This window comes from Alicyclobacillus fructus (assembly GCF_017329605.1).
GTDB lineage: Bacteria > Bacillota > Bacilli > Alicyclobacillales > Alicyclobacillaceae > Alicyclobacillus > Alicyclobacillus fructus.
Genome location: NZ_JAFMTY010000025.1, coordinates 1 through 51,104 on the forward strand (window position 1 = coordinate 1; position 51,104 = coordinate 51,104).

The following is a 51,104-nucleotide window of genomic DNA, read 5'->3' on the forward strand; positions in this document are numbered from 1 at the left end:
CTACGACAAGCGGAATCGAGACGCCTTGATTCGACGCCACGTGCATCGCTTGAAGGAACTTGGGGTGACGGTCATCGTCGCAGAGGAAGCCTCCTGAAAAGAATATCCACAATATTCCATGATTGACGAAGGGAAGGTCCGGGTTCCTTTTTTGCCATTTTCACGGTAGGGAAGGTCCGGGTTCCTTTTTTGCCATTTTCACGGTAGAAGAACAAGAAGAGCGACGTAAAGAACGCGCCATAAAACCCGTTCACGCTGAGCCCGAACGTGTCGCCGCGAACATAAGAGAAGATGCAGGCCAAAAAGTACACCAGACCGCCACACACCAGGATGGCCGGCATAAAGAACAGCGTCACCTGAGCGGGAACCAAGTGCGCATTCGGCAAATTCAGGAGCGTCTGCGCGATGACGAATGCAGCGAGCCCCATGACAATCGGATCGCCAAGCCGCTTGTCTTGCATACGCATTCTCCCTTCGAACCTCATGATTGAATCCGCTTACAACCAACCGAGCGTGCGACTCATGATGCCGGACGCCAGCGAAGCTGCATCGACACATGTTTCACATTAGAAACATCGTTTCATATCGATCCGACTCGCCCCCTTGCGACGAACATCCCGTTCGCTCTCCATGGTAAGCCGGAATGAAAGCGCTTTCAATCATGAAAGTTCCGATTTCTATACTCAGATTGAACTCAGATTGGGATACGAGTTTGAACGGTTACGAGTCTTTTTAACACCTTTCCCGCATACGAATCCAATAGGCGCCAGGGCGCCCGAGGCCCAAGGGGCCTGTGGAGGAGGCTCAACACCCCTACTCGCGGTAGGGGTGTTGCCTGTCAAATCGTGATTTCTCCCAGCCGAACCAACTCGACCACGGCCTGCGACCGACCTTTGACGTTCAGCTTCTTCATGACATTAGATATATGGTTCCGCACGGTCTTCTCGCTGACGAACAGTTGCGAGGCGATCTCTTTCGTCGTCTTATCCTGAACGAGCAGTTCAAACACTTCTCGTTCCCGATTGGTCAAGAGCGACTTGCCGCGCCCGTCCCTGACAGGTGCCATCCCCACGATCCCTCCTTGCCCGGTCATACAAGAGCGGGATACAGTCAGGGTATCGTATGTCACCCGTCAGCGGACCGTTCCGTTCCCAACCTCAGATGGGCGAAGACCGGCGCGCGGTCGATGGCCACTACGCCCGGCGACGCCGGGTCAGCGCGTCGCTGAGCTGTTGAAGCGCCTGGCGCAACAAAGGGCGAGGACATGCGATGTTCATGCGTTGGAATCCCGAGCCCTGCGAACCGAACAAATGGCCCTCGTTCAAGCCGAGGCGCGCCTCGTCGCGCAAAAAGCGGTCCAGCTCTTCGTCATTCATCCCCAGAGCGCGGAAATCCAGCCACACCATGTAGGTGCCTTCCGGACGGAACATGCGGACCTCCGGCAGTTCTTGGCGCACGAAGTCTTCCATCTCATTCAGGCTCGACTGCAGATACGCGAGCAGTTCGTCGAGCCATGCGGCGCCATGCTGATAGGCCGCGATCATCGCCTCGATGCCGAACACGTTCAACTCGGCCATCGAAGCGCGGTGAGAAGCCTTCTCGTAAGCCGCGCGCAACGACTCGTTCGCCGTCCAGATGTACGCGGTGTTGAGCCCCGCCAGGTTGAACGTCTTGCTCGGCGCATGGCACGTGATGCTGTTTTGCGAGCACTCCGGCCCCAAGGACGCGAACGGGATATGCCGATGGGGCGCAAAGACAATGTCCGCGTGAATCTCATCGCTCACCACCAAAACGCCGTGGCGAAGACAGATGTCTGCAACGCGCTCCAGTTCCTGTCGGGTCCAGACGCGGCCCACCGGATTGTGGGGCGAGCACAGAAACATGACCTTGGCCTCTTTGGCCTTGCGCTCCAGATCGTCGAAATCCATTTCGTAGCGCCCGTTGGACTCGACCAACGGATTTTCAACCACGGTTCGTCCCCATCCCTCGATCACGCGTTTGAACGGGTGATAGACAGGGGGTTGAATCAGGATGCCGTCGCCGGGCTCCGTGAACGCCTGGACGATGACCGACAGCGCCGGCACCACGCCGGGCGCAGGCGCGATCCATTCCGGCGAAATCTCGATCCCGTGCCGCGCTTTCATCCATCCAACAATGCTATCCGTGTACCTGTCCGTTTTGACGGCGTACCCGTACACCCCGTGCCGGGCCCGCTCCACGAGCGCTTCGATCACGGCCGGCGGCGAGAGAAAGTCCATATCCGCCACCCAGAGCGGAATGAGATCATCCCTTCCGAAACGGCGCTTCAGGCCGTCCCACTTCATGCATCCGGTGTTCCTGCGGTCCACTGACGTGTCAAAGATGGACATGCACCCGACCTCCCCTTGCCGCTCCTGTTTGGGCGCGATCGCGTCGCACCACCGTACACCACTTTATCACAGCAGACCGACATCCATCCTCCTCCCGCGATCCTCGCCAATCAATTTTCCGTATTTCCGATATGAATACCATGGAACACACCGCTGTGGTACGTTAACATGGGGATTGAAGTTCGTCGCTTCAGGAGGACTTCGAATGGCGAGATCGGCCAACGCCCCAAACCGCCTGCTGACGCCGACAGGCGGCTATCTCCGGGGCTACGACTACACCTTGAATCCATACGTGGGCTGCGCGTATGGGTGCTCGTACTGCTACGTGCAGGCCCTGCCTGTGGCGCGATTTCGGGGCGAACCCTGGGGGTCGTACGCCGACGTCAAGCGGATCGACCCAAACGCATTCCTGGGCGAGTTGCGCCGGGCCAAGCGCCGCGGAGGCACGCGCATCTTTATGTCGTCGAGCACAGATCCGTACCAACCGGCCGAGTGGCGCATGGGCGCCACCCGCTCGTTGCTCTTGGCCATCCGGTCCGCACCGGACCTCTTGGACTTCCTGTTCGTGCAGACGAGGTCGCCGCTGGTCGCGCGAGACGCCGAGATTCTCTCGAGTTTGCGCGATCGCGCCCTCGTCTCCGTGACGCTCGAGACCGATCGCGAGGATGTGCGGCGTCGCTTCGCGCCTCGCGCGCCGACCGTCCGCGCGCGCATCCGCGCCATCGAAACGCTGCGCGCTCACGGCATCCCGGTCCAAGTGGCGGTAGCCCCTCTGCTGCCGTCCTCCCCCGACTTTCCTTCGCTCATCGCGCGTCTCGCCGATGTCGCCGCGATCGACGACTGGTTCGTCGGCGACGGTGCGAATGGCAGGCGGAGCCAAGCCCTCGGGGTCGAACGGTGGTATCCACCGGAAGAGCGTGCGACGTGGTACCGCCCAGAACAGGCGCGGGTCTTTGCCGAAGCTCTCGCTAGGCACATGCCGCGAGAACGCATCTTTCTGCACCAACAGGGGTTCCTGCCGACCGACGTACGGCGACCCATGGACGAAAGGATCGATCCAGAGCATGCGTGAGAGTGTCCCTCTGTACAAACAGTTGAAATCGGAGTTGCTCGAGAAGATCCTGAGCGGGGAATGGCCTCCTGGCGAACAAATTCCGTCCGAAGCCGAGTTGGCTGCGATGTACGACGTGAGCCGAACGACGGTTCGCCAGGCGGTGGGCGATCTCGTCACCGCGGGATTCATTGTCCGGCGCCAGGGCAAGGGAACCTACGTCGCGGAAGTCGACCATCCGACGGCCTCCACCACGCTCTACGGATTTGCCGAGGAACTGCGCGCCGCCGGCCTCCCGGTGGACGTCCGCGTCGATGCGATGGAGATGCGGACCTGTCCGGAGGACGTCGCCCGATGGCTGCGCATGCCGCGATCCAGACAGGCGCTCTACGTTGAGCGCACCGCCTACGTGGACGAGATCGCCTATTTCCACGAACGCTCCTACCTCGTGCCGCCCTACCAGGTGTCGGCCCGGACGATGCCAGATCCGCAGATCTACGACTCAGTCTACGGTTTCTTCGAGCAAAACGGCGTGAGAATTAACTCCGGCAGTCAAACCATATCCGCCGAATTGGCGGACGAAGAAGACTGCGAGCGGTTCGGATTGAAGCACCCCGCAGCCGTCCTCTGTGTCGAGCGGATCACGCGGGACGAATCTGGCGCTCCCGTGGAATACTCGGTCGTCCGCTATCCTGCGGATCGATACCAGCTCCGCGTTCACCTGCTTCGACATCCGCGCTGACTCACGGCGGGCGGGCGGCCGCTGGCCAAACCGCTCGCTTCTCTATAGAATGAAGTTGCAGTGAACTTGTTATGATGTCATAACAAGTTGGAGCGCGACTGGGACGGGCAAACGAAAGGCGAATACCGGCCTGACCGTGTTGGGCTTGAGAGGAGACGAGCGGATGGGACAGCAGGCGACGTGGAGCAGGGCACACCGGCTGCCGCTTCAGAAGGTAATCGAGCGGCCGAGCGGCATGTGGTTCATCGTCGGTACGGTGTGTTTCGGAGCCTTCATGGCGGCGCTTGACGCGAGCATCATCAGCATCGCCCTCCCCAAGTTGGAAGAGGCGTTCCACACCACGATGAACCGCATCGAATGGGTGAGCCTCATCTATCTCCTGGCGCTCGCCGGGTGCGTCGTCGCCTTTGGGCGCCTGTCGGACCTCATCGGACGCCGCCCGATGTACACGATGGGCTTCGGGGTGTTTATCGCGGGATCGGCGCTCTGCGGGGCGTCCTGGAACCTCGCCAGCCTGCTCGCGTTCCGCGTGCTTCAGGGCGTCGGGGCAAGCCTTCTTCAAGCCAACAGCGTGTCCATCATCACGGCTGCGGCCGACGCGAAGCGCCGAGGCCAGGCCATTGGATTTCAAGCGCTCGCCCAGGGTCTCGGCTTGAGCCTTGGCCCTCTCGTCGGAGGTGTGTTGACGCATATCGGTTCCTGGCGGCTCATCTTTTACATCAACGTGCCCATTGGCATCCTTGGCACGCTGTCTGCCCTCCTCTTCCTTCCTCGCGACCGCCGGGAAAGTCCGAGGCCTTCCTTCGACCTCGTCGGCGCGCTCGTGCTCGCCTTCACGCTCGTCATCGCGATGTATGTGTTGAAGGAGGGCTTCCGACCGGAGAGCCGCCCAAGCATCACGGCGATTCTCCTCGCCGCCGCCGTTCTCGCAGCGGCCTCGTTTGTCGCCGTCGAACGCCGGGCCGAATGTCCGCTTGTGCCGATCTCGTACCTGCGCGAACGGACCGTGTGGCTCGGCAACCTCACGTCCATCCTGTCCTTCAGCGTGATGTACGCCATCACGCTGGTGGTTCCGTACTGGTTCGTCCACATCGAACATGTGTCGAGTGACAGGGCTGGGCTGTTGCTCACCGCCCTCCCTGTCGGCATGGCGTTGTGCACACCTTTTGCGGGCCGACTCGCCGATCGCTGGTCGAAGGTCAAGGTGTCGGCGGCGGGCATGGCGCTTGCCAGCCTAGGCTCGGTGGGGCTCTTTGTCTTCGCCCGCGTCACCCCCGCCTTTCTTGCCGGCCTCTTTCTGGTCGGTTGCGGCATCGGGACCTTCACGCCCGCCAACAACGCTCGCGTGATGAATGCCACGCCCGCGGCTCACCTCGGCGTCGCAGGCGGCATTCTCAACATGAGCCGCACCCTGGGGATGGGATTGGGCGTGACCGCCGGCGGCGTGAGCGTCGAACTGTTCTCTGCAGCCTTCGGGGGACATGCGACGGCGCTCGCCTACCGCTGCAGCTTTCTCGTCGCGGCGGCACTGGCTGTCATCGCGCTCGGGCTGACGATTTTCCGCCCGCGGTCTCGAGGAACGGCTTGACCCGAGGATCGACCCGATTGCGCTTCAGCGCCTCCGATTCGCACGCCGGTGAGCAAAATCCGTGCCATGCGCGCTCGCACGCCTCACAGCAGAGAAAGCGGCGATGGCAATCCAGATATCCGCAGTTGAGATAACGATCACACGGCGTCCCGCAGATGGAGCAGCGGGCGATGACCGTGTCTTCCTCCGTGTGGTTGATGCGAACGGCGACGCGGTCGTCGAAGACATAACACTTGCCCAGAAATTTTCTTCCCCGCACTTCGGGATCCTTGCCGTACGTCACAATGCCGCCGTCGAGCTGATACACCTCGTCAATGCCTTGTTCCATCAGATAGCCCGACAGCTTCTCGCAGCGAATCCCGCCCGTGCAATAGGTCAACACTTTTTTCCCGCGCCACTCGTCCATGTGCCGCTCGATCCAAGCCGGGAATTCTCGGAACGTGGAGACGTCCGGGCGTATGGCGCCCTCAAAGTGGCCGATCTCATACTCGTAGTCATTGCGGCCGTCGATCACGACGACGTCCTCCCGGCCAAGCATCTCGTACCACTCGCGAGGCGAAAGCCTTTGCCCCGTCTTTTCCCACGGCTTAGGTGCCCGCTCGACGCCGAAATGAACGATTTCGCGCCTGCGCTTCACCGACAGCCGCGGGAACACATGTCCATCGGCCGGATCGACCTTGAACATCATATCCGCAAAGCGCGGATCTTCGTGCATCCGCTCGCGGTACGTAAGACAGGCAGATGCTTCGCCCGACAGCGTCCCGTTGATCCCTTCCTCCGCCACCAGGATACGGCCGCGGAGCCCCAGCCGTTCGCAGATCGCGCGCTGAGACTGCGCGAGTTCATCCGGATCGGCGATGGGCGTGAACTTGTAGAACAGCATGACCTCGTACGACATCGACAAGACACCCCCATCCTTCCAAAAGATGCTCGACAAAAAACGAGCCGAGGCCGCAGCTTCCTGCAGGCCTCGGCCAGCTCCGCGATGGCTCACGGCGCCGTTGCGCCGCTCGACTGCGTGACTTCATTCGGGCTCATGATCAACCACCGGCCGTTCACGCGCTTGACGTACAGCACGCCGCCCTGTTCATTGGAGAACTCGACCTCTGCCACGTCGCCGCGCTGGCTCAGGAGCGTATAGTTGAGCTCGGACGGATCGAGAGCCAAGTACAGGTTGTACAAGGACGTGTGCCAGCCTGGCGTCTGCTGGAACGTCGGCGTGAGCAAGTGATACGCCTCGTTGAACTCCCTGAGCTCCACGAAGTCAATGAACCGGCGCACCGTGTTCACGGGCGTGTTGCTCGTCTCCTCCTGGATGACCGGCCGCAGGAGGAAGTAACTCCCGAAACCAAGCACCAGGAGCGCCACGATGAGCGCAATGAAGCTCCTCGTCTGCGCCCGTTGTCTGCGCTGTGCCGAGACGGCCTGCATCGTTCATCCCTGCCTTTCCAAGGGTCCGCCTCAGGAACCCTTGTGAATCCTTATTTGCGCAGCCATGCGCCGATGGCGCGATAGGTGACTTCCCGGTTCATCACGGCGATGGACGTCGTCAGCGGAATGCCCTTCGGGCAGACCTCGACGCAGTTCTGCGCGTTGCCGCACTCGAAGATGCCACCCTCGCCCATGAGCGCCTGCAGGCGCTCCTCCTTGTTCATCTTGCCCGTCGGATGCATGTTAAACAGGCGCGCCTGTGAGATGGCAAACGGGCCAATGAAGGACGTCTTGTCGTTCACGTTCGGGCAGGCCTCCACGCAGGCACCGCACGTAAAGCAACGAGACAGCTCGTAGGCAATCTGCTGTTCCTCGCTCGACATGCGCGGGCCGGGGCCGAGATCGTACGTGCCGTCAATGGGAATCCACGCCTTGATGCGCTTGAGCGCTTCGAACATCCTGCTGCGATCGACCACCAGATCCCGCACGACCGGGAACGTGCGCATCGGCCGAATGCGAATCGGCTGCTGCAGCTTGTCGACGAGCGCGGAACAGGCCTGACGCGGCTTGTTGTTGATGACCATCGTGCACGCGCCGCACACTTCTTCGAGGCAGTTCATCTCCCACGTGACCGGCGCCACCGGCTCGCCCTTCTTGTTGACCGGATTGCGCTGAATTTCCATCAGGCACGCGATCACGTTCATGCCGGGCCGATACGGAACCTCAAACTCTTCCCAGTACGGCTCGGACTCCGGATGGTCCTGCCGCTCGATGATGAGATGCACCTTGCGACCCGAATCCGCCTGCGTCTGCTGCACGGCCTCCGCTGTTGTGCTCATTCCTTGGTCGCCTCCTTGCTCACCGCGTAGTTGCGCTTACGCGGCTTGATCAGCGAGACGTCGACGTCCTCGTACGAGATCTTGGGCCCGTCCGGCGTGTACTCCGCGATGGTGGTCTTCAGGAAGTTCTCATCATCGCGCTCCGGAAACTCCGGCTTATAGTGGGCGCCGCGGCTCTCGTTTCTCATCAAGGCCCCAATGGTGATGGCGCGCGCCATGATGAGCATATTCTTCAGGTGGCGCGTGAACTGGGCGACCTGGTTCTCCCATCGAGACGTGTCCGACATCTTGATGCGCTTCCACCGCTCCTGGAGCTCTTGGATCTTCGCATCCGTCTCTTTCAGCTTGTCGTTGTAACGCACGACCGTGACGTGATCGGTCATCCACTTGCCCAGCTCGCGGTGAAGCTGATACGGATTCTCATCGCCGTCCAACTTCAGGATTTCCTCGAACTCCTGCTCATACTTGCGGCGGTACTGCTCAAACAGCGACTCCGGCAGGCTGTCCGCGGACTTGCGCAGATTCTTGGCCCAGCGGACCGCATTCGGACCTGCGATCATGCCGCCGTAGATGCAGGAGACCAGCGAGTTGGCACCGAGGCGATTCGCGCCGTGGTACTGATAATCCGCCTCGCCTGCGGCGAACAGGCCCGGGATGTTCGTCATCTGGTCGTAATCGACCCACAATCCGCCCATGGAATAATGCACGGCCGGGAAGATCTTCATGGGCACCTTGCGCGGATCGTCGCCGACGAACTTCTCGTAGATGTCGAGGATGTTGCCCAGTTTGCGATCCAGCACGTCCGCCGGGATGTGCGTCAAATCGAGGTAGACCATGTTTTGGCCGTCGACCCCGAGGCCCATCTCCACGCAGACCTTGTGAATGGCCCGCGTCGCGATATCGCGCGGGACGAGGTTGCCGTACTCCGGATACCACTCCTCCAAGAAATACCACGGCTTACCGTCCTTATACGTCCAGACGCGCCCGCCTTCCCCGCGCGCGGACTCGGACATCAGCCGCAGCTTGTCATCCCCGGGAATCGCCGTCGGATGGACCTGGATCATCTCGGGGTTCGCGTACTTCACGCCTTGCTGGTACAGCTCGGAAGCCGCAGAACCCGTGTTGATCATCGAGTTGGTGCTCTTGCCGAAAATGAGGCCGTTGCCGCCCGTGCACATGACGACCGCGTCCGCGCGGAAGTAGTGAATCTCCATGGAGCGCAGATCCTGCGCCACAATGCCGCGGCAGATCTGCTCGTCGTCGATCACGGCGCCGAGGAAATCCCAGCCTTCGTACTTTTCCACGAGTCCCGCCACTTCATATCGGCGGACCTGTTCATCCAACGCGTACAAAAGCTGCTGCCCCGTCGAGGCACCTGCGAACGCCGTGCGGTGATGCTTCGTCCCACCGAAACGGCGAAAATCCAACAGCCCCTCGGGCGTGCGGTTGAACATGACGCCCATGCGGTCCATCAAATAGATGATGGCCGGCGCGGCCTCGCACATCCCGAGAACCGGCGGCTGATTGGCCAGAAAGTCGCCGCCGTAGATGGTATCGTCAAAGTGTTCCCACGGCGAGTCGCCTTCGCCCTTCGTGTTCACGGCGCCGTTGATGCCGCCTTGAGCACACACGGAATGGGACCGTTTCACAGGAACCAAGGAGAACAGTTTCACCGGCACGCCAGCTTCCGCCACCTTGATGGTGGTCATCAGGCCGGCAAGGCCGCCTCCCACGACAATGATGCTCGTGTTTGCCACGTCAATTCCCTCCCATGCTCCGTGTACAGCACCTGCGAGAGGTCCATGAGTACCTCAGACGTTCATGCGGAACGCAATCAGCGACGCCACGCCGACCGCCGCCAATGCGACGAAGATGATCATCGTCACCCACGCCGTGATGCGCTGCGCCCGGCGCCCGACGGTGATACCCCAGTGAATGGCGAACGACCACAGGCCGTTCGAGAAGTGGAACGTCGCGGCGATCACGCCCACGATCATGAACGCGAAGTACGCATTGTTGGTGACGAGCTCGTGCACCATGTCAAACGACGGAGCATTTCCGGAAAAACGCGTCGTCCACAGGTGGAAGATGATGAAGACAAAGGTGATGATGCCCGTCACTCGCTGCAACACGAACATCACGTTGCGGCCGAACGAATAGCGGTTCGCATTGTATCCCGATACGAACGCCACGTACAGGCCGAACACGCCGTGATACGCGATGGGCAGGAAGATGAACACGAACTCGATCACGTGCAGGAGCGGTAGCGATTGAATCGCTTGCACGGCTTCGTTAAAAGCCGCCGCACCGCCGAGGGCCGTCGCGTTCGTGAACAGGTGCTCCAGCAGGAACAGTCCTACCGGAATGACGCCCGAAAGCGTGTGGAGCCGCCGCCATAAAAACTCCCGGTTGTGCTGGGCTGCTTGGGCCACTGCCACTTGGGTTCCTCCCTTCAATCCCCCGAAAGAGAACTCGATATGTACGCGCGGCGGGATCGCCGTGCAAGTGCAAAACACCGCAGGCCAGCGCGACGCACGCCGCCACCCGTTTGGCACCTTCTAAATTGTAATGATTGGCCATCGTAGAATCAAGAAAACGGTGCCTCGGAGGAAATTTCCTTAGCGCTGTCGGCCGCGCCCCGGGCCGCCATCTCCTCCCGCACGCGGGCCAGAATCTCGCGGGCGAGTTTGTCGCCGATGCCGAGCCCGCGAAAGTCCTCCGGCTGCGCGGACGCGATGGCCTTGAGACTCCCGAAGCGCCGCAGAAGCGCCTTCTTCCGCTCGGGCCCCACGCCGGGAATCTCGTCCAGAATGGACTGAAACCCGGTCTGCTTTCGCCTCGAGCGATGAAACTCGACCGCGAACCGGTGGACTTCGTCTTGAATGCGCTCAAGGAGGTAGAACGCCGGACTGTGCCGTTCAATCCGGACCGGCTCTTCCTCGTCCATGAAGAAGAGCTGGCTCGTGCGATGCCGGTCATCCTTGGCCAGGCCACAGACGGGGATATCGAGCCCGAGTTCGCCCTCGAGCACCGACAGCGCCGCGCGCAATTGGCCTTTCCCACCGTCGATCACGACGAGATCGGGCAGAGGTTTTTGTTCGCGCAGAAGGCGCGTGTAGCGCCTCCTCACCACCTCCCTCATGGCCTCGTAATCGTCTGGCCCCTGCGTCGATCGGATCTTGTACTTTCGATACTCCGACTTCGCGGGTTTGCCGTCGAGAAACACAACCATCGCCGACACGGCGTCGACGCCCTGGAGATTCGAATTGTCAAACGCCTCGATCCGGCGGGGTGGTTGGATGGCCAGCACCTGACCCAGCTCCATGACGGCGCCCAGCGTGCGGTCGAGATTCCGGTCGATGAGCTGAATCTTCTCCGCGAGCGCCTGGCGCGCATTTTCGCAGGCGAGATCGACCAGATCCCGCTTGGGGCCGCGCTTCGGCTGCAAGACCTTGGCGTCCACCACCATCGCGAGCGCCTCGCTGGGAACACCCTCCGGCAGCAAAATCTCTTTGGGCACGTCGACCCGCTCGTGATAAAACTGTTCGACGTACGACATGAAGTCGGTCAGCGGATCGTCGAAGTGCGGCGCAATCTGCACCTGGCGCTCGATCAGCTTGCCGTTGCGGACGAAGAACACCTGGACGCTCAACAACCCGCGGTCCTCGGCGAAACCGAACACATCGCGGTCGATCCCGTCCGTCCACGTGACCTTCTGTTCCTGCATCACCTGCTCGATGTGCCGAATCAGATCGCGAAGTTCCGCCGCTCGCTCGAACTCCAGCGATTCGGCAGCCGCCTGCATCTTGGCTTCCAAATCGCGGACCACATCCTGATGTCCCCCGTTCAGGAAGTGGCTGATCTCCTTGGCCATGGCCTCGTAGGTCGCTTCCTCGACGTCGTAGACGCACGGCGCGAGACATTGGTGGATGTGGTAGTAGAGACAGACCTGCTTCTTGAGCGTCTTGCACTTGCGGAGCGGATACAGGCGATCCAAGAGGCGCTTCGTCGCCTGAGCCGCCGTCGCGTTGGGATAGGGCCCGAAATACTTGGCACCATCCCGCTTCACCTGGCGGACGATCTGCAGCCTTGGGTGCCGTTCCCGCGTGAGTTTGATATAGGGGTAGGACTTGTCGTCGCGCAACATGATGTTGTAGGGCGGCTGATGCTGCTTGATCAGGTTGCACTCCAGCAGGAGCGCCTCCGCGACAGTATCCGTCACGATGTACTCGAAATCGCGAATCTGGGATACCAGCACCTGTGTCTTGGTGTCGTGCGTTCCCGTGAAGTACGAGCGCACTCGATTGCGCAAGACCTTCGCCTTGCCGACGTACAGAATTTCGCCGCCCTCGCCCTTCATGAGGTACACGCCGGGCCGCTGCGGCAGCAGATCCAACTTGTCTCGAATCACCTGATTCACGACTTCACCCCCTCACTCGGCCCGCGCCACCACCAGATACGTCCGCCCGCCCGCATTCTCCACGTAATCCACATAGCCTCCGTCGGCTCCCCACGCGGCTACCGGCACGTCCAGCCGAAACGCCGGCGCGCGATCGCCCGCAGCGTGCAGGGCAGACATCTCGAGCGTCTCACCGCCAGAGACCGACACGGGCGCCAGCGCGTAGACGGCGCCTTCTTCTCCCTCCACGACCGCGCCATCCGTGTCACCGGGAACGCCCTCATACACGATCTCTTGTCCTGTCGGCGCGATGCAGACCCACGTCCCCGCCGGCGCCGGATCCGCCGACGTGCCCTGGCACAAAAGACCTGCCGTCGTCAGGTGCGGATTGCGAATCAGCCCGTTCACGTCGAGGCTGACGGTCGGTCCGAGAGAAGCTCTGCCGGCGAGCGCCACAATCGGCGCCCAATGGACGGGAGATGTCACCCGCTCCCCGGCTCGCTCCGACTCGACTTGCCACGCGATCCCGCCCGCCCCTGTCGCGATGACCACCTCTCCGGACTGCCCCGCATCCACGCGGGCCAACAGGGATGACGTTCCGCCGGAAAAGGGCACCGCGTAAATGTCCGCCTCCGAGGCTGTTCCGTGAATGCCGCTCTCTGTCCAATAGACCGCGATCACGGCCCACGAACCCGCCGACGACAGGGACCACGAGCGAAGAAGCCACGAGCTTCCTCCTTCAGGTTGAGGCGCAGAGATGGCAATGTTCGACGTCCAGCGCGGTCGCGTCAAGAAGTTAAGGCCCTCAAGCGGGTAGGCGCTCAATTGAATGCCGTCGCCCTGGGCGCCGAGAGATAGACTCCCCGTCACGAGTTCGCCGCCGCCAAAGGCCAGGTGGCCGAGATCGACCGATTGACGCGTGATGTCGAAGACGCCCTGCACTTTGACCGGCAATTCACCGCTCGAGATGGGCTGCGACGAAGCGCGCCGAGCATTGGCGGACTGGTCCGCCTTCTGCGTCTCGTCTCCCCACCAGCCGTATCCGACCAGGGCCAGTCCTGCAGCCGCCAAACCAAGCGCGGACACGCGGGCACTTCTCGAACCCAAGCGGCGCGCTTCCGCCTCTTCATAAGCGATCTGGGCGCGCAGCCGCTGCAGCGCCCGATTGCGCAACCCGCCAGGCAAATCGGGCAGCGGTTCTTCAGGCAGCCCCGTCTCCTGAAGCGCTTCGTCTCCGGATTCGCTCATCTCCAGCGATTCCGGGACCGCCTCGCCTGCGGCCGTCTCCACCGACGCCGAAAATCCCGCCGCCGCCAACGATCGCGCGACCTGCTCGCGGATGCGGGCCCAATCGGCGTGGCGGCCCAAACGATTCCACACGTCGAGCATGCGTTCGATGAAGGCGTCTTCCGCCTCCGGCGTCCGGCCCATCCGCTCGATCACGGCATGCCACACGGCCGGCCCAAACCGGTCCACCAGAACATGCGCCATCCGCCGGCGCTGCGCGCCCGATCTACGTGCTCTCATGTGTCCCGCTTCCCCGTTCTCTGCAGAGTGGTTAGTCTCATGATAGCCGACGGAGGTCAGAAAGGACAGCGCGGCCGTCCCCTTCGCCATGACGGCGCTCCTGCCCTGCCGGGTGCAGAGAAAACGAAAGACCTCCCGCACTCGCAGGAGGTCTTTCTGAAATGGGTCATGAAGGACTCGAACCTTCAACCACCCGATTAAGAGTCGGATGCTCTACCAATTGAGCTAATGACCCATGGTGACCCTAAGGGGATTCGAACCCCTATTACCGCCGTGAGAGGGCGGCGTCCTGAGCCATTAGACGATAGGGCCGACTGGCTGCCGAACTAGGACTCGAACCTAGACTAACTGATCCAGAGTCAGTCGTGCTACCATTACACCATTCGGCATCGTTCTTGCGCCCTGTTGCCTCCGACTCTCTTCCGGGCGTTCCGCCCGGCTGCGTTATTAACTATACATGCTTCACTTCGCCGTGTCAATAGCCACGCCTCAATTTTTTTTTGCGCGCCCCGTCCAAAGGACGCACTCCGCATGTACCGAAGTTGGCCGGCGGGGCCTCCCGCCGGCTCCCGGTCATGAGGTGACCACCTCGCCCTTCTCGACGCGATCGGCCGTTTCGCGCAGACGGCGAACCGCCTCGTCGCGCCCGAGGAGGGCGATCACGTCAAACAGCCCTGGTCCCACCGTGAGGCCCGTGATCGCCAGGCGAACAGGGTGAATCAGTTCGCCCGACTTCACCCCGAGCTCTTCGATCCATCCTCGGAACTCGCGCTCGATGACAGGCGCGAAGAACGGCGCCACCTCAGCCAGTCTGTCCGCCACGGCTCTCAGGCGGCTCGCCGTTTCAGGATGCGCAAAATGCTTGCGGACGCCCTTCTCGTCATACGCCTGAACGGTCTCAAAGTAGGGCCGCACACCCTCGATGAGTTCTTGGAGATTCCGGCTCCGCGTCTGTACGAACGCGATCACCGTCCGGATCCACATCAGGACCTCGCGTCGGCTCTCGTCGCGCGCAACATAGCCGCGCTCCACCAGCGTGGGCCAGGCCTCCTCCATCACCGTTTCCGGCGCGAGCTGCCGGAAGTAGTGCGCGTTGAGCCACTCCAGCTTCTTGACGTCGTAGATGGCCGCGTGCTTTGCGACCTTTTCGAGCTCGAACAGCTGAATGGCGGTCTCCCGGTCCACGATCTCGCGGTCATCGCCGGGCGAAAAGCCGAGCAGCAACAGATAGTTGACCAGAGCTTCGGGCAGGATGCCCATGTCCCGGTATTCGCTGACGCTCGTCGCCCCGTGTCGTTTGGAAAGCTTGCTGCGATCCGGCGCGAGGATCATCGGCACGTGCGCGAATGCCGGCGGCTCGGCGCCGAGCGCCTCGAACAGGACGATGTGGCGAGGCGTGTTGGACAGATGCTCTTCCGCACGGATGACGTGAGAGATCTTCATTTCCACGTCGTCCACGCACGACGCGAAGTGATACGTCGGCGTGTCATCCGCCTTCCAGATGATGAAGTCGTCGATCTCGCTGTTGGCAAACGCGACATCCCCGCGGATCAGATCGTGCACGACAGTCTCGCCCTCCGCCCGGCTGCGGATCCGGTAGACGTGAGGTTCTCCCGCCTCGATGCGGCGCGATCGTTCCTCAGGGGACAAATGCCGACAACGACCCACGTAGCGAGGCGGCCTTCCCTCCCGCTGCGCGGCCTCGCGGTCCTCGGCGAGTTCCTCCGGTGTACAAAAGCACGGATACGCTTTGTCCTCCGCCAACAGCCTGTCCAGGTGGCGGCGATAAATGTCCATGCGCTCCGACTGACGGTAGGGGCCATACGGCCCTCCGATATCCGGACCTTCGTCCCACAGGATCCCAAGCCAGCGCAACCCATCCAGAATTTGTTGATAGGAAGCCTCCGACGACCGCGCGCGATCCGTATCGTCGATGCGAAGCACGAACTTGCCTCCGTGCTTGCGCGCAAAGAGCCAGTTGAAGTACGCGGTGCGCGCGCCGCCGATATGAAGCGCCCCCGTGGGGCTCGGCGCGAAACGAACACGAACCTCCTGAACCATGCCCGAACCTCCTGTTGTGATGATGGCGGATACCCGCCGCAACTGTGCGCCACACTAGGCGCGAGGTGAAGAAGGATGAAGAAGGCGAATTCGCAACCTCAGCCGCACCCTGTCTCAAGTCCGAACTCGGGCGCCTACGATCCTGGCCCCGTCGATCAGGGCGAGACAGATTACCCCACCGCAGACGTGGCGGCCGCCCAGTCATCCACGTACGATCTCGCCGTGGAGGAGTTCCCGGAAGGCCCGTACGGTGCGACGACGAACGAACGACGGCTCGGCAAGACGTCGCCGTGGCTGCCGGGTCAGATGGTCAGCGGCCGCTTCCGCGACAGCAACATGATCACGTCGGATCGCCACACCGCGCCGTACGAGCAGGACGGCGACGGAACCTACGAAGATCGATCCTAAACGCGCGCACGGCCGGACAGCAACGAACACGTTGCCCCGGCCCTCTCGCGCCTTGTCGCGGCTCAGTTCGCCCCGGCGACGACTTCGAGCAGCGCCGCGATGCAGAGCTCATTTTCCTCTTGGGTTCCGAACGTGATCCGAACATACGATTCGAGCCCACGGAATCCCGTCCTTACCAGGATGGCCCGCCGCATCAGCGCCTGAAACACCGCAGCGCCGTCTCCGACTTCGACCAAGCAGAAGTTGGCCTCGCTCGGCACCACCCGCAGCCCGTGTTCAGCGAGACGCGCGTACTGGAACCTCGCCTCCGACGCCAACGCCTGCGAGCGGCGGACGTGATCCACGTCCGACAGCGCCGCCACTGCGCCGATCTGGGCGATCCGGTTCACGTTGAAGGGCTCCCTGACGCGATGAATGTACTGAATCACATCTGCATTCGCCAGCAGGTAGCCGACGCGCAACCCCGCGAGCCCGTACAATTTCGAGAATGTGAACAGAAACCCGACATTCCCTCTGCGCAGATCTTCTGGGCGAAGCTGAAGGCGCTCCTCGTCCACCGCGTAGTTGTCATACGCCATATCGACGACGACAAACACGTCCTCCGGAATCCTGGACAGGAGCTCCTCAAATTCGCGGCGTTTCAGCACGGTCCCGGTCGGGTTGTTCGGCGTGCACAGGTACAGAATCTTGGTCCGGGTGGTGACCGCCATCGCCATCGCGTCCACGTCGTATGTAAAATCCGGCTTCAGCGGAACCGGCCGCACGCGCGCGTCCATCACCTGCGCCCCAAATCCGTATTGCGAGAACGACGGGTTTGGGACGACGATCTCGTCACCCGGCTCGAGAAACGTCTCGGAGATGAGCTTGATGATGTCATCCGATCCGTTGCCGACGAGCACCTGCTCCGGAGAAATCCCGTGATGGCGAGCGACCGCCTCGCGGACGAGATCGCTCGCTCCGTCCGGGTAGAGATGAAGCCGAGGCAATTCCCTGCGAATGGCTTCCAAGGCGAGCGGAGACGGCCCCAAGGCGTTTTCATTCGAGTTGAGCTTGATGATTCGCCGATTCCCGAGTTCGCGGCGCAGCGTTTCGTCGCTCAGCCCCGGTTGATACGGCTGAATGGCGGCCAGGTTGCCCCTCACCCTGCTTGTCACGTCCGACATCCTGCGCACCTCCCACGCGTCATGTCCACCATTGTACAGGATCGCCCCCCATCCGTCACCGCTCACGCCCCGAAGGGCGGCGTTGGAGGAGGCTTCGGTCCTTCGCTCGCTTCCGCGCCAACCGGAGGAGGCGCCTGAGGCGCCTTCGCCTTCCCGTCGGTCTCCGCGTGGCGGGTCTCGCCGAGTCCAGCGGACAGCGCGAACCTCCAGGCGGACTCCGCGCTGAGATCCACAGGTTTGACGCGATCGCGCGGGACCATCACCGTCACCCCTGCGAACTGGAATGCGTTTGGGAGATAGACAGCCACCATCCGCCCCTCCGGATCGATGGCCTCAGGGAGGCTGTCGGAAGTGATAAAGCCGAGAACCAGGGCGCGCTCGTCAGGCCACATCACAAGCACGGGCGTCTGGAACGCTGTGCGGCGCCGGAACAAGTTTTCGATGAGCTCCTTGACGGTGGTGTACACCGTACGCACGACGGGAATATGCGTGAACAGCCGATCGGCCCATTGCAGCACAATCCGGCTGACATAGGCGCGCGACAACAGCCCGATGATGAACAGCGCGGCGAGCACAATCAGAAAGCCGAGCCCCGGAATGTGAAGATAGACCCATGGGATATACCAACTGACCAGTCCGTCCACCTGATTGACGACGAACACCACGACCCAGATGGCCAGCGCAAACGGCAACACGGTCGCGAGGCCGATTCCGAGGTACTGCGCCAGTTTTCGCAGGATCTCCTTCACACCGTTCATCTCCCGTCACCCCGTCAGGCTGTAGAATCCGGCCGCCAGCACCACGTACGCGCCGAACGCCATGGCGCCCTCCAGCCAATTGGACTCCCCGTCCATGACGAGGACCACGACCAGCAACACGGCCGCCATCATGCTGACCACCTCGGGCCACGTGAAGGCAAACGTGAAAGGAACCCCCATGAAAGCGCCGACGAAAAACAAAATGGGCGCGATGAACATGGCGACCTGAAGCGTGCTACCCACGGCAATCTCAAGCGACAGATCCATCCTGTTCTTCCACGCCATCCACACCGCGGAGGCGTGTTCCGCCGCGTTGCCAATGATGGCGACCACCACCACGCCGATGAAGACCTCGCTCCAGCCCAGGTGAACCGCAATGGATCGCACGGAGCCCACCAACCAGTCGCTCTCGAGGCTCACGAGGACGGTCGAGATGGCAAGCAGAACGATCTGGGCGAACACGGAGGATGTCGGCTTTTGCGCGTCATCCTCTTCGTGTTGAATCGCCTGAAACAGATCGCGGTGAGTGAACAGGCTGAAGTACAGGCCCAACAGATACACGACGAGGGAAACCGCGGCGGCCCCGTACGATAAGACCGGAGACACGTGTGCGGACGCGTGCGCAAATGCGGTCGGAACCACAAACGCGACGCCAATGCCCAGCATCAGCATGGATCCGTGGCTGCGGGCCACCCGCACGTTGAACTTCTGAATCGGATGGCGCAACCCCCCGACAAAGAACGAAAGGCCGAGGACGAACAGGAGATTGCTGATGATGGACCCGGTGATGGACGATTTCACCAACGGCACGAGGCCGTCCTTCAGTGAAAATACCCCGATGATGAGCTCGACGGCGTTCCCGAACGTCGCCGACAGGAGCCCGCCCAGGCGCTCGCCGGATCGCGCCGCGATGGCCTCCGTCGCGCGTCCCATGATGGCCGCGAGCGGGATGACAGCTGCGGACGACACAAAGAATTGCATCACCGGGCTGTGGAGCCACAGATGAACGCCAAGGCTCCAGGCCGTCAGGACCGCCGCGGCGATTGAGATGAGCACATTCAATCGCGTCTCTCCTCCTGGTGCCCGCTCGAGCACCATTTCTCAAAAATCTATCAAAACGATAACAGATCCACGGACTCCCTCGCACGCGCCTCGCCGAGTTTCGCGTGACAAGTGTGCTACAATGAGGCGAGAAAGGGGGACGCGCGATGTACGCATTTCCCAAGGTCAAGCGGCTTCGCGGGGAACTCAAGCGAAGTGAAATCCGCAATCAGGTGAAGTATCAACTGACGACGCGCGAATTCATCCAACAGCGGGGACGAACGACGTATCGAATCGCACTGGAACATATTCTTGGCATGGTGGAATGCTCAGATGCGGAGTACATTCGCCACGCCAAGCCGCTGTTTGGAAATTCCCCCGATCCGTTCGGAAAACCCTACAAAATCGTAACGCTCATGTTGCACCTCGTCACGGAGTCGGGCGTGATCGAGCAACATCGCGTTTCGTTCTACACCCGCCTTTCGCCCACGTTCGCGGCGCACATGGAGAGCCTGCTCTCTGGAGACGGGTGAGACGCCTTCAACGGTCCTTCGGGGCCCGGCGCTTCTTTCGGCTCGACCAAAACGCCCTGAGGTAGCGAACGCCAAGAATGGCGGCGCATGCCGCCACCACGCCATATCCCACCCATCGGATGCCCGAAGCGCCCGTCCAACGCGCGAGAAAATCCGAGCCTTCGTAGCTGGCGATGGCGACGCCGGCAAACATCCAGTTTGGATACCGTTCGTTCATGACAGGCCTCCATCATTCCCGTCACTCCACAGGCCGATCTGCACGCCCTGCTCGGCGAGAGGCCGGGGACGCCTAGCCAGTTGAAGCAGATCCAGCCAATCGAATGCATTCCACACGGCATCGTTGTTGGAGTTGTTGTTCATCAGAATGTGAACTTCGCGAACTTGCCCGTCCAGCCGCCGTACGTCCGGCAGGAGTTCGCGGAGTTCGTCCTTCGTATACCGATAGTGAAACCGTTCTTTGGACGAGGTGAGCCCCTTCTGGTTCCACGTCTCGCGATTCCGGCCGTGCATGCGGATGATGGCGAGATCGGGCACGGTGGCGCTCGGCACATAAGGAACTGTCGTTCGCCCCGCCTCCGGTTCATCACAAATCACGTGAACCGCGCCAAGCGCCTGCAGCCATTCCAACGTGCGCCCGGTGCGCTCTTCGGAAGCGCACCAACTGCGCTCTCGAAATTCTACCGCCACCCGGAGCGGATGCAGGAAATCCACCAGCCGCTCGACCGTCGCGCGATGTTGGCGCGTGGCGTCAAACCACGGGGGGAACTGGAGCAAGATCACCCCAAGCTGCCCTCGCTCCACCACAGGTTGGAGGCTGGCGAGAAACGCCTTGCCCTGCGCTCGCCGTTCCTCCGGCGAGAGGTCGCGCACATGCAAGGTCAGTGCGCCCGGAGCCTTGACGTGGAACGTGAACGACGGCTGCACCTGTGCCAGCCATCTTTCCCACACGTGCGACGCGACGAGGCCGTAAAAGGTGCTGTCGATCTCGACGAGATCGAAATACGAGGCGTAATAGGCAAGGCGAAACTCCCGGGGCCAGGTGCGAGGGTAGAAATCGTCGTGATCGTGAAAAGCGCACGTTCCCACGCGAATCATGCCAATCCCCCCGCCTCGGTGCCTTTGACCCCGTTCTTCGCAGATCGGTATAATGGTTGAGGTGCAATGCAATCTCTAGGTTCTGGATGGGAGATGAACGACATGGCGAGCGCTCAACACGCCATCCGCTGTCCGCACTGCGATCATACCTGGTTCCGGGAAGAACGCCAAGTCGAGCTGGACTCCAGTGTCGTGATCAAACCGGGCATGCCCGTCGAAGGCCGCGTCGTCCGGGAGCAGTACGTGTACGTGTGCGCCAACTGCAATCAGGTCTTATACCATGAGTGAATCACTCGGCAGCTGACGCTCGATGGATGCTCAGTATAAAGATCCCCATCTCCTCACACGATAACGGGGAGATGGGAGGGATCCCCCTTGAAGCGATACGGTCGGCGTCTCGTGGTGTGGCTGTCCATGGGTGCTGCGGCGTTCGGCGTCTGGCAGGCATGGTCCCAGGCGGAAAAGCCTCACGTCCACGCCCGCGGCGCAAAACCCGTGCCGCCGTCCATCACCTGGGCCGCGACGGACGCGGGCGTCACAAGGTTGAAGGGACGCGAAACCCTTTTGGTTTTGGGCAGCGACAAAAGGCCAACGGACCCCAACGGCAATGCGGACGTGCTCCTCGTCGCAAGCTTGGACGACAGCCATCGCCGCATTGAACTGCTGTCCATCCCGCGCGACACCCAGGTGGCCTTCCCAGACGGGCGCTATCATAAGATCAATGAATCCCTCGCGTCCGGCGGGCCTGAGGAGACGTGCATGCTCGTCGAGCGCTTGATTGGCCTTCCCATCGACCACTACGCCATCGTGAGGTTCGACGCGCTGGTCCGCATGGTCGACCGCATCGGCGGGCTCGACATCGACGTGCCGCGCAATATGGATTATCGCACGGGGGACAAGGTGTATGGCACCATCCACCTGCGAAAAGGCCACCATCACCTCAACGGCGAGCAAGCCCTCCAGTTTGTCCGTTACCGCCACGACGCCCTTGGCGACATCGGGCGCACCGAGCGGCAGCAGGCGTTCCTCGTGGCGCTCAAAGATCAGTTGCTCCGCCCACAGACGCTGCCCCGCCTGCCCCAGGTCGCACTTGACGCGTGGAAGATGATCGACACCGATATGTCCTTCGCCGACCTCTCGCGCCTCGCGGCGCGTGCACCGCAGTACAAGAGCTATCGAACAGTGTACACGACGCTCCCGGGCTCCTTCCACGATCCCGACCCGTCCATTCCCGGCGATTTGAGCTACTGGGTGGTGAACCCGGCCGAAGCTCGATATGTCGCCAAGAGGTTTTTTGCCGACGGCGAAGTTCCGCCTCGCATCATCCAGGATCCGCGCGAGACGCGCACCTGGCTTCCGCCAGAGACCCGCGCCGCGCGCAACCACGCAACGGAGTGAACCTCGGCGGAGATCCCCGTCAGGCACCCGTCTTCGCCCGCACCATCGAATCCCGAATCGACTCGCGCGTGACCACGACAGCTTCTCCGCGCGATTCGCGCTCGATGTTCCGCCAGGTCACGCGGCTGTTCATCCAATACGACCACGCCGTCGAGACCAGAATGCCTATCGCCTGACCCACCGGAACGGGTACGCCCCAACCTTCACACACGCGCATGACCAAGGTCGTGATGGCGATCCCGACGAAGGAGATGCCGATAAACAACGGCAGTTTCCATCCCCATCCGCGTCCGGACGAATCGGATTTCCAGGTGACGCGATCGTTCCACAAGTAGTTGTTCAGCATCGCCACGAACGAAGCGATGACGGACGCCACGGTGTCCCGCACATGAAAGCCGTACCACAAGAGGCTCAGGACCGCTTCATTGACGATCACACCCGACAATCCGATCAGGCAAAACAGAAAGAAGCGCCGATCCGCCGGGCTCTGACTCACGAGCCGGACGAGATGCCGAAAGTAGTTCCATTGCTCCTTCAGGCTCATCTTCGACTCGCCAAAATCGCGAGCCAGGAATTCGTAAGCCATTTCGTGCACGCTGCGGTAGCGCCCCTTGACCAGCACCTCGATCAGGATTTTCCATCCGATCGGGTTCAGATCCACGCCTTCGATGACCTCGCGACGCAGACCGAAAAAGCCGCTCGTGCAGTCGGAGATGTTCCGCAGGCGACGCAGCGCAAGCTGGCCGATCACCCTCGCCGTCCAGGAGATGAGCTTGCGCAGCGGCCCAAGGCCTCCATCCGAACCGCCTTCGACAAAACGGCTGGGAATGACGATGTCGATCCCGGACTCCAGCCGCTCATAGATGGCCGGGAGAAGTTCCGGGGGATGCTGCAGATCCGCGTCCATCACAATCAGGTATCGACCCCGCGCCCGTTCGAACCCGCGGACGACCGCGCTTGCGAGGCCCCGCTCGTGATCGCGGTGGAACACGTGAACGCAGGGATCCCGGGCCTCCAAATCGCGTAGGACCTCAACCGTGTCATCGCGGCTGTCATCGACAAACCAGATCTCATACAGAATCCCCAGCGGGTCGAGCGCGCGATGCAATCGCTCGACCAGGGGATGGATATTGTCTCGCTCGTTGTAGGTCGGGATCACCACACTGACGTCCACGCACAAAGCCTCCTTGCGCCAGGCTCAGGCATCTGGGGCCCGTCCCGTTTCACCGTCGCGAAACCAGGTGGTCAGCGCGGCCATGTCGAGATCGGCGAGCGGGCCGTCAGCCGCGCGCCGGAGCAGATCCCGCGCCAAGCCGGCCATGGGGGTCTGCGCTCGCCAGTGCTCGCTGGCTTCGGTGAACAGGCGGATGTCCTTAGCCAAATGTTTCACTGGAAACTGGGGGTTGAACTCCCCTGACTCGATCATGGGGCGCTTGCCCGCATACACGGCCGGCCAAACGGAACTCGTTTCCAGAACCGCCATGGCCGTGCGCACGTCGAAACCGGCGCGGTCCGCGAAGGCGAGCGCCTCCCCTAGGGACAGCATCGACATCGCGAGCAAATAGTTCACCATCAACTTCATCGCTGCACCGTTGCCAACATTGCCAAGCCTGTGAATGACATGAGCCATCGTGCGCAGGTAAGGCAGTGCGGCGTCGATGTCCGCTTCCTTCCCGGCCACCAACGCCACCAGCTTGCCCTCTTCCGCCGGCCTGGTGGTGCCGAGCACAGGCGCCTCCACGTACCCAATTCCGTGCGCTTGCACACGATCCGCGAGCCGCACGGAATCCTCGACGCCCACCGTGCTCATGTTGACCACGACGCTCCCAGGCTCCATTGAGCCGATGGCGCCGGAATCGATGAGCGCCGCTTCCACCGCGGCGGCATCGGCCAGCATGAGAAACGTCAGGCGACATCCCCGCGTTGCTTCTGGCGCGCGCTGCGTGACCCGTACGTTTTTGGGCAGGTCCGGAATCTCCTTGGACGACCGGTTATACGCGATCACGTCTTCCCCGAGCGACGCCACCCGCTTCACCATGCGGCTGCCCATCAGTCCGAGACCCATCCAGCCAATGGTCATGGTGCATCCTCCTGTTTCGAACGCGGACTCGATCCGCAGGGGTTCTCGTCCAGGATTGCCACCAACCGCTCCAGAAGTTCGACGAACTTCCGCGCGTCGGATTCCCCAAGCTTGTCCAGAAGCTGGGCAATCTTGGCGGCTCGATTTCTCGTGAGCTCGCGCAGATGGGACCGACCGCGTTCGGTCAGAATCACGTACACGACCCGCCGATCTTCGCTCGATCGCACGCGCTCGACATAACCGAGGCGGACAAGTTCATCGCAAACCTGCGTAATCGCTCCGGGACTTAAGCCCGCGATGCGCGCCAAATCGGACGACTTGGCCTGCGGCACCAGGCTCAGATGCCGGAGCACGAAGGCCTGCGTGTGCGTCAAACCAAACTTGTCCTCCGTGAAGTGCGAACGCATCCCGCGGAAAAACCGCTCCATGATTGTGTCGAGCCGCTGTGCGATATCCAGGCGATCCCCGTTCACCCACATTCACTCCACGTATGTAATGTTCCGCAACCCACCGAGCCGTCTACGAGAGGATCACTTTGTGCGACCGTTCCGCCCCACGCGGCGGCGCAAAAGCGCCGCAAACACCCCGAGCGCCGCAAGCGGAATGCAGCCCAGGAGGATGTAAATCCAGTTCCCGAACACGCCCGCATACACAAGGGCCACGCCGAGATAATAGGGCACCATGGCCACCACGGCCGTCCACGTGTACGCCCACAGCGATGTGGCCGGAATCATTCCGGCGACATAGTTCACGAGGAAGGCGGGCACGGGAAGCAGCCTCGCGAGAAGCAAACCCAAGCTCCCCCACTCGCGTACCCAGTGATTGACCTGCTCAAACCGCTCGTGGTTCTGCACGCGCTCAAGCATGATGCGCGTAAAGTGGCGGGCGATGAAAAAAATAAGAATCGAGCTGATGGTGGATCCGATCCACGCATAGGTCGTTCCCGCGACGACGCCGAACACGCGCAGGAAAATGATCAAGAGCCCTTCGGACGGGATGGGCGTCAGGCACCAGATCACCATAATCGCGATGGCCCAGACCACGCCCCAGAATCCCCACGACTGAATCCAATCGGTCAAACGGTGATTCCGGTCCAAGTAGAGAACCACCACCGCCACCAGGGCGCCCGACAGGATCATCGCAATGGTGCGCCAATCTGTGAGCAGTTGCTTAACAAACCCCGCCACATCCACGACTCCCCGCTATCATTCCACTCTCTTTCACAGTATCAGACTGTCGGCAAAGGTTCAAACGCGATCGAAGGGCGGCGGGCATCGAACATTCCCGCCGCCTCCGGCGAAGTGGTTCATCGAGGCTGAATGGGCGAAGTCCGCTTCTGGCCAATGCGCTCTGCGTCTTCGGGCTTCGGCGTCAAAGTGTGCTCGTCGGGCGTGTCGCGAATCGCCCACTGCTCCATCGCCTGTCGATCGCCCTCCGCGAGCAGCTTCTCTCCGAAATTGCGCATTGGCGGCCCGGGTTTTCGGTGTGTTTCACCCTGCATGGGCCATCCCTCCCGTGCCTTACCGTGCCCCTCCCCGCCGTATGTATGCGCTTGAGCCGTCTTCAAGCCTCTGACTTTTTGCGCCAGACCACGCCTGCATCCGTGCCGACCGCCACCTCGCTCGCCATGTCGATGAACAGCCCCGACTCGACGACGCCCGTCGTGAGCTTGAGGCGGCGCGCCAAATCGGCCGGATCGTGGACCTCGTCGAATACGGTGTCGAGAATGTAATTGTGATTGTCGGTGACGAACACCTCACCGTCGCGCTCCCGAAGCGTCCACCGCCCGCCCAGTTGCTCGATGCGCCGCGCCGTGGTCTCCCACGCAAACGGCACGACTTCGACGGGAATCGCGAGCCCAGACAGCGAATCGTACAGCTTGCTGTCATCGACGACGATGATCAGCTCGTCAGAAATGGAAGCGACCAACTTTTCGCGCAACAGTGCGCCGCCTCCGCCTTTGATGAGCTGTAGATCGGGCGTGACCGCGTCCGCGCCGTCGATGGTGAGGTCGAGCCGCGGACAACTGCGAAAATCGGTGAGCGGGATGCCGAGCTCACGCGCCAACCGTTCCGTCTCGCGAGATGTGGGGATGGCGACGATGTCGAGCCCTTCCCGCACGCGCCGTCCCACTTCGACAATCGTATAGTAGGCCGTCGATCCCGTCCCCAGGCCGACCTTCATGCCGGAACAAATCCGATTTGCGGCCTCTTCCCCCGCCATTCGCTTCTTTTCCATCCTCGAACTCCCTTTCTACAGAATCGGAGACAGCAGCCTGGCACAACTCTCCATGATGCGCTCGGCTCTGGGCCTTGTTCGATATTGCTCCAGTGTCAATCTATCACATTTCTCGAGATCGCGCTCGAACAGATCCGCGAGATGCCCGCTTTTGTCGCGATCGAAGATGAGCGCGTTCACTTCGAAGTTCAACTTGAAGCTTCGGATGTCGATATTCGCCGTTCCAACGGAAGCCAGTTCCCGGTCCGTCACCACCATTTTGGCGTGCAAAAAACCATCGCGGTACAAATAGCACTGCACGCCGGCCTGAAGCAGATCGCCGAGATAAAACCTGGACGCCCAAAACACCCAAAGGTGATCCGGTTTTCCAGGCAACATGACCTTGACGTCCACACCGGACAAGCTCGCGATTTTGAGCGCGGTAAGCAAGCTGTCGTCCGGCACGAAGTAGGGCGTCTGAATGTAGATACTTTCCTTCGCCGCGTAAATCATCTTGATGTAGGCGTTGCGAATTTGTTCCCAGTCGGTGTCCGGACCGCTCGCCACCACCTGCATGCCCGTGGTGCCTGTGCGACCGTTGATCCTCGGGAAATAGCGGTCGTCGAACTCCAGCGGCTGAGGGGACGATGAATTCCAATCCAACAAAAAGATGGATTGCAACTCCAGGATCGCGCTGCCCTCGATGCGAAGATGCGTATCCCGCCAAAAGCCGAAGCGCTCGTCTTTGCCGAGGTACTCATCTCCCACGTTGAAGCCGCCCACGTAGGCCACGCGCCCGTCGATGACCGCGATTTTCCGGTGGTTGCGGTTGTTCATGCGCAAGTTGACGTACGGGATGCGAGACGGAAAGAACGCAGCGACTTCGCCGCCGGAACGCAGCAACGGTTCGAAGAACGACTTCGGCGTCCAAGCGCAGCCCACGGCGTCGTACAGGAGCCGCACCTCGACGCCCTGCCGCGCCTTTTCCGCCAGAAGGTGGACGAGCCGCGCGCCGAGATCGTCCGGCCGGAAGATGTAATATTCCAGATGCACATGGTCTTTCGCCCGCCGAATGTCTTCGAACAGGGACTCAAACTTGTCCACGCCGCGGACAAACACGTCCACGCGATTGTCCTCGGTATAGATGGCATAGGCCGTCTTGAGGTTGAGGGCGATCAGGTCGGCATGGCGCTGGGCCGCAGGCTCTGCGTACGCCAGGTCTCCCGCCTCGACCTGACGGCGCTGACGCTCTGCGGCGCGCGCCACCCAGGGCGCGTTCCGAAGGCGAAATCGCGCGAGGCGATAACGGCTGACGTGTTGCCCGAAAAGCACGTAGAGAATGAAGCCACCGACGGGAATGAACAACAGCACCATGAGCCACGCCCACGTCACGGCGGCGTTGTGGCGCTCCACAAAAATGATCACGCAGGCCGTGACGAGATCGAGCGCGAAAATAAGCAAGTACGCGATGTGCAACCACGACATGTCCGTTCTCCATTCCGGCATGGCGCCAGGCGCAGGCGCGTTACGGGCGCGCCCGCAGCACCGGCCAGACGAGCGGCGCAAACGCGATGCAAAACGCCGCGATCGCCATCCATTTGTGATATGCTTGATCTGTGGGATACGTCATCTCCGGCACCTCCACACGCGGCTGTGCTATAGCGTATGCGCTTGTGCCCGTCTGCGACGTCTCCCGGGGAGGAGTGAAGCGCTCTGAACGCTTGGTTCTTGGCGGCAGCCATTGCCTGTGAAGTCTTCGCCACCTCGATGCTCAAATGGACACAAGGGTTTTCAAGGCTGTGGCCGTCATTGGCCGTCGTGGTCGGTTACGCCCTGTCCTTCTACGCGCTCTCCCAAGCGCTTCGCACCATCCCCATCGGCGTCGCGTACGCCATTTGGTCGGGCGTCGGCACCGCTGCGATGGTCGCCATCGGCGCGTTGTTCTACCGACAACCCGTCACGCCCGTCATGATGCTCGGCATCGGCCTCATCGTCGCTGGCGTCGTCCTGTTGAATCTCCACCGCCCGCTCCATTGACGTGAGCATGGGGCGCGCCCTGACCCTCTTGGGCGCAAAAGACGCTGGGATCATGCGGATGGGCTTCGTCTTCCACCTGCACGGTGACGTGACCGATGTTGAGATGCTGCAGCCGATGCTCAATTTCCCGAATGACGCCCTGTGTCTCCGACACGGTCATGACGCCATCCATTTCGACGTGGCAGGACAGGGCATTCCGCCCGTTGGCGATGGACCAGATGTGGAGGTCGTGGACGCCGCGAACGCCTTCGACCGAGAGGATGGCCTTCACCACGTCGCCAGCATTCACATCCGCCGGCGCGCCCTCCATCAGGATTCGCGTCGCGCGGCGCGCCAAGCGAATGGCGCCGTATGCGATGACGAGCGAGATGGCCACGCTCAAAATGGGATCAATCGGATACCAGTGCGTGCACGCGATCACGACCGCCGCGGCGATCACGCCGAGCGACGCGGCCATATCGCCCAACATGTGGAGCACCGCGCTCTGCACGTTCAGATTGTCCCCGCCGCGCATGGCAAGCGCCATGCCCAGGTTGATCACGACGCCCACCAGGGCGCACACCGTCATCCACAGCGGCTCGATGGGACGAGGGTGTTCGAGTCGAGTCCAGGCTTCAACCACCACCCAGATCGTGACGCCGACAAGCAACAAGGAGTTCAGCAGTGCAGCCAAAATCCCTGCCCGATGATAGCCAAAGGTCATGCGGGCGTCCGTCGGCCTTTCCGCTTGTCGAAGCGCATACCACGACAGGCCAAGAGCGGCGAGATCCGTGAGCACGTGGCCCGCATCGGACAAAAGCGCCAGGCTCCCAGACACAAAACCGCCGACCACTTCCGCCAGGAAAATCAAGGTCGTCAGCCAGAATGCGAGGCGCATCTTGTCGGCCGGCGCGTGCACATGCAGCCATTCGCCGCCATGCGCATGCCCGCCCCCATGCGCGTGATGGTGAACATGAGAATGGCCTTCATGCGAATGAGACATCGCTCGTTCTCCTCGTGCATGGTCCCGCGGCGCAGACCGCGATCACCTTCACGATATTCGTTCCTCGCCCGCGGCGCAATACCGACCAGAGGCATCCTCCCACGGACATCAACGGGCGGCGCCACATCTCGAGCCGCCCGCACCGATCAACATTTGCTGTAGCCGCACGCTTCGCACTCGTAGCAGCCGCCCTGACGGATGAGCGTATGTTGATGACATTCAGGGCACCAGTCTTTCGCGATGGAGTACGCCCGCAGCTCAGACGGCTTCGCCGCATCCTCCTCCCGCGCGGACGTCGCCGCCTGACGCGAGGCCATGCGGCGGAGCGGGAACGTCTCCGCATGTTCGATCAGCGCCTTGGCAATGGCGTCTGGAACCGACGTGATCCGCTGAGCGCCAAAGCCCACCGCGTTTTGTCCCCCGATGCCCGAGAAGTGTTTCACCAACTCAGCCTCGCGGTTCGGGTTGTTCGATTCACGCAGATACAGGGTGATGGCCCGGCCAAGCGCCTCGTTGGCGGCATAGACATCCGAGCCCGCCTTCCCGACGTTCACAAACACCTCCGTCGCCATATGCGTGTCCGGATCGTCGTTGATGGTGATGAACGCTTTCCCGAGCGGCGTCTCTTTGCGATACGTCGCGCCATACAACACATCCGGCCGCCGGCGCTTCACATATCCGGCGGATGCGGTCTGCGCGGGCTGAGATGTGTTTTCGCCGGATGGCGAAGCAGAGCCAGATGCGGCCCCGTCCCCATCGCTCTGTCTGTCGTCCTTCTTCAGCGACAGCACCTGTTCACTGCGCGATCCGTCCCGATAAATCGTGATCCCCTTGCACCCGAGCTCGTAGGCGAGATCGTACAGCTTGACCGTATCCTCCACCGTGTACGAGTTCGGCGCATTGCATGTCTTCGAAATGGAGCTGTCGATCCATCGCTGTAGCGCAGCCTGCACGCGGACGTGCTCTTCCGGCGTGAGCTCCATCGCCGTCACGAAATAAGGCGGCAACTTGTCCTCTTCCGGATGTTCGCGCCGGTACTGCTCGACGATGGCCGCATGCTCTTCGAACAGGCCAAGGCGCGAATTGCGGAAGTACGACCACGCGTAGTAGGGTTCGCATCCGGTCGAGCAACCCACCATCGTCCCCGTCGTGCCGGTTGGAGCGATGGTCATCGTCGTCACGTTGCGGATGCCGTGCTTGCGAATCGCTTCGGCCACGTGTGGTCGCTCCGCCGCCATGTGGCGCATGAATCCCGACTGCAAAAACTTGTCGGCGTCAAACTTCGGGAACGGGCCATACTCCTTGGCCAACTCCACCGACTCGAGATACGCCCACTCGGCCATGAGCCCCATCAACACGTCGATCAGCTTGACGCTTTCTTCCGATCCGTAGCGAATGCCGCAGTAAAGCATCAGATCGTGCAGCCCCATGATGCCGAGCCCCACGCGTCGCTCGGACATCTGGTTCTGCCGGTTTTCTTCGAACGGATAATAGGTCGCGTCGATTACGGCGTCCTGAAAGCGAATGCCTCTGCGCGTGGTCTGCTCGAGCTCTTCCCAGCGGATATGATGCAGAAGAAATTCAGCCTCGTCCGCCGGGAACTTCTCCAGTAGTCGGGATCGCACGTAGGCCTCGCGCTCCGGGTCGGAGAAGTCCGTTCGGATGCCGCTGTCGCGGAAACCGTTGGCAAACCGGGCCAGGACGACGGCGCCGAGGTTGCAGATGCCGTACGGCGGAAGCGGCTGTTCGCCGCACGGATTGGTCGCGACGAGCGGATTGAAGTACCACGAGTTGCTCATCGCGTTGGCCCGGCCCAAAAACACGACGCCCGGCTCCGCGGACTTCCACGCCGATTCGCAGATGTCGCGCCAAAGGTCCGCGGCGGAGACGGTCTCCGTCACTTCGAACGGCTTGCCTTCGTCGATCCAGCGGCCGAAGTCCCCGTCGAATGCATCGCGGTATGCCGCCGGCACGAAACCGAGCTGCCACGGTTGTCCCGCTCGCTTGGCGCGCATGAACTCCTCGGACACGCCCACGCTGATATTCGCGCCCGTGATGACGCCATCCACCTGCTTCGCGCGGATAAACTTCGGCAGGTCCGCGTGACGGTCGTTGAGAATGAGCATGAGCGCTCCGCGGCGCGACCCGCCCTGGAGGGTGAGCTGGCATCCCACGCTCATGATCTCGCCGACGCCAACGGGCCCGAAGCCGTCTCCGAACACCTGATTTCCCTTGTCGTACAAGAGCCCCCACGAGTAAGCGCCGGAGGATCGCCCGTTGACGCCGCGCACATAACTGTACCGCGGGCGAAGGGACGACAGGATGAGGGACACGCGCTTGCCGTCCCGCATCGCCTCCCACATATCCCCAAGCGTTCTGGCAATGGTACTGCGGCTGTCTCCCGGGCTCAGGCAGAAGCCGACGGCCTGCGGGACGAGATGCGCGTCGGACGACAGGATTTTTTCCATCAGCTCGCGGGCGCGAACGCGGCTGTGTTCCTCGACGGGCAGGCCCTGACGGGACCAGGCGTCGAGATCGCCCGTCCAGATCTCGTCATACCTTTCCACCGAGGTGTCCGGAAAACGAAACACCCATTCGTCGTCCTCCTCGACGGCTCGCCAGAACGCGGCATCGGCGCGGACGAGCTTCGTGGAGTGCGGATATTCGGTCTCCAGAAAGTCCAGAAGATCCGGATGCCAGGCGTCCAGAACCAGCATCAACTCCGCCTTGCGCGACTCACGGCTCACAGGAATCAGGGTGCCTTGTGGCGGAATGCGAGAAAGGTTCATGCCAACGCCGCCGCTTCGCGCCTGGATTTCGAGCGTCTGGCCAAACGACTCGGCATAATCGCGCAGATCCGGGCCGACGTTGGGAATGACGAAACAGTTGTAACTCGTCACCTGCATGCCCGTTCCAAGGGACGCATTGATCCGCCCTCCAGGCACGTAGCGCCAGCCCTTCTGGAGCTCGTAGAACGCCTCTTCCCATACCTCCGGCTGACGCGTGACGGCCGCGGCTCCGCGCGCGACGCGCCGCCACATTTGCCGAGGCGAGGTCTCCAGGAGCACGTCCACCTGACTCACCGGAAGGTCGACAAGCGATCCATCCCGCAGCTCGACCGTCACCTGATCCGCGTCGCGATCCACCGACTTCACGCGCGCCAGCTCGTGATATGCGCGCTTTTTGTCCAACACCGCGACGACCAGCGCTCCCGGCGCGAGCGCCTCTTTGCGGATATCCTTCAACAGATACCGATCGGCGACGATCTTTTCGCCGGTCGGCCCCAAGTAGTCGTCGTCGTTCAGATCCAACATGGGCCGTTCCCGTTGTTCGATGGCCATTCAAATCCTCCCTCTCTCCGCAAGCGAACCGCGTTCAATCCTCGGAGGGCTTGTCCGCCTGCACCGGCCGATCCGCCCCGCGGGTCCGATCTCCGATGAGCGCGAGCACTTCCTTCAGAAGCGTCTCGACATCGCGAAATTCCCGATACACGCTCGCAAAGCGGACATACGCAACCCCGTCGAGCTGCCGTAGTGCGTCCATGACCCGCTCGCCAATCACCGAGGACGGCACCTCACGCTCATACTCGAGCCGGAGCTTTCGCTCGATCTCGTCGCACACGGACTCCAGCGTCTCCGCGGGGATGGGGCGCTTCTCGCAAGCCTTCATGATGCCGCGATACAGCTTGTCCCGCGAAAACTCCTCCCGCTTCTGATCTTTCTTGACCACCATGAGCGGCCGTTGCTCCACCCGTTCGTACGTGGTGAAACGCCGTCCGCAGGTTTCCTGAATGCACTCCCGCCGGCGCCGAATGGTCGTCCCGTCCTCGCCGGGCCTGGACTCGATGACGCGCGTGTTGTCCGCTCCGCAGTATGGGCATCTCATGTCCGTCACCCCCGTGCGCATCGGGCACTTCGCGGAATCCCGCGCAGATGGCCGGCCGATGGTCTATATGTAGTGTCAGTAACTCGAGTCACCGCGATTATAAACGCTATATCTGCGTCAGACAAGCGTCAAATCCGTTGAACTTTCGAGAGGATTCTTGGCGCTTTCAATCCAGAGACACCAAACAAGCGACGGAATCGACCATCCAGTCGGGCGCCTCCGTAGGATGGATTTCTCCCGCGAGGCCGGACTTGACCCACACCGTGGGCACGCCCGCCAGCCGCCCCGCGGCGATGTCCGTCTCCACGTTGTCGCCGACGATCACGACTTCGTCCGCGCGCAGCTGGAACCTGCGAAGCGCGTAGTGGACAAAGGACGGATCGGGCTTGCCGGTTACGAACATGTCGGCGGAAGATGCGGTCTGGACAAACGCGCCAAGCGCGCCGTTTCCGGGCATGAATCCGTCCTCGACGGGAAGCCTTCGGTCAGGATTCGTGAGGACCATCCACCCCACGCGATGGGCCACACGCGCAAGAACCGCCAAATCGCCGTAGCAAGCGTCTGGCGCCAGGCCCACGGCCGCTGCGACGGCTCTTTTCACCCAATCTGCCCGCAGGTCCTCCGCGCGGGCACGCCTCGGATCAAGTCCCTCGTCGCGAAGCGCCTGCTCTAAACCCGGTCCGCCCACAAAAGCGACGATCGGGGAACCCTCTTCCGCCGTCTCCGAGACGCGCTCGCGAATCAGGGACGCGGCGGACTGGGCTGACGTCGCCACTTCGCCGGGATGAGCTTCGATGCCGAGATCGCACAGAAACGCGGCCACTTGATCAGGCGTCCGCGAAGAGTTGTTGGTGAAAAAGATCGGTTGGATGCCTCGCGAGCGCAAGGCCTGGACAAAGGCTGGCGCGCCTTGGATAACCTGGCGCCCCCGAAACAACGTGCCGTCGAGATCCAACAGAGCGCCTTTGAAACCTGATTGCCAGAATGATTCCACCGGTTTTCCCCCGGGGAACGTTGCTTGATCCACGCGGATCGCCCCCCTTTCCAGCCAAACGGCAGATTGAGTGTATCACACGATGAGGGGACAAATTGACCCGGCTCGCACAAACTTTTAACATGAAACTGATTGTCAAAGAGACGGAGGGGTCTCGCCTTGTCGAACGCAGGGCCTTGGGAGGCCGTGTTGCCGGGAGTTTGGCGTATGACCGTCGCGTACCCGAACGTGTTGCCCGATGGAACCGTCAATCTGTATGCGATTCAGGACGGCGAGGAGGCCGTGATCGTCGACGGGGGTGCCACGGGAGACCATCTTGACGCGTTGGAACGGCATCTTCGCGAGTGCGGTGTGCGGCGAGTGACGGCGTTGGTTGCAACACACTATCACGTCGATCATACCGCGGGTATGCCCGAGCTCAAAGCGCGGCTCCAGGCGCCGGCCTTCATGCACCCGCTTGACGTCGCCGCCTTTGACCGCGCGTTTCCGCATGCCGCGGGAACCTTCGAAGCGTGCCCCGCGAGACTGCGCGCAGGCCAGCGCGACTTGTGGGTCATCCATCAGCCAGGACACACCCACGGCCATTTGCACCTTTGGCTCCCGGACGTCAGGGCGATTTGGGTGGGGGATCACATGGTGGAAGAAGGTTCCGTATGGATTGGGCCGCCGGACGGCCACATGGCAGACTACTACCAGGCGCTCGAGGCCGTGATCAACTCCGACGCGATGGCCGCCTTGCCGGGCCATGGACCCGTCATCCGCCAGCCTCAACGGGCTGCTCATCGCCTCCGCGCCAGACGGGAGATGCGGGAAAAGCAGATGCTCGAGCTTTTGGCGGAAGGCCCGAAGGCGCTCGCCGAACTCACGAAAGCCCTGTACCCAGACGTTGACCCGCGCGCGCTGCCGTTCGCGCGCCACACAGTGATTGCGCACCTGGAGCACCTGGAGGAGCGGGGGCGGGTGCGCCGAATCATGTCCTCCGGGGACTGGACCATGCGATATGCACGCACTGAGGAGTGAAGTCATCGGTGAAGCGCCTTTCCTTTCAAGAGGACCGAGCGTGGATCGGCGTTTTGGCCGCCATCGCGCTCGTCTATCACGTGTATTTCATCGTCAAGGCGTGGGGCCAGCCCGTGTTGCTGTACGGGGACGCGTATTATTATGATCATTCCGCTCAAGAGCTGAACGCGCTGCACCTTTACGCTTATTGGAGCTGGGGCCCAGCCGCGCAGGTGACGCCGGGTTATCCGGTCTTCCTCGCGCTCGTGTACCGAGTCTCCCATCTGTTTACGCCAAGTCACGAAGCGGCGATGCACTTGGCCCAAGCGTGCCAGCACCTGTTGGCCGTGGCGTCGAGTGTCCTGATCTACGTCATCGCGCGCTTTCGCTTACCGAGGTACGCGAGTTTTCTCGCCGCGTTGCTGTGGACGGTGTACCCTCCCGTCGTGTACGCGAACGACCAATTGCTCACCGAGAACCTGTACATCCCCTTCCTGCTCGCATTCGTGTGGTCGTTCCTTGTTCTCGTTCGGGATCGCTCAAGAGCAAGCTTCGCCACCGCCGGCCTCCTGCTCGCGGTGACGACGCTCATCCGCCCGAGCGTAGCGCCGCTTCTGGCGGCGCCAGCCTGCCTGTTCCTGCAGCGTGACACAAGGCGCGCCTGGAAGAAGACGCTCACCAACTATGGCGTCTACGTCGCCGTGTTCGTCGTCGCCATGATCCCGTGGTGGGTTCGCAACCTCGTGGCCCTGCACCAATGGATCACGACCGATCTCGACGCCGCGAATCCGCTCTTGTTTGGCTCGGACCCGACCTTCTACAAGGACACCAGCCTTTCCAACGGGCTCACGTACGCGCAACAAAAGGCCCTTGCCATTCACCGGATCGAGGAGGGCTTTCGCACCCATCCACTTGGCTATCTCAAGTGGTACACTTTGGACAAACTCGGCTGGTTGTTCGGCACGCCGTGGTACACCAGTGCGCTGCCGCCGCACGCCGGTGCGTTGACGCGGGTCACGTTCGCGTACGCCCACCTGCACCTGCTCTGGGTGGTGGTCGGCGCCATCGGGCTCGCGGTGGGATTCGGCATGCGCTATATTCGATGGCTGAGCTGGCTGACCGCCTTTCTCATCGCCGTTCAGCTTCCGTTTATCCCGATCAACCGCTACGCCTATCCGATGATGCCCTTTTTGTTCGTGGGCGTTGGTGCGGTGATCTATCTGGTTGCAGCTTGGACGCGTCTGCGCAAGGGATCCCCGCGCGGCGCCGCCACATCGTAGGCCTAGACCAATCGAATCCTGGAGGCTTGTCGTGAAGATGCGAATCGCAGTCCTCATTCCGTGTTACAACGAAGAACTGACCATTGGCAAAGTGGTTCAGGACTTCCGGCGCGAGCTGCCAGACGCGGAAATTTACGTGTATGATAACAACTCGCGAGATCGCACGGCGGAAGTGGCAAGGCAGGCAGGCGCCATTGTTCGCAGAGAGACGCGTCAGGGGAAGGGAAACGTCGTGCGCTCGATGTTTCGCGACATCGACGCCGACGTGTACGTGATGACCGACGGGGACGATACGTACCCCGCCGAGTTCGTGCATGAGCTGATCCGCCCCATCGTCGAAGGTGAGGCGGACATGTGCATCGGCGATCGACATTCGGACGGATCGTATTCGAAGGAGAACAAGCGCCCATTTCACAACTTCGGAAACCAGTTGGTGCGCAAGCTCATCAATACCCTGTTTCACGCGGATCTTCGGGACATCATGACGGGCTACCGAGCCTTCAGCCGCCGCTTTGCAAAGACCATGCCCATTCAAAGCGAAGGATTTGAAATTGAGACGGAGATGACGCTCCACGCCTTGGACAAGCGGTTCCGCATCTTGGAGATCCCGATTCAATACCGCGATCGGCCTCCAGGCAGCCATTCCAAGCTGAACACGCTGAGCGACGGCATCCGCGTCCTGAAGACCGTTTTTTGGATTTTCAAGGACTACAAGCCTCTCGCCTTCTTTACGGCCGTGGCGCTCATCCTGTTCCTCGCGGGCCTTGGCGTTGGCATTCCCGTATTGTACGAGTACTTTTCGTTCGGCCGCATCGCCAAGATCCCGTCCGCCATTTTGGCGGTGGGATTCATGGTGCTGGCGACCAACAGCCTGACGTGCGGCTTTATCCTGGATACCATCGTGCGCCACCACCGAGACTACTACGAGCTCTTGCAGAACGAATTCAAAGGTTGAACACGAAGGAGCGCCGGACCCCCTCATGCGACTTGGCTACGCCATCCTGATTCTGCTCAACGTCTGCCTTCTCGTCGGTGGGCAAACGCTGTGGAAGTATGGGCTTCAACACCGCGACTTGAACAGCCTGCGATCCGTCATTGTGGCCATGTTCTCGCCGTGGGTGATCGCCGGAATTGTGCTGTATGTGATCGCGACAGTGATTTGGATCTTTTTGCTCAACAAACTGTCCCTCAGCCTGCTGTATCCGTTGCAAAGCCTCGCGTACGTCCTCGCGATCCTCGTGTCCATCTTCGTCTTTCACGAGCACGTGCCCTGGATCCGCTGGGCCGGCGTGCTCGTGATCTTGGCGGGCGTGGCGTTGGTGGCCGTGTAGGCGCGCCAGCCCGCCATCGCCTCTTACGCGTAGAACGTTCCTTCACACACCCAGTGCGCTTCACCGGTCATCCAGACATGGCCGTCATCGCGTATTTCGATGTCGAGATCGCCCCCTAACAGGTGGACCGTCACCCGATTCCTCACATATCCCTTTCTCGCCAGCGCCGCCACACTTGCGCACGCTCCCGTGCCACAGGCGAAGGTCACGCCCGATCCGCGTTCATACACCCGGAAGTCCACCTCGTCCGGCGCCAGCACGGACACAAACTCCACATTCACTCGCTCGGGGAAATCGGGATGAGATTCAATGGCGCGCCCAACGCGTTCCACGTCCACGTCGTCGACGCGATCGACCAACGTGACGAAATGCGGATTGCCCATACTGACGAGCGTCCCCGTGAAGCGCGTGCCACAGGCATCCACGCCAACATCCTCACCTCGATCCGGCCCGCGATACGGGACGGCCTGCGTGCCGAAACGCGGTTCGCCCATATCGATGGTCACCATCCGCACGCGCCCGTCCACGTCCAGATGGACCTGCGCCGCGACCACGCCGGCCCGCGTGGCGATAGAAAAGTGCGTCGCGTCGACAAGCCCTCGTTCGTAGGCGTATCTGGCGACGCAGCGAAGGCCGTTCCCGCAGGATTCCGCCTCCGATCCGTCCGCGTTCCAAATGCGCATGCCGACATCCGCGCTGTCCGAAGGCGTGACAAGGATGAGGCCGTCGGACCCGATCCCTCGCCGCACATCGCTGACCTGCCGAGCAAGGGAGGGCAGGTCGTCCGTGGGAAGGGTTGTCCGGGCCGTGTCCACGAACACATAGTTGTTTCCCAGCGCGTGCATCTTAAAGAACTGCATAAGAACGCCTCCTTGAGCACGGTGAAAAAAATCGGACCACGGATCAAATATTCGTTGCAAACCTGCGCGATTCCTTGTATAATGTACTCGTTCGCTCCGATAGGGATGCGGACGAGAGCGAAAGCTCCATCGAGACATGCGGTCGTGGCGGAATTGGCAGACGCGCTAGATTCAGGTTCTAGTGGGGGCAACTCCGTGGAGGTTCAAGTCCTCTCGACCGCACCAGTAAAGCAGAAATCCCGACCCTGCGCAAGGGTCGGGATTTTTCGTTGTTGGACATCCGAATGGCGCCACATGAAGGGAACCGAGTGTGAACCCGCTCGTCGCAGAATGGCTCTTAGGTAACACCACCTGCATCCGACCATGTTCGACCGTATGGGGAGCCTTTGTCCTCCTCATACTCAGAAATAAGCCTGCCGCACGGCCTCGCCCCCAGACGCCCGCGCAAGGAGCTGAGGCGAATCATGTGGTAGTCATCCTGTTCTCGGCTGGGTTTCTCGCCGCCGTCCTTGCCACGCGCACGCACGAGTACCTTACCCAGTACTGTAGGACTGTGTTATGGATTGCGGTCATCGCCCTCGTCTATAACCTGGTGTGCCGAGGGTACGCGATGTGGTATCACCCCAGGTGGTGGTTCATCACGGACAAACTGTCGCAAATGATTCAGATTTTCATCCTGTTCCCGTGCACGACGCTCCTGTTCCTGCGATATATGCCCTCTGCACTCGGTCGGCGGGTTCTGCACTTCGCCATATTTTTGGCTATCTACGCCGCCTTTGAAGTATGCCTGGTGATGTCGCACGAGATCGAATACTATCACGGCTGGACCTTTGGATGGTCCATCGTGCTGGACGCGTGCATGCTGTTTGTCATGTGGTTGCACCACCAAAATTGGCGCCTTGCTCTCGGATTCTGCGGACTCGTTACGTCGCTTTTCCTGGCCTGGTTTCATGTGCCCTTCGACACCTGATGGAGCATCAGAACAGGCCAGCGGACGCTGGCCTGTTCTGACGCCACCTTTATCGAGCGGTTTCCGCCGTCTCCGCGGGCACCAGTCCGTTCTCGCGGATGACGCGCTGATACCAGAAATAGCTGTCCTTTGGGATGCGGGCAAGTGTATCGTAATCCACGTACACGATGCCAAAGCGCTTCGTGTAGCCGAATGCCCATTCGAAGTTGTCCATGAGCGACCACACGTAATAACCGCGCAGATTGCCGCCTTCCTCGAGGAACCGATGCGCAGCCTCAAAGTGTGACGCGAGATAGGCCACTCGTTCGGCGTCGCGGACGCGCCCGTTTTCGACGCGATCGTCATACGCGGCGCCGTTCTCCGTGATGTAGATGGGCACATTGCCGTAATCTCGACGCAAACGGCTGAGCAAATCGTACAGGCCATCAGGATAAACTTCCCAGTCCATCTCGGTGCGAGGGCCTTCGCCCGGGAGATGGCGGATGCCGAGCAGCGGATCGGAAGGATCGTCGGCCACGACAGCCCGGGTGTAATAATTCACCCCCAGAAAATCGAGGGGTGCGGCGATCACGTCCAGATCACCGGGTTTCACAGCGTCGAAACCGCCAGTGACGTGATCGACGCGGCGGAAGAGCGCCTCTGGATATTGGGCTTTGAAAAGGGGATCGAGAAACCACCGGTTTTGGAACATGTCCTGCCGCTCCACTGCCGCAGCGTCCTCTGGATTCTCCGTGGCTGCATAGATGGGCGTGAGGTTGAGCGTGATCCCGATTTCGCCGCGCAGGCCGAGTGCGCGATACAGCCGCACGGCCCGACCGTGCGACAGGAGCAGATGATGCGCGGCGCGATACGCCCTTCGCCAGTCCTTCAGACCCGGCGCGTGCACGCCGACACCATACCCGAGGATGGAGGCGCACCAGGGTTCGTTGTGCGTGATCCACATCGGGACGAGATCGCCCAATTCGCTGAACAGGATCTCACTGTACTCCTCGAAACGCGAAACGGTGTCCCGGTTGTTCCAACCGCCCTCATCCTCGATCCACTGAGGAAGATCCCAGTGGTACATCGTGACGGCCGGCCGAATGCCGTTCTCTAGCAGTTCCGTGGCCAGCCGCTTGTAGAAATCGAGTCCCTTGACCCAGACGCGCCCCTTCTCGGGCATGACGCGAGGCCACGCGACGGAAAACCGGTAGGACGAGATGCCCAAATCTTTCATCAGCCGGACATCGTCTTGATACCGATGATAGTGATCGCAGGCGATGTCGCCGTTATGGCCATGCAACACTTTTCCGGGCGTATGGGAAAACGTGTCCCAGATGGACGGACCTCGCCCGCCCTCCCGCCAAGCCCCTTCGATCTGATAGGATGCCGTCGCGGTCCCCCAGACAAACCCCTCCGGAAATTTGCGCATGTTCCTCATCTCCTTCGCTCTCGAGTGAAAACCCACCATACGCGATGTCGCTCAGCCTGGGTGATGGCACGCGGCATAATGGCCCGGCGCCACTTCGGCGAGCGGAGGCTGCTGCGCTCGGCAGACCTCGGACATGAGCGGGCAACGATCGGCAAACGGACATCCGACGCGATCTTCCAGCAAGTTCGGCGGGCGGTTCGACGTCTCCGGCAAAGGCCCTTGGTGGCGCGTGCCTGGCGTGGCGGCAAGCAGCAGACGCGTGTACGGATGGGCAGGATGCCGAATCAGTTCCGCCGACGGCGCCGTTTCCATGACCTTGCCGCCGTACAGCACCATGATTCGGTTGCCGATGTAGCGCGCGGAGGCGAGATCGTGCGTGATGTAAAGGAACGCGATGTTCATCTCTTCGCGCAACTCGTTCATCAACTTCAGGATCCCGGCGCGTATCGACACGTCGAGCATCGAGATGGGTTCGTCAGCGACGATGAACTTTGGGTTGACGGCGAGCGCGCGGGCGATCGCGACGCGCTGCCGCTGGCCGCCCGACAATTCGTGCGGATACTTTCGCCGCGTCTCTGCGACGGGCGTCAGTCCCACCTTGGCCAGCAGCTCGTCGATCAGATCGCCGACCCGGCCCTGGCCTTCGCGGCGGTACTTCCTTACAGGAAACGCAAGGTGTTGTTCGATGGTCCTCGTCGGATTCAGCGAGCCAAACGGGTCCTGAAACACCATTTGCGCGTCCTTGCGATACGCCTTCAGATCGCGGCCGCGGATATGCGCGACGTTGCGGCCAGCCACCCAGATCTCGCCGTTCTGCGATTCATGGACAAATGTCCACTTCTCGCTTCCTGCTTCCGCGACCCATGACTAGCAGCCCAAGGCTGCCCCGCCAGAGGGATCTCCACAGGCGTCACTTCCCGCGGAACTCGCGGTACCGATTCTCAAAAGATTTTTCGCTGCGTTGATGTCGCGGTCATGCCGCGTGCGGCACACCGGGCACGTCCACGCCCGCACCGACCATGGCAACTCGCTCATCACGTGCCCGCACGCCGAACACGTCTTGCTACTCGCGTAAAACCGCGGCGCCACGATGAGTTCCGAACCATACCACGCGCACTTGTACGTCAGCATCCGCCGAAACCCACCAAAACCCATGTCCGAAATGGCTCGCGCCAACGCTCGATTTTGCATCATGCCTCGCACATGCAGGTCTTCCACGACAATCGCTCGCTTGGTTTTCGCAAGCTCCGTCGTCACCTGGTGCAAAAAGTCTTGTCGGATGTTGCGGATCTTCCGGTGCAGCCGAGCAAGCGCCAACGCCGACTTGCGCCGGTTTCGCGAGCCGGGTTTCTTTCGGCTATGCCGCCTCGACAGCCGCTTTAAGCGGCGAAGGTATCGGCGTAACGGCTTTGGCGCCTCGATTTTCGTCCCGTCGGATAACGTTACAAACCACGAAACCCCCAAATCCACACCCACCGGCTCGCCCGAAGGCGGCACAGGGTCGGGAATCTCCGTTTCTACTGCCAAACTCACATACCATCGATCCGCCTCCCGCTTGACCGTCGCCGACAAGATTCGGCCTTCGACACGCGGTTTCTCCTTCAGCCGAATCCGCCCGAGCCGAGGCAGTTGTACGGCGTTGTCCAAGACGCGAATCGAACCCGTCAGGCGAAACGAATCGTCACGCCCTTTTTTCTTGAACCGAGGGAATCCGACCTTGCGCCCTTCCTTCAACCCGCGAAAAAAGTGTTGAAACGCGCGATCCAAGTCCCGCAGCGCTTCCTGAGGAGCGCACTTGGAGACCTCATACATCCACGGGAAGTCGGTTTTCTTCAGGCGGTTGAGTTCCCGGTGCTGTTCGATGGCGTTCGTGCTTTGCCCCGTCTTCTCATAGAGCGCGATGCGTCGGGCAAGCCCCCAATTGTACGCAAATCGGGCTGCACCTGCGTGCTTCGCAAGCAGGACCCGTTGCATCCGATTCGGCGCCAACTCATACCGATACGCCCGATGAATCTTCACGCTCGAGAACCTCCAAAGCGCGCTTGGCGCGGTGACGAGCGGAACGCCGCCCGTACAACCGCGCACAGAACCGCCTTGACCACGACAAGCCTCTGTTCCATTGCAAATTCCATGAGCCGTGCGATTTGGCGATCCAAATCGGCTTTTCGGTCGGCGTTTGACACGCGCGCATACAAGGCCACGGCATTCGTCGTAGAGAGCTCGGCTTCGTGGACGAGGATGGTGCCCGAAGGGGTTTGGTCAAAAGGCAGCGGGCATCCGGCCTTCTTTTACCCAACGCCAGGCGGTTTTGTACGAGATTCCATTCTTTCTTGCCCAATCACTGAGTTTGATAGAATAGAATACATCCAATATGCACAATTATCCATCATTCAATGAGCAGTTCTCAACCCTCCGACGGCTCGATCATCCGCACCACGGCTTTGCCGATGGTCGACCTGCCCGATCCCGACTCGCCGACGAGCGACAACACCTCGCCCTAAGACCGCGCTGGGCGTTTCATCTTTTTGCACCTGACGCCGGAGTCGCCTTCTGATTGGGGCCCTTGAGTTGGCGTGCCACAGCCCGCCGAGCTCATGACGGCGACACCCACGGCAGCTGCCACTCCCTTGCTTTCGCTTCGCTCGTCCCATGCATGCGTTCCCCTCATCAAGCCATGTCAATGATCGTTCGAAATCGATTTCGATCCTGACGCACGGCAACCATTACAAGACAGACCCACACGACCGCAACACTGCTCTCGAAATCGATCCCAGTGGATTGTATAACGCTTTCATTCCTATTTTGCCACGCCAATGAAAGCGAATGCAAGAGGAAGACTTGCATCTATATCGAAATCGATTACCGACATGTCACGAGGGAGCCGCCCTCGTGAAATCACCCAGACCGATACCGAACCAGCGCCTGCTGCAAGGTTCGGAGCGAGGCCCGGAGCTCGCTGTACGCCTTGGCTGGCGCGCCTTCCCCGGTATACGCGTCCCACAACGCCACGACCTGCTGCGCATCCGCGAACAACTGCCCATTCGGCGACGAAGGCGATGCGCTGCTTCCCAAGGCCTCAACGGACTCGAGCTGTGTGTCAAAGCTCTCATTTCGGTTGGCTGCAAGGGCCCGTTCCACGCCGTTGTAAATCGCGTTGCAGACCGCGTAAAGCTTGGGATCCACGCTGGAATGATTCTGCACCAGCGAATGGGCTTGCGGATCGCCCGAGTCTGACGCACGCTGAGGCGTGCCACACCCTGCGACCAAGGTGAAACCAATCGCAGCGCACGCGATGACCCATCCACGCTTCACAGCGCTCCCTCCTCCCCACACAACCCTCTCAAGTCAAAACCGCCGGCCCGCACAAGCGGGACCGACGGCTCCGAAGCGTACAGCCGCACATCAGCGATTGCGGAAGAAGTTCCGGTTTTTCTCGATGAACTCCTTCTCATCCTCGGGGACGAATTCCTCCTGATAAATGGCGTTGACCGGGCAGACCGGCTCGCAAGCCGCGCAGTCAATGCACAAATCGGGGTCAATATAGTACTGATCCGGACCCTCGTGGATGGCGTCCACCGGGCACGTCTCCACGCAGTCCGCGGCCTTTTCCCCAATGCAAGGCGACGTGATGACAAACGGCATTCGCGTGAGCCTCCCTTGAAACCTTATCGTAGATGATGTCCTCGTTACAGATATACACCAAATCTATAGGAAAACTCAAACGAAAGTTTTTCAAAATCGCGTCTTTTTGCGTATGAAATTGCGCGCGAAGCCTTGATTGATGCAGTGTGATGCAGGTTGATGGTCTTTATTCTATCACGACTCGCGGCGCATCAGGCACGAGAATCGCCATGTGAATGACAAGGTGTCGAATTCACGATGGGTCTTCCAATACACGTCGAAGCGCGGGCACGAAGCACGGCCCGCGGACATGGAACATCCTAAAAAGGCGCCGCCTCCGACGAGGCGGCAAGCGCGGATTGGGGTTCATGCACGAACCGCTTGGCACAGGTCCAGCGCACCTTGACTGTAGCACGCAAACGTAAACCGCATGTGACACCGCTGTGAAGAGGATGTTGAAAGATGTTGAAGGAATCGGAGGCACTCGAGCGACCTTGTCGACACGCATTGTCACAAGTTCGACACATGTCCGCCCCCCTGAGCCGTCGCGATCGAGCAGATTTTCAGTAGACTAGGGCTTGTCATGATTCACATGTGCACACAAGAGCCACGCCGCGGTCACGCCGTGGCTTTTGTGTTGTTTCCCCACAAAAATCTACACAAACCTCACACGTCCTTAACATTCACCCGGTATTGTGTTCTGCGGAATCTTGCATGTCTCTGGGATAGAGAAATGAGCAATGGCATAGGATTGGGAGGAGACAAGTCGTGGGTAAATCCATGACCGTTCGCCGCTTGAACGCGTGGTACGGCGCACACCAAGTGTTGTACGACATTGATATGGACATCGAGGAAAATCGCGTGACCGCCATTATCGGTCCTTCCGGCTGCGGCAAATCGACGTTTATTCGGTGCCTGAACCGTATGCATGAAACCCATCCCCAGGCTCGTGTCCAGGGCGACATCCGTCTGGCGGACGAGTCGCTGTTTGATCTCGATCCCGTCGACGTTCGGCGGATGGTAGGAATGGTCTTTCAAAAACCCAACCCGTTCCCCACGATGTCCATCTTCGACAACATCGCCATCGGGTTGAAGTTGGCGGGTATTCGCAAGGGGAGCGAGCTTCGAGAGCGTGTGGAGCGGGCGCTCCGAATGGCGGCGCTGTGGGATGAGGTGAAAGATCGCCTCGCCAAGCCAGCGACGGCGCTCTCGGGCGGCCAGCAACAGCGTTTGTGCATCGCTCGCGCGATTGCCGTGGAACCGGAAGTATTGCTGATGGACGAGCCTGCTTCTGCGCTCGACCCCATATCCACCATGCGCATCGAAGAGCTGATTGAAGAGATCAAGCAGACGTACACCATCGTGATTGTGACACACAATATGCAACAGGCGGCGCGCATCGCCGACAAGACGGCGTTTTTCTACGAAGGTCGTCTGATCGAAATGGACGACACTTCACAAATGTTTACCAAACCGAGGGATCGTCGGACCGAGGACTATATCACCGGCCGATTTGGTTGAGAACCTTGGAGTCTGAGATCTGAAACGAAGGGACGAGCCGTATGCATCAGCGACAAAACTTTGACATTGCGCTCAAGGAACTGAAGTTGAAACTGTTACACATGGGCGGCGACGTCCAGGAATCCATCCGTCACGCTGTCGCGGCGGTGCTCAAGCATGATGAATCCCTCGCTCGGCGCGTGATAGAGCGGGACCACGAAATCAACCGGCAGGATCACGAAATCGAAGACCTATGCATTCGCCTCATCGCCACACAGCAGCCGGTGGCTGGCGACCTTCGTCGGATCGTCGCAGGCATGCGGCTCGCCGTCGACCTGGAACGCATGGGCGATCTCGCCGTGGATCTCGCAAAAACCGCCCTGCGGCTCAGCTCGCCTCCAGCGACGCATTCCGCCCGGCGTCTGCAGAGCATGGCCGAAGCGGTCGACAACATGGTTTCTGAGGGCCTGAACGCCTACGTCAACAGCGACGCGGAGGCCGCGCGCCGATTGGCACAGATGGACGACGGAGTCGATCGCGACTATCGCTTTCTCGTGGAAGAACTGTTCTCCGATGGATTGGACGCGGGCAGCTCGCCTCAGGAGCGCATGCTGATTGCGTTTTGCGGCCGCTATCTCGAACGAATTGGCGATCACGTCACCAATATTGGCGAAAGCGTACTCTACATCCTGACGGGAGAACGGTCCGACCTGAATTGACGTCGACACCCGTCGACGATTCCCGAGAAACTTGTGACATAACCGTCAAAGACGGACGCGGATGCTCCGTCTCCAAGGTCTTCGCACATGGTAGACTGGAAGCAGATGACCATGGCTAGGAGGGTGTTGTGGTGGAAATGAAGAAGGCCGCGCAAGATCCCGTCCAGCGCCTGTTGACGTTCGTCCGCTATGTTGAAAAAGCCGCTTTTGTTCTGTCTGCGGTCATCCTGGCCGGCACGGCCGGCTATGTGACGATACACGCTGTCTCGTGACGCCGTGTCCTAGCTATCACTCCGCTTAAAAAAGAGGGAGCGCGGATGTTCCGCGCTCCCTTTCATTGCTTCATCCGTTCTGCCCGATGACGCGGCGCGCGCCGATGTAGTGGCTCGCCCAGTAAGGATCCGATAGGCTGTCGATCTCGACGGACGTGCTCGCCGCATTAATAAATTGCCCATTCCCAAGGTAGATCCCGTCGTGCGACGGGCCGCTTCCATATGTATCAAAAAACACGATATCTCCCGGTTCCAACTCGCTTTCCGAAACTGGCACACCGGCCTCGTACTGCGCGTAACTCGTCCGCGGCAACTGAATGTAGAAGTGGGCGAAGACGTACTGAATCAATCCTGAGCAATCAAAAGCGGAAGGACCACTCGCTCCCCATTCGTATGGGTCACCGAGAAAGGTCCGCGCATAGTCTGCAACGGCAAACCCAAGAGCGCTCTGCGCGAGGGTCGCGTTCGAGGCTCCGGGAGCGCTTCCGCGGCTCGACAGCGATGACAACTTGGAAGCGGAATGGACCGCCGACGCCGCCTGTGAACTCGAAACGCGCAGCGTTTCACCGGGATGAATCGTACTGGAGGATGAGAGACCGTTCCACGCCTCAAGTTGAGCCATGCTGACGTGGAATTTCGCACTGATGGACCACAGAGAATCGCCCGGTTGGACGACGTACGTGGTAGCTCCCGGGCGCGAGGCGGAAGATGAGGAGGAAGCACCCGCGCTGGAGGATGTGGACGACACCACAAGAATCTGCCCCGGGTGAATGACCGTAGACGATAGGTGATTCCATTCCTCGAGATCACGCACCGTCACGTGGTATTTTGCGGCGATGCCGTAGAGGCTATCACCAGCGCGCACGGTGTACGTCGTGGACGAGGCCAACGCCGTGGCCGATGAGAAGGATAATCCCAAGCATGCGACAAAACAGCCTACGCCTGCTGCGATCTGAGAGCGCACTCGCCAAAGCCCCTTTGCTCGACTGGTATGCTGTTTCGGGGCCTATTATACCGGGCCCTCCCCAATTCGACAATCGTATTTTCATAGATTTGCAGACAACTTCGAACATCAGGACGATTTTTGTCTGCGAATCTCCAAGGACGTGGCTGGCCGTTCTCACCCACATCCGCCGCGACAAGTTTCCCGAAAACCGAGAGTCCGATACAATGGTAAGAGGGTTGAAAAATGAAAGGAGTCACATCATGGCGATTGACGAGAACGCATTCCGCAAGGCTCTGGCCCGGTTCGCCAGCGGCGTGACCGTCATCACGGCGGCGAAGGACGGGGCGATGGGCGGGATTACTGTCTCCGCCTTCTGCTCGCTGTCGCTGCGCCCACCGCTCGTTCTCGCGTGTATCGACGAGCGCGCCAGCATCCTCCCACTTCTTCGACAGTCCGGCGCCTTCGCTGTCAACATTTTGTCCGAGGATCAGTCTGGCCTCTCCAATCAGTTTGCAAGCAAAATGTCCGACAAGTTTCAGGGTATGCCATACGATATCGGACCGTGGGGTCAGCCGTTACTTGCAGGCGCCCATGCGCACCTCGTCTGCACACTCGCGCACGAATGGCAAGGTGGGGACCACCGCGTGCTCGTCGGGCAAGTCGAAGCGGCGTCCGTCGACGAATCGCGCAAGCCACTCCTCTATTACACGAGTCAGTACGGCTCGTTTCATCCTCTCTCCTGAACCACAAGCGGAGCCGCGTCCATCGCCTCGCGCGTCACGGCTGGGCGATTCCCCCAGGCCCGAGCCAGGCATGCGGCGACCCACGACGCGGCCCCGGGCCTTCCCAGTTCCGTCGCCCTCGCCTGCAGCGATCGCTGGAAGTCAGGAGACCACGCGGCAAATAGTCGGTCGAGATCGGTCAATGAGGCTGCGATTCGTCCAGCTCCGAGCTTCTCGATACACCGCGCGTTTTCTCGCTCCTGCCCAGGAAGCGGTTTGTAAAACACCATGGGCGTGCCCGACGCCAGGCACTCCGCGATGGTGACACCACCCGCCTTCGCGAGAACAAAGTCGGCTTGCTGGAGATGACTTGCCACATCGTCCGTGAAGCCGATGGGATGAATGCTCGTATGCCCGCTTCGCTGTGCAAATGCGCGCACACCCTCGAACATGCGCGAGTTGCGGCCGCACATGACCTCAATGACGTGATCGGGAAAGTGCGAGACCAGGCGTTCGAGCACCTCTTCGTACTGCGGAAACACCCCTCGCCCGCCGGTCAACATCACGATGCGGCGCGCATCTGCCCGGCGCGGCAGCGCACATCGGCGAAACTGATCGCGCACCGGGATGCCGCCCACCACCACCCGCACGTCCGGGCGCAAGCGGCGCACATGCGCCGCGGCGTCGTGCGTGGGCGCGATCACCAGATCGGCGTTGGGATGCACCCAACGACTGTGCACCGCGAAGTCGGTCAAGACGACAGCCACCAACGGCCGCCGTCCAGGCGGCAATTTCGCCAACGCGTGGTCAGGAAACAGTTGCACGATCACGTCCGGTTCAAAATCGCGAATCGCCCGCCACGCAGCCCGACGAGAAAAACGCGCCAAAGCCGCCCACAGGGGATGACGAATGGACAGATCTCGTGTCCAATCGTAACTCCATCCGTAGAGCGCAGGCGCATACCGGGTACTCCACTCGAAAATGCGTTCGTTCATCCGTGCGAGCGCCTCGTTTGTCTGACGGAAGGTGTCGACCGCGCGCACTTCCGCGCCGAGATCCCGCGTCAATGCCTCCGAAAGCGCTCGCGCCACCTGCACGTGCCCGTCGCCAAACGACGCGTAAAGCAACAGACATTTCATGAGTCCAGCGACACGACCTCGCCCGATCCCTGAGCGCCGGTTGCGCCGCCCTCGCGCGTCTCGAGAGCGCCTTCTCCAAACATCTCGATGATGTGCTGTTTCGAAGCGACGACGAGCTTGGGCTGCAACACCTCGCGATGCGTTTGCAGGATGTGATCCGCGTCCGGATTGACCATTTTCAAGATGTTGGTCAAATGCCAACTGGTGACGGCCCGCACAAACGGATTGCGCAGCGGATAGGTGTGAAAACCGAAGTGTTCGATTCCACGATGGATCATCGTGATTCCGTACAACACCTGGGCGTCCTGAAACTTCTCGTGCTGAACCGCCCGCGCAAGCGCCGGCATCGACACGCGAGCTTGTCGCAGCAGGCGCACAATCGCTCGAACGATATTGGAGTCTTCCCGCAAAGCTCGTTCGATCAGCGCATTGTTCATGTGCATCTCCACGACGGGATCGCCGGGGCGAACGACAATGCCGTCCACTTCGAAGGTCCGACCCAGATACCGACGCCGGGCGACGAAAAAGAGGTGCTCCTTGCCGGGCTCCAGTTCCTCCAGGTGCAGAGCGCGATGAAACAAGGCTTCCCATGCGTCAAAGACCGCCCGCGCTGCCCGATTTGGCATGGTCTCCCCTCCCTACCGTGAAAATGGCAAAAAAGGAACCCGGACCTTCCCTTCGTCAATCATGGAATATCGTGGATATTCTTTCAGGAGGCTTCCTCTGCGACGATGAC

At 61.0% G+C, this 51,104-nt stretch carries 53 protein-coding genes, 4 tRNA genes and 2 pseudogenes; 18 read left to right on the top strand and 41 right to left on the bottom strand.

The window, feature by feature from the left end; all coding sequences use genetic code 11:
* Positions 1–71 precede the first annotated feature (71 nt).
* The 3 genes from J3481_RS12130 to J3481_RS12140 form a co-directional block, all read right to left on the bottom strand.
* The gene (locus J3481_RS12130) at positions 72–461 is read right to left on the bottom strand and encodes a GPR1/FUN34/YaaH family transporter (protein ID WP_236011633.1); all 390 of its coding nucleotides are present in this window, start codon (positions 459–461) and stop codon (positions 72–74) included.
* Between the two features lie 377 nt (positions 462–838).
* Entirely contained in the window at positions 839–1,066 is a 228-nt protein-coding gene (locus J3481_RS12135) for a helix-turn-helix domain-containing protein (RefSeq protein WP_206832442.1), read from the bottom strand.
* Between the two features lie 127 nt (positions 1,067–1,193).
* Positions 1,194–2,369, bottom strand: a complete 1,176-nt coding sequence (locus J3481_RS12140) for a MalY/PatB family protein (protein ID WP_206832441.1) — start codon at positions 2,367–2,369, stop codon at positions 1,194–1,196.
* Between the two features lie 205 nt (positions 2,370–2,574).
* Between J3481_RS12140 and J3481_RS12145 the strand changes: the two genes are divergently transcribed.
* From J3481_RS12145 to J3481_RS12155, 3 genes are all read left to right on the top strand, one after another.
* Positions 2,575–3,441, top strand: coding sequence for an SPL family radical SAM protein (locus tag J3481_RS12145; RefSeq protein ID WP_206832440.1), 867 nt, complete (start codon positions 2,575–2,577; stop codon positions 3,439–3,441).
* Complete coding sequence (locus J3481_RS12150; RefSeq protein ID WP_206832439.1) at positions 3,434–4,162, top strand: GntR family transcriptional regulator; 729 nt, start codon at positions 3,434–3,436, stop codon at positions 4,160–4,162. Before J3481_RS12145 ends, J3481_RS12150 begins: the two co-directional genes overlap by 8 nt.
* A 163-nt stretch (positions 4,163–4,325) precedes the next feature.
* Positions 4,326–5,750, top strand: coding sequence for an MFS transporter (locus tag J3481_RS12155; protein WP_206832438.1), 1,425 nt, complete (start codon positions 4,326–4,328; stop codon positions 5,748–5,750).
* Here J3481_RS12155 and trhO read toward each other — a convergent pair.
* The 11 genes from trhO to gltX form a co-directional block, all read right to left on the bottom strand.
* Entirely contained in the window at positions 5,698–6,648 is a 951-nt protein-coding gene (trhO, locus tag J3481_RS12160) for an oxygen-dependent tRNA uridine(34) hydroxylase TrhO (protein WP_206832447.1), read from the bottom strand. The genes J3481_RS12155 and trhO overlap by 53 nt on opposite strands.
* 92 nt (positions 6,649–6,740) lie before the next feature.
* Complete coding sequence (locus J3481_RS12165; RefSeq protein ID WP_206832437.1) at positions 6,741–7,181, bottom strand: hypothetical protein; 441 nt, start codon at positions 7,179–7,181, stop codon at positions 6,741–6,743.
* 50 nt (positions 7,182–7,231) lie between these two features.
* Complete coding sequence (sdhB, locus tag J3481_RS12170) at positions 7,232–8,020, bottom strand: succinate dehydrogenase iron-sulfur subunit (protein ID WP_206832436.1); 789 nt, start codon at positions 8,018–8,020, stop codon at positions 7,232–7,234.
* Entirely contained in the window at positions 8,017–9,729 is a 1,713-nt protein-coding gene (sdhA, locus tag J3481_RS12175; RefSeq protein WP_049763344.1) for a succinate dehydrogenase flavoprotein subunit, read from the bottom strand. Before sdhA ends, sdhB begins: the two co-directional genes overlap by 4 nt.
* A 102-nt stretch (positions 9,730–9,831) precedes the next feature.
* Entirely contained in the window at positions 9,832–10,458 is a 627-nt protein-coding gene (locus tag J3481_RS12180; RefSeq protein ID WP_206832435.1) for a succinate dehydrogenase cytochrome b558 subunit, read from the bottom strand.
* 149 nt (positions 10,459–10,607) lie between these two features.
* A complete protein-coding gene (gene uvrC, locus J3481_RS12185) occupies positions 10,608–12,440 on the bottom strand; it encodes an excinuclease ABC subunit UvrC (protein WP_206832434.1) in 1,833 nt (610 codons plus the stop codon).
* A gap of 12 nt (positions 12,441–12,452) precedes the next feature.
* Positions 12,453–14,036, bottom strand: a complete 1,584-nt coding sequence (locus J3481_RS12190; protein WP_236011634.1) for a hypothetical protein — start codon at positions 14,034–14,036, stop codon at positions 12,453–12,455.
* A 72-nt stretch (positions 14,037–14,108) separates the two neighbouring features.
* Positions 14,109–14,181: transfer RNA gene (locus J3481_RS12195), tRNA-Lys, on the bottom strand.
* Between the two features lies 1 nt (position 14,182).
* Positions 14,183–14,258 (bottom strand) — tRNA-Glu (locus tag J3481_RS12200).
* 3 nt (positions 14,259–14,261) lie between these two features.
* Positions 14,262–14,335: transfer RNA gene (locus tag J3481_RS12205), tRNA-Gln, on the bottom strand.
* A 184-nt stretch (positions 14,336–14,519) separates the two neighbouring features.
* Complete coding sequence (gene gltX / locus J3481_RS12210; protein WP_206832433.1) at positions 14,520–16,007, bottom strand: glutamate--tRNA ligase; 1,488 nt, start codon at positions 16,005–16,007, stop codon at positions 14,520–14,522.
* A gap of 75 nt (positions 16,008–16,082) precedes the next feature.
* Between gltX and J3481_RS12215 the strand changes: the two genes are divergently transcribed.
* Positions 16,083–16,415: a hypothetical protein gene (locus J3481_RS12215; RefSeq protein WP_206832432.1), complete on the top strand. Its 333-nt coding sequence runs from the start codon at positions 16,083–16,085 to the stop codon at positions 16,413–16,415.
* 62 nt (positions 16,416–16,477) lie between these two features.
* On the opposite strand, the gene hisC is transcribed toward J3481_RS12215, so the two are convergent.
* The 3 genes from hisC to cax all read right to left on the bottom strand — a co-directional run bounded on the left by hisC (position 16,478) and on the right by cax (position 19,392).
* Complete coding sequence (gene hisC, locus J3481_RS12220) at positions 16,478–17,578, bottom strand: histidinol-phosphate transaminase (RefSeq protein WP_206832431.1); 1,101 nt, start codon at positions 17,576–17,578, stop codon at positions 16,478–16,480.
* A 62-nt stretch (positions 17,579–17,640) separates the two neighbouring features.
* Positions 17,641–18,336: a DUF502 domain-containing protein gene (locus tag J3481_RS12225; RefSeq protein ID WP_206832430.1), complete on the bottom strand. Its 696-nt coding sequence runs from the start codon at positions 18,334–18,336 to the stop codon at positions 17,641–17,643.
* Positions 18,337–18,342: 6 nt separating this feature from the next.
* Positions 18,343–19,392 carry a calcium/proton exchanger gene (cax, locus tag J3481_RS12230; RefSeq protein ID WP_407929336.1) on the bottom strand — a complete coding sequence of 350 codons (1,050 nt, stop codon included), beginning with the start codon at positions 19,390–19,392 and terminating at the stop codon, positions 18,343–18,345.
* A 152-nt stretch (positions 19,393–19,544) separates the two neighbouring features.
* Here cax and J3481_RS12235 point away from each other — a divergent pair, with 152 nt between their 5' ends.
* Positions 19,545–19,910, top strand: coding sequence for a hypothetical protein (locus tag J3481_RS12235; RefSeq protein ID WP_206832428.1), 366 nt, complete (start codon positions 19,545–19,547; stop codon positions 19,908–19,910).
* Between the two features lie 7 nt (positions 19,911–19,917).
* Here J3481_RS12235 and J3481_RS12240 read toward each other — a convergent pair whose 3' ends face one another.
* The gene (locus tag J3481_RS12240; protein WP_206832427.1) at positions 19,918–20,127 is read right to left on the bottom strand and encodes a hypothetical protein; all 210 of its coding nucleotides are present in this window, start codon (positions 20,125–20,127) and stop codon (positions 19,918–19,920) included.
* Complete coding sequence (locus J3481_RS12245) at positions 20,124–21,005, bottom strand: DUF72 domain-containing protein (RefSeq protein ID WP_206832426.1); 882 nt, start codon at positions 21,003–21,005, stop codon at positions 20,124–20,126. The genes J3481_RS12240 and J3481_RS12245 overlap by 4 nt, the downstream gene beginning before the upstream one ends.
* A 102-nt stretch (positions 21,006–21,107) precedes the next feature.
* Here J3481_RS12245 and J3481_RS12250 point away from each other — a divergent pair, with 102 nt between their 5' ends.
* Together J3481_RS12250 and J3481_RS12255 are read left to right on the top strand one after the other, a co-directional pair.
* Positions 21,108–21,293: a hypothetical protein gene (locus J3481_RS12250; protein WP_206832425.1), complete on the top strand. Its 186-nt coding sequence runs from the start codon at positions 21,108–21,110 to the stop codon at positions 21,291–21,293.
* 87 nt (positions 21,294–21,380) lie between these two features.
* Positions 21,381–22,403 (top strand): LCP family protein, encoded by a 1,023-nt coding sequence (locus J3481_RS12255; RefSeq protein WP_206832424.1) that lies wholly within the window; start codon positions 21,381–21,383, stop codon positions 22,401–22,403.
* A 19-nt stretch (positions 22,404–22,422) separates the two neighbouring features.
* On the opposite strand, the gene J3481_RS12260 is transcribed toward J3481_RS12255, so the two are convergent.
* The 7 genes from J3481_RS12260 to cls all read right to left on the bottom strand — a co-directional run bounded on the left by J3481_RS12260 (position 22,423) and on the right by cls (position 28,185).
* Positions 22,423–23,577 carry a glycosyltransferase gene (locus J3481_RS12260; protein WP_206832423.1) on the bottom strand — a complete coding sequence of 385 codons (1,155 nt, stop codon included), beginning with the start codon at positions 23,575–23,577 and terminating at the stop codon, positions 22,423–22,425.
* Between the two features lie 24 nt (positions 23,578–23,601).
* Positions 23,602–24,483: an NAD(P)-dependent oxidoreductase gene (locus J3481_RS12265; RefSeq protein WP_206832422.1), complete on the bottom strand. Its 882-nt coding sequence runs from the start codon at positions 24,481–24,483 to the stop codon at positions 23,602–23,604.
* Entirely contained in the window at positions 24,480–24,962 is a 483-nt protein-coding gene (locus tag J3481_RS12270; RefSeq protein ID WP_236011635.1) for a MarR family winged helix-turn-helix transcriptional regulator, read from the bottom strand. The genes J3481_RS12265 and J3481_RS12270 overlap by 4 nt, the downstream gene beginning before the upstream one ends.
* Before the next feature lie 51 nt (positions 24,963–25,013).
* Positions 25,014–25,670, bottom strand: coding sequence for a TVP38/TMEM64 family protein (locus J3481_RS12275; protein ID WP_206832420.1), 657 nt, complete (start codon positions 25,668–25,670; stop codon positions 25,014–25,016).
* 119 nt (positions 25,671–25,789) lie between these two features.
* Positions 25,790–25,984, bottom strand: a complete 195-nt coding sequence (locus J3481_RS12280; protein WP_206832419.1) for a hypothetical protein — start codon at positions 25,982–25,984, stop codon at positions 25,790–25,792.
* Between the two features lie 62 nt (positions 25,985–26,046).
* The gene (gene rpiA / locus J3481_RS12285) at positions 26,047–26,721 is read right to left on the bottom strand and encodes a ribose-5-phosphate isomerase RpiA (RefSeq protein WP_206832418.1); all 675 of its coding nucleotides are present in this window, start codon (positions 26,719–26,721) and stop codon (positions 26,047–26,049) included.
* Positions 26,722–26,736: 15 nt separating this feature from the next.
* Positions 26,737–28,185 (bottom strand): cardiolipin synthase, encoded by a 1,449-nt coding sequence (gene cls, locus J3481_RS12290; protein WP_206832417.1) that lies wholly within the window; start codon positions 28,183–28,185, stop codon positions 26,737–26,739.
* A gap of 228 nt (positions 28,186–28,413) precedes the next feature.
* Here cls and J3481_RS12295 point away from each other — a divergent pair, with 228 nt between their 5' ends.
* Entirely contained in the window at positions 28,414–28,737 is a 324-nt protein-coding gene (locus J3481_RS12295) for a DMT family transporter (protein ID WP_206832445.1), read from the top strand.
* Here the strand turns inward: J3481_RS12295 and J3481_RS12300 are convergent.
* From J3481_RS12300 to J3481_RS12315, 4 genes are all read right to left on the bottom strand, one after another.
* Positions 28,688–29,719: a cation diffusion facilitator family transporter gene (locus tag J3481_RS12300; RefSeq protein ID WP_206832416.1), complete on the bottom strand. Its 1,032-nt coding sequence runs from the start codon at positions 29,717–29,719 to the stop codon at positions 28,688–28,690. The genes J3481_RS12295 and J3481_RS12300 overlap by 50 nt on opposite strands.
* A 146-nt stretch (positions 29,720–29,865) precedes the next feature.
* Complete coding sequence (locus J3481_RS12305) at positions 29,866–33,060, bottom strand: adenosylcobalamin-dependent ribonucleoside-diphosphate reductase (RefSeq protein WP_206832415.1); 3,195 nt, start codon at positions 33,058–33,060, stop codon at positions 29,866–29,868.
* A 34-nt stretch (positions 33,061–33,094) separates the two neighbouring features.
* A complete protein-coding gene (gene nrdR, locus J3481_RS12310) occupies positions 33,095–33,604 on the bottom strand; it encodes a transcriptional regulator NrdR (RefSeq protein WP_206832414.1) in 510 nt (169 codons plus the stop codon).
* Positions 33,605–33,770: 166 nt separating this feature from the next.
* A complete protein-coding gene (locus J3481_RS12315) occupies positions 33,771–34,631 on the bottom strand; it encodes an HAD-IIA family hydrolase (protein WP_206832413.1) in 861 nt (286 codons plus the stop codon).
* Positions 34,632–34,805: 174 nt separating this feature from the next.
* Between J3481_RS12315 and J3481_RS12320 the strand changes: the two genes are divergently transcribed.
* Genes J3481_RS12320 through J3481_RS12335 form a run of 4 tightly spaced genes read left to right on the top strand, consistent with a single transcriptional unit; the run spans position 34,806 to position 38,208 of the window.
* Positions 34,806–35,618: an MBL fold metallo-hydrolase gene (locus J3481_RS12320; protein WP_236011636.1), complete on the top strand. Its 813-nt coding sequence runs from the start codon at positions 34,806–34,808 to the stop codon at positions 35,616–35,618.
* A gap of 8 nt (positions 35,619–35,626) precedes the next feature.
* Positions 35,627–36,877, top strand: coding sequence for a glycosyltransferase family 39 protein (locus J3481_RS12325; RefSeq protein WP_206832411.1), 1,251 nt, complete (start codon positions 35,627–35,629; stop codon positions 36,875–36,877).
* A gap of 37 nt (positions 36,878–36,914) precedes the next feature.
* Entirely contained in the window at positions 36,915–37,832 is a 918-nt protein-coding gene (locus tag J3481_RS12330) for a glycosyltransferase family 2 protein (protein ID WP_206832444.1), read from the top strand.
* A 25-nt stretch (positions 37,833–37,857) separates the two neighbouring features.
* Positions 37,858–38,208: a DMT family transporter gene (locus tag J3481_RS12335; RefSeq protein WP_206832410.1), complete on the top strand. Its 351-nt coding sequence runs from the start codon at positions 37,858–37,860 to the stop codon at positions 38,206–38,208.
* 23 nt (positions 38,209–38,231) lie between these two features.
* Here J3481_RS12335 and dapF read toward each other — a convergent pair whose 3' ends face one another.
* Complete coding sequence (gene dapF, locus J3481_RS12340) at positions 38,232–39,068, bottom strand: diaminopimelate epimerase (protein ID WP_206832409.1); 837 nt, start codon at positions 39,066–39,068, stop codon at positions 38,232–38,234.
* Positions 39,069–39,206: 138 nt separating this feature from the next.
* On the opposite strand from dapF, the gene J3481_RS12345 reads away from it, so the two are divergent.
* Positions 39,207–39,293: transfer RNA gene (locus J3481_RS12345), tRNA-Leu, on the top strand.
* A gap of 241 nt (positions 39,294–39,534) precedes the next feature.
* Positions 39,535–40,038: a CBO0543 family protein gene (locus J3481_RS12350; RefSeq protein ID WP_206832408.1), complete on the top strand. Its 504-nt coding sequence runs from the start codon at positions 39,535–39,537 to the stop codon at positions 40,036–40,038.
* A gap of 49 nt (positions 40,039–40,087) precedes the next feature.
* Here J3481_RS12350 and J3481_RS12355 read toward each other — a convergent pair whose 3' ends face one another.
* The 7 genes and pseudogenes from J3481_RS12355 to J3481_RS12380 form a co-directional block, all read right to left on the bottom strand.
* The gene (locus J3481_RS12355) at positions 40,088–41,449 is read right to left on the bottom strand and encodes a GH1 family beta-glucosidase (RefSeq protein WP_206832407.1); all 1,362 of its coding nucleotides are present in this window, start codon (positions 41,447–41,449) and stop codon (positions 40,088–40,090) included.
* 51 nt (positions 41,450–41,500) lie between these two features.
* Entirely contained in the window at positions 41,501–41,911 is a 411-nt protein-coding gene (locus tag J3481_RS14985) for an oligopeptide/dipeptide ABC transporter ATP-binding protein (RefSeq protein WP_328702167.1), read from the bottom strand.
* Positions 41,912–41,926: 15 nt separating this feature from the next.
* Positions 41,927–42,259, bottom strand: a pseudogene (locus tag J3481_RS14715) (ATP-binding cassette domain-containing protein); the annotation flags it as partial.
* 57 nt (positions 42,260–42,316) lie between these two features.
* A complete protein-coding gene (locus tag J3481_RS12365) occupies positions 42,317–43,468 on the bottom strand; it encodes an RNA-guided endonuclease InsQ/TnpB family protein (RefSeq protein WP_206832406.1) in 1,152 nt (383 codons plus the stop codon).
* A gap of 388 nt (positions 43,469–43,856) precedes the next feature.
* Positions 43,857–43,946: pseudogene (locus tag J3481_RS14995) on the bottom strand (ATP-binding cassette domain-containing protein); the annotation flags it as partial.
* Positions 43,947–44,344: 398 nt separating this feature from the next.
* Positions 44,345–44,761: a hypothetical protein gene (locus tag J3481_RS12375; RefSeq protein WP_206832405.1), complete on the bottom strand. Its 417-nt coding sequence runs from the start codon at positions 44,759–44,761 to the stop codon at positions 44,345–44,347.
* A 90-nt stretch (positions 44,762–44,851) separates the two neighbouring features.
* Positions 44,852–45,091 carry an indolepyruvate ferredoxin oxidoreductase subunit alpha gene (locus tag J3481_RS12380; RefSeq protein WP_008336977.1) on the bottom strand — a complete coding sequence of 80 codons (240 nt, stop codon included), beginning with the start codon at positions 45,089–45,091 and terminating at the stop codon, positions 44,852–44,854.
* Between the two features lie 759 nt (positions 45,092–45,850).
* On the opposite strand from J3481_RS12380, the gene pstB reads away from it, so the two are divergent.
* The 3 genes from pstB (at position 45,851) to J3481_RS12395 (ending at position 47,561) form a co-directional block, all read left to right on the top strand.
* On the top strand, positions 45,851–46,591 hold the full coding sequence (gene pstB / locus J3481_RS12385; protein WP_206832443.1) for a phosphate ABC transporter ATP-binding protein PstB: 741 nt from the start codon (positions 45,851–45,853) through the stop codon (positions 46,589–46,591).
* Between the two features lie 41 nt (positions 46,592–46,632).
* Positions 46,633–47,289 (top strand): phosphate signaling complex protein PhoU, encoded by a 657-nt coding sequence (gene phoU, locus J3481_RS12390; protein ID WP_206832404.1) that lies wholly within the window; start codon positions 46,633–46,635, stop codon positions 47,287–47,289.
* A 131-nt stretch (positions 47,290–47,420) separates the two neighbouring features.
* A complete protein-coding gene (locus J3481_RS12395; RefSeq protein ID WP_206832448.1) occupies positions 47,421–47,561 on the top strand; it encodes a hypothetical protein in 141 nt (46 codons plus the stop codon).
* Between the two features lie 70 nt (positions 47,562–47,631).
* On the opposite strand, the gene J3481_RS12400 is transcribed toward J3481_RS12395, so the two are convergent.
* Complete coding sequence (locus J3481_RS12400) at positions 47,632–48,426, bottom strand: C40 family peptidase (RefSeq protein ID WP_328702134.1); 795 nt, start codon at positions 48,424–48,426, stop codon at positions 47,632–47,634.
* A gap of 341 nt (positions 48,427–48,767) precedes the next feature.
* Here J3481_RS12400 and J3481_RS12405 point away from each other — a divergent pair, with 341 nt between their 5' ends.
* Complete coding sequence (locus J3481_RS12405) at positions 48,768–49,250, top strand: flavin reductase family protein (RefSeq protein WP_206832402.1); 483 nt, start codon at positions 48,768–48,770, stop codon at positions 49,248–49,250.
* Here the strand turns inward: J3481_RS12405 and J3481_RS12410 are convergent.
* Positions 49,235–50,368 (bottom strand): MGDG synthase family glycosyltransferase, encoded by a 1,134-nt coding sequence (locus J3481_RS12410; RefSeq protein WP_206832401.1) that lies wholly within the window; start codon positions 50,366–50,368, stop codon positions 49,235–49,237. The two genes, J3481_RS12405 and J3481_RS12410, sit on opposite strands and share 16 nt — an antisense overlap.
* Positions 50,365–50,994, bottom strand: a complete 630-nt coding sequence (locus tag J3481_RS12415) for a YkoP family protein (protein WP_206832400.1) — start codon at positions 50,992–50,994, stop codon at positions 50,365–50,367. Before J3481_RS12415 ends, J3481_RS12410 begins: the two co-directional genes overlap by 4 nt.
* Positions 50,995–51,104: the final 110 nt, after the last annotated feature.

Coding starts and splice junctions, on each gene's coding strand:
- J3481_RS12215 (WP_206832432.1), top strand. CDS start 16,083: ATGAAGAAGGCGAATTCGCAACCTCAGCCGCACCCTGTCTCAAGTCCG.
- J3481_RS14985 (WP_328702167.1), bottom strand. CDS start 41,911: ATGCTCGACGTGTCGATACGCGCCGGGATCCTGAAGTTGATGAACGAG.
- J3481_RS12235 (WP_206832428.1), top strand. CDS start 19,545: ATGTACGCATTTCCCAAGGTCAAGCGGCTTCGCGGGGAACTCAAGCGA.
- J3481_RS12415 (WP_206832400.1), bottom strand. CDS start 50,994: ATGCCAAATCGGGCAGCGCGGGCGGTCTTTGACGCATGGGAAGCCTTG.
- sdhB (WP_206832436.1), bottom strand. CDS start 8,020: ATGAGCACAACAGCGGAGGCCGTGCAGCAGACGCAGGCGGATTCGGGT.
- J3481_RS12355 (WP_206832407.1), bottom strand. CDS start 41,449: ATGCGCAAATTTCCGGAGGGGTTTGTCTGGGGGACCGCGACGGCATCC.
- J3481_RS12305 (WP_206832415.1), bottom strand. CDS start 33,060: ATGGCCATCGAACAACGGGAACGGCCCATGTTGGATCTGAACGACGAC.
- J3481_RS12225 (WP_206832430.1), bottom strand. CDS start 18,336: ATGAACGGTGTGAAGGAGATCCTGCGAAAACTGGCGCAGTACCTCGGA.
- pstB (WP_206832443.1), top strand. CDS start 45,851: ATGACCGTTCGCCGCTTGAACGCGTGGTACGGCGCACACCAAGTGTTG.
- J3481_RS12240 (WP_206832427.1), bottom strand. CDS start 20,127: ATGAACGAACGGTATCCAAACTGGATGTTTGCCGGCGTCGCCATCGCC.
- J3481_RS12135 (WP_206832442.1), bottom strand. CDS start 1,066: ATGGCACCTGTCAGGGACGGGCGCGGCAAGTCGCTCTTGACCAATCGG.
- J3481_RS12410 (WP_206832401.1), bottom strand. CDS start 50,368: ATGAAATGTCTGTTGCTTTACGCGTCGTTTGGCGACGGGCACGTGCAG.
- sdhA (WP_049763344.1), bottom strand. CDS start 9,729: ATGACCACCATCAAGGTGGCGGAAGCTGGCGTGCCGGTGAAACTGTTC.
- J3481_RS12145 (WP_206832440.1), top strand. CDS start 2,575: ATGGCGAGATCGGCCAACGCCCCAAACCGCCTGCTGACGCCGACAGGC.
- J3481_RS12140 (WP_206832441.1), bottom strand. CDS start 2,369: ATGTCCATCTTTGACACGTCAGTGGACCGCAGGAACACCGGATGCATG.
- J3481_RS12280 (WP_206832419.1), bottom strand. CDS start 25,984: ATGCAGGGTGAAACACACCGAAAACCCGGGCCGCCAATGCGCAATTTC.
- J3481_RS12300 (WP_206832416.1), bottom strand. CDS start 29,719: ATGTCTCATTCGCATGAAGGCCATTCTCATGTTCACCATCACGCGCAT.
- J3481_RS12265 (WP_206832422.1), bottom strand. CDS start 24,483: ATGACCATTGGCTGGATGGGTCTCGGACTGATGGGCAGCCGCATGGTG.
- cls (WP_206832417.1), bottom strand. CDS start 28,185: ATGTCGTGGTTGCACATCGCGTACTTGCTTATTTTCGCGCTCGATCTC.
- J3481_RS12380 (WP_008336977.1), bottom strand. CDS start 45,091: ATGCCGTTTGTCATCACGTCGCCTTGCATTGGGGAAAAGGCCGCGGAC.
- gltX (WP_206832433.1), bottom strand. CDS start 16,007: ATGGTTCAGGAGGTTCGTGTTCGTTTCGCGCCGAGCCCCACGGGGGCG.
- J3481_RS12155 (WP_206832438.1), top strand. CDS start 4,326: ATGGGACAGCAGGCGACGTGGAGCAGGGCACACCGGCTGCCGCTTCAG.
- J3481_RS12190 (WP_236011634.1), bottom strand. CDS start 14,036: ATGGCGAAGGGGACGGCCGCGCTGTCCTTTCTGACCTCCGTCGGCTAT.
- phoU (WP_206832404.1), top strand. CDS start 46,633: ATGCATCAGCGACAAAACTTTGACATTGCGCTCAAGGAACTGAAGTTG.
- nrdR (WP_206832414.1), bottom strand. CDS start 33,604: ATGAGATGCCCATACTGCGGAGCGGACAACACGCGCGTCATCGAGTCC.
- J3481_RS12250 (WP_206832425.1), top strand. CDS start 21,108: ATGGCGAGCGCTCAACACGCCATCCGCTGTCCGCACTGCGATCATACC.
- J3481_RS12335 (WP_206832410.1), top strand. CDS start 37,858: ATGCGACTTGGCTACGCCATCCTGATTCTGCTCAACGTCTGCCTTCTC.
- J3481_RS12150 (WP_206832439.1), top strand. CDS start 3,434: ATGCGTGAGAGTGTCCCTCTGTACAAACAGTTGAAATCGGAGTTGCTC.
- rpiA (WP_206832418.1), bottom strand. CDS start 26,721: ATGGAAAAGAAGCGAATGGCGGGGGAAGAGGCCGCAAATCGGATTTGT.
- dapF (WP_206832409.1), bottom strand. CDS start 39,068: ATGCAGTTCTTTAAGATGCACGCGCTGGGAAACAACTATGTGTTCGTG.
- J3481_RS12130 (WP_236011633.1), bottom strand. CDS start 461: ATGCAAGACAAGCGGCTTGGCGATCCGATTGTCATGGGGCTCGCTGCA.
- J3481_RS12330 (WP_206832444.1), top strand. CDS start 36,915: ATGCGAATCGCAGTCCTCATTCCGTGTTACAACGAAGAACTGACCATT.
- J3481_RS12245 (WP_206832426.1), bottom strand. CDS start 21,005: ATGATTCGCGTGGGAACGTGCGCTTTTCACGATCACGACGATTTCTAC.
- trhO (WP_206832447.1), bottom strand. CDS start 6,648: ATGTCGTACGAGGTCATGCTGTTCTACAAGTTCACGCCCATCGCCGAT.
- hisC (WP_206832431.1), bottom strand. CDS start 17,578: ATGTCGGACGTGACAAGCAGGGTGAGGGGCAACCTGGCCGCCATTCAG.
- J3481_RS12320 (WP_236011636.1), top strand. CDS start 34,806: ATGACCGTCGCGTACCCGAACGTGTTGCCCGATGGAACCGTCAATCTG.
- J3481_RS12405 (WP_206832402.1), top strand. CDS start 48,768: ATGGCGATTGACGAGAACGCATTCCGCAAGGCTCTGGCCCGGTTCGCC.
- J3481_RS12165 (WP_206832437.1), bottom strand. CDS start 7,181: ATGCAGGCCGTCTCGGCACAGCGCAGACAACGGGCGCAGACGAGGAGC.
- J3481_RS12270 (WP_236011635.1), bottom strand. CDS start 24,962: ATGTGGGTGAACGGGGATCGCCTGGATATCGCACAGCGGCTCGACACA.